At 41.9% G+C, this 57,671-nt stretch carries 52 protein-coding genes and 1 other RNA gene; 21 read left to right on the top strand and 32 right to left on the bottom strand.

The features are described 5' to 3' along the window. Nucleotides 1-518: fructosamine kinase family protein (locus tag AC1DU2_RS26435; RefSeq protein WP_477388139.1), on the top strand; the 518-nt coding region annotated here is incomplete at its 5' end. Nucleotides 519-520: 2 nt separating this feature from the next. Here AC1DU2_RS26435 and AC1DU2_RS26440 read toward each other — a convergent pair. The 8 genes from AC1DU2_RS26440 to AC1DU2_RS26475 form a co-directional block, all read right to left on the bottom strand. Continuing rightward, a complete protein-coding gene (locus AC1DU2_RS26440; protein WP_477388141.1) occupies nucleotides 521-2,122 on the bottom strand; it encodes a hypothetical protein in 1,602 nt (533 codons plus the stop codon). A gap of 319 nt (nucleotides 2,123-2,441) precedes the next feature. After that, a complete protein-coding gene (locus AC1DU2_RS26445; protein ID WP_477388143.1) occupies nucleotides 2,442-2,903 on the bottom strand; it encodes a hypothetical protein in 462 nt (153 codons plus the stop codon). A 96-nt stretch (nucleotides 2,904-2,999) separates the two neighbouring features. Next, complete coding sequence (locus tag AC1DU2_RS26450) at nucleotides 3,000-4,379, bottom strand: sigma-54-dependent transcriptional regulator (RefSeq protein WP_477358384.1); 1,380 nt, start codon at nucleotides 4,377-4,379, stop codon at nucleotides 3,000-3,002. A 123-nt stretch (nucleotides 4,380-4,502) separates the two neighbouring features. Continuing rightward, an RNA gene (gene rnpB, locus AC1DU2_RS26455) (RNase P RNA component class A) lies at nucleotides 4,503-4,890 on the bottom strand. Between the two features lie 147 nt (nucleotides 4,891-5,037). Further along, the gene (locus AC1DU2_RS26460; protein WP_477388144.1) at nucleotides 5,038-5,454 is read right to left on the bottom strand and encodes a c-type cytochrome; all 417 of its coding nucleotides are present in this window, start codon (nucleotides 5,452-5,454) and stop codon (nucleotides 5,038-5,040) included. Then, entirely contained in the window at nucleotides 5,451-6,095 is a 645-nt protein-coding gene (locus AC1DU2_RS26465) for an SCO family protein (protein ID WP_477388146.1), read from the bottom strand. Before AC1DU2_RS26465 ends, AC1DU2_RS26460 begins: the two co-directional genes overlap by 4 nt. Continuing rightward, nucleotides 6,096-6,497, bottom strand: coding sequence for a hypothetical protein (locus AC1DU2_RS26470; protein WP_477358391.1), 402 nt, complete (start codon nucleotides 6,495-6,497; stop codon nucleotides 6,096-6,098). Between the two features lie 45 nt (nucleotides 6,498-6,542). Continuing rightward, nucleotides 6,543-7,010, bottom strand: a complete 468-nt coding sequence (locus tag AC1DU2_RS26475) for a DinB family protein (protein ID WP_477388148.1) — start codon at nucleotides 7,008-7,010, stop codon at nucleotides 6,543-6,545. Nucleotides 7,011-7,432: 422 nt separating this feature from the next. Between AC1DU2_RS26475 and AC1DU2_RS26480 the strand changes: the two genes are divergently transcribed. Further along, a complete protein-coding gene (locus AC1DU2_RS26480) occupies nucleotides 7,433-8,836 on the top strand; it encodes a GH1 family beta-glucosidase (protein WP_477388149.1) in 1,404 nt (467 codons plus the stop codon). Here AC1DU2_RS26480 and AC1DU2_RS26485 read toward each other — a convergent pair. The 3 genes from AC1DU2_RS26485 to AC1DU2_RS26495 form a co-directional block, all read right to left on the bottom strand. After that, a complete protein-coding gene (locus AC1DU2_RS26485) occupies nucleotides 8,808-10,769 on the bottom strand; it encodes a tetratricopeptide repeat-containing sensor histidine kinase (RefSeq protein WP_477388151.1) in 1,962 nt (653 codons plus the stop codon). The two genes, AC1DU2_RS26480 and AC1DU2_RS26485, sit on opposite strands and share 29 nt — an antisense overlap. A 247-nt stretch (nucleotides 10,770-11,016) precedes the next feature. Beyond that, a complete protein-coding gene (locus AC1DU2_RS26490; RefSeq protein ID WP_477388153.1) occupies nucleotides 11,017-13,137 on the bottom strand; it encodes a tetratricopeptide repeat-containing sensor histidine kinase in 2,121 nt (706 codons plus the stop codon). 85 nt (nucleotides 13,138-13,222) lie between these two features. Then, nucleotides 13,223-14,404, bottom strand: a complete 1,182-nt coding sequence (locus AC1DU2_RS26495; protein ID WP_477388155.1) for an acyl-CoA dehydrogenase family protein — start codon at nucleotides 14,402-14,404, stop codon at nucleotides 13,223-13,225. 339 nt (nucleotides 14,405-14,743) lie between these two features. Between AC1DU2_RS26495 and folB the strand changes: the two genes are divergently transcribed. Next, nucleotides 14,744-15,103 (top strand): dihydroneopterin aldolase, encoded by a 360-nt coding sequence (gene folB, locus AC1DU2_RS26500; protein ID WP_477388158.1) that lies wholly within the window; start codon nucleotides 14,744-14,746, stop codon nucleotides 15,101-15,103. Between the two features lies 1 nt (nucleotide 15,104). After that, entirely contained in the window at nucleotides 15,105-16,502 is a 1,398-nt protein-coding gene (locus AC1DU2_RS26505) for an FAD-binding oxidoreductase (protein ID WP_477388160.1), read from the top strand. A gap of 125 nt (nucleotides 16,503-16,627) precedes the next feature. Here the strand turns inward: AC1DU2_RS26505 and AC1DU2_RS26510 are convergent, their stop codons facing one another. Then, nucleotides 16,628-17,074 (bottom strand): acyl-CoA thioesterase, encoded by a 447-nt coding sequence (locus tag AC1DU2_RS26510; RefSeq protein ID WP_477388162.1) that lies wholly within the window; start codon nucleotides 17,072-17,074, stop codon nucleotides 16,628-16,630. A 135-nt stretch (nucleotides 17,075-17,209) separates the two neighbouring features. On the opposite strand from AC1DU2_RS26510, the gene AC1DU2_RS26515 reads away from it, so the two are divergent. Further along, on the top strand, nucleotides 17,210-17,650 hold the full coding sequence (locus AC1DU2_RS26515; RefSeq protein ID WP_477388164.1) for an Hsp20/alpha crystallin family protein: 441 nt from the start codon (nucleotides 17,210-17,212) through the stop codon (nucleotides 17,648-17,650). 217 nt (nucleotides 17,651-17,867) lie between these two features. Continuing rightward, nucleotides 17,868-18,761: an SAM hydrolase/SAM-dependent halogenase family protein gene (locus AC1DU2_RS26520; protein WP_477388166.1), complete on the top strand. Its 894-nt coding sequence runs from the start codon at nucleotides 17,868-17,870 to the stop codon at nucleotides 18,759-18,761. A gap of 128 nt (nucleotides 18,762-18,889) precedes the next feature. Here AC1DU2_RS26520 and AC1DU2_RS26525 read toward each other — a convergent pair whose 3' ends face one another. After that, the gene (locus tag AC1DU2_RS26525; protein ID WP_477388168.1) at nucleotides 18,890-19,900 is read right to left on the bottom strand and encodes a fatty acid desaturase; all 1,011 of its coding nucleotides are present in this window, start codon (nucleotides 19,898-19,900) and stop codon (nucleotides 18,890-18,892) included. A gap of 320 nt (nucleotides 19,901-20,220) precedes the next feature. Here AC1DU2_RS26525 and AC1DU2_RS26530 point away from each other — a divergent pair, with 320 nt between their 5' ends. The 3 genes from AC1DU2_RS26530 (at nucleotide 20,221) to AC1DU2_RS26540 (ending at nucleotide 23,701) form a co-directional block, all read left to right on the top strand. After that, nucleotides 20,221-20,754 carry an OmpA family protein gene (locus AC1DU2_RS26530; protein ID WP_477388170.1) on the top strand — a complete coding sequence of 178 codons (534 nt, stop codon included), beginning with the start codon at nucleotides 20,221-20,223 and terminating at the stop codon, nucleotides 20,752-20,754. Nucleotides 20,755-20,976: 222 nt separating this feature from the next. Next, complete coding sequence (locus AC1DU2_RS26535) at nucleotides 20,977-22,653, top strand: ATP-binding cassette domain-containing protein (protein WP_477388172.1); 1,677 nt, start codon at nucleotides 20,977-20,979, stop codon at nucleotides 22,651-22,653. Further along, nucleotides 22,646-23,701, top strand: a complete 1,056-nt coding sequence (locus tag AC1DU2_RS26540; RefSeq protein ID WP_477388174.1) for a glycosyltransferase family 4 protein — start codon at nucleotides 22,646-22,648, stop codon at nucleotides 23,699-23,701. Before AC1DU2_RS26535 ends, AC1DU2_RS26540 begins: the two co-directional genes overlap by 8 nt. Here AC1DU2_RS26540 and AC1DU2_RS26545 read toward each other — a convergent pair. The 3 genes from AC1DU2_RS26545 to AC1DU2_RS26555 are packed head-to-tail and all read right to left on the bottom strand — an operon-like array spanning nucleotide 23,687 to nucleotide 26,708. Continuing rightward, on the bottom strand, nucleotides 23,687-24,799 hold the full coding sequence (locus AC1DU2_RS26545) for a glycosyltransferase family 4 protein (RefSeq protein WP_477388176.1): 1,113 nt from the start codon (nucleotides 24,797-24,799) through the stop codon (nucleotides 23,687-23,689). The genes AC1DU2_RS26540 and AC1DU2_RS26545 overlap by 15 nt on opposite strands. A gap of 2 nt (nucleotides 24,800-24,801) precedes the next feature. After that, a complete protein-coding gene (locus tag AC1DU2_RS26550; RefSeq protein WP_477388178.1) occupies nucleotides 24,802-25,971 on the bottom strand; it encodes an amidohydrolase family protein in 1,170 nt (389 codons plus the stop codon). Continuing rightward, the gene (locus tag AC1DU2_RS26555; RefSeq protein ID WP_477388180.1) at nucleotides 25,968-26,708 is read right to left on the bottom strand and encodes a class I SAM-dependent methyltransferase; all 741 of its coding nucleotides are present in this window, start codon (nucleotides 26,706-26,708) and stop codon (nucleotides 25,968-25,970) included. Before AC1DU2_RS26555 ends, AC1DU2_RS26550 begins: the two co-directional genes overlap by 4 nt. Before the next feature lie 179 nt (nucleotides 26,709-26,887). On the opposite strand from AC1DU2_RS26555, the gene AC1DU2_RS26560 reads away from it, so the two are divergent. From AC1DU2_RS26560 to AC1DU2_RS26585, 6 genes are all read left to right on the top strand, one after another. Further along, nucleotides 26,888-28,387: a B12-binding domain-containing radical SAM protein gene (locus tag AC1DU2_RS26560; RefSeq protein ID WP_477358430.1), complete on the top strand. Its 1,500-nt coding sequence runs from the start codon at nucleotides 26,888-26,890 to the stop codon at nucleotides 28,385-28,387. A 12-nt stretch (nucleotides 28,388-28,399) separates the two neighbouring features. Beyond that, nucleotides 28,400-29,149, top strand: coding sequence for a class I SAM-dependent methyltransferase (locus tag AC1DU2_RS26565; RefSeq protein ID WP_477388182.1), 750 nt, complete (start codon nucleotides 28,400-28,402; stop codon nucleotides 29,147-29,149). 3 nt (nucleotides 29,150-29,152) lie between these two features. Continuing rightward, nucleotides 29,153-30,202 (top strand): radical SAM protein, encoded by a 1,050-nt coding sequence (locus AC1DU2_RS26570; RefSeq protein WP_477388184.1) that lies wholly within the window; start codon nucleotides 29,153-29,155, stop codon nucleotides 30,200-30,202. Between the two features lie 4 nt (nucleotides 30,203-30,206). After that, entirely contained in the window at nucleotides 30,207-31,679 is a 1,473-nt protein-coding gene (locus AC1DU2_RS26575) for a B12-binding domain-containing radical SAM protein (RefSeq protein ID WP_477388186.1), read from the top strand. Then, the gene (locus tag AC1DU2_RS26580; RefSeq protein WP_477388188.1) at nucleotides 31,676-32,491 is read left to right on the top strand and encodes a class I SAM-dependent methyltransferase; all 816 of its coding nucleotides are present in this window, start codon (nucleotides 31,676-31,678) and stop codon (nucleotides 32,489-32,491) included. Before AC1DU2_RS26575 ends, AC1DU2_RS26580 begins: the two co-directional genes overlap by 4 nt. 341 nt (nucleotides 32,492-32,832) lie before the next feature. Further along, complete coding sequence (locus tag AC1DU2_RS26585) at nucleotides 32,833-33,711, top strand: DMT family transporter (RefSeq protein ID WP_477358440.1); 879 nt, start codon at nucleotides 32,833-32,835, stop codon at nucleotides 33,709-33,711. A 71-nt stretch (nucleotides 33,712-33,782) separates the two neighbouring features. Here AC1DU2_RS26585 and AC1DU2_RS26590 read toward each other — a convergent pair whose 3' ends face one another. The 8 genes from AC1DU2_RS26590 to AC1DU2_RS26625 all read right to left on the bottom strand — a co-directional run bounded on the left by AC1DU2_RS26590 (nucleotide 33,783) and on the right by AC1DU2_RS26625 (nucleotide 43,310). After that, nucleotides 33,783-34,703 carry a hypothetical protein gene (locus AC1DU2_RS26590; protein ID WP_477358442.1) on the bottom strand — a complete coding sequence of 307 codons (921 nt, stop codon included), beginning with the start codon at nucleotides 34,701-34,703 and terminating at the stop codon, nucleotides 33,783-33,785. A 163-nt stretch (nucleotides 34,704-34,866) separates the two neighbouring features. Further along, nucleotides 34,867-36,183: an O-antigen ligase family protein gene (locus tag AC1DU2_RS26595; RefSeq protein ID WP_477388190.1), complete on the bottom strand. Its 1,317-nt coding sequence runs from the start codon at nucleotides 36,181-36,183 to the stop codon at nucleotides 34,867-34,869. Beyond that, complete coding sequence (locus AC1DU2_RS26600; protein WP_477388192.1) at nucleotides 36,158-37,288, bottom strand: DUF1972 domain-containing protein; 1,131 nt, start codon at nucleotides 37,286-37,288, stop codon at nucleotides 36,158-36,160. The genes AC1DU2_RS26595 and AC1DU2_RS26600 overlap by 26 nt, the downstream gene beginning before the upstream one ends. 1 nt (nucleotide 37,289) lies before the next feature. Further along, nucleotides 37,290-38,360 (bottom strand): glycosyltransferase family 4 protein, encoded by a 1,071-nt coding sequence (locus AC1DU2_RS26605; RefSeq protein ID WP_477388194.1) that lies wholly within the window; start codon nucleotides 38,358-38,360, stop codon nucleotides 37,290-37,292. After that, on the bottom strand, nucleotides 38,357-39,325 hold the full coding sequence (locus tag AC1DU2_RS26610) for a glycosyltransferase family 2 protein (RefSeq protein ID WP_477388196.1): 969 nt from the start codon (nucleotides 39,323-39,325) through the stop codon (nucleotides 38,357-38,359). Before AC1DU2_RS26610 ends, AC1DU2_RS26605 begins: the two co-directional genes overlap by 4 nt. Beyond that, nucleotides 39,315-40,979, bottom strand: a complete 1,665-nt coding sequence (locus AC1DU2_RS26615) for a hypothetical protein (protein ID WP_477388198.1) — start codon at nucleotides 40,977-40,979, stop codon at nucleotides 39,315-39,317. The genes AC1DU2_RS26610 and AC1DU2_RS26615 overlap by 11 nt, the downstream gene beginning before the upstream one ends. Nucleotides 40,980-41,054: 75 nt before the next feature. Then, the gene (locus AC1DU2_RS26620) at nucleotides 41,055-42,467 is read right to left on the bottom strand and encodes an oligosaccharide flippase family protein (RefSeq protein WP_477388200.1); all 1,413 of its coding nucleotides are present in this window, start codon (nucleotides 42,465-42,467) and stop codon (nucleotides 41,055-41,057) included. Between the two features lie 15 nt (nucleotides 42,468-42,482). Continuing rightward, on the bottom strand, nucleotides 42,483-43,310 hold the full coding sequence (locus AC1DU2_RS26625) for a glycosyltransferase family 2 protein (protein ID WP_477388202.1): 828 nt from the start codon (nucleotides 43,308-43,310) through the stop codon (nucleotides 42,483-42,485). 175 nt (nucleotides 43,311-43,485) lie between these two features. On the opposite strand from AC1DU2_RS26625, the gene AC1DU2_RS26630 reads away from it, so the two are divergent. Together AC1DU2_RS26630 and AC1DU2_RS26635 are read left to right on the top strand one after the other, a co-directional pair. Next, complete coding sequence (locus AC1DU2_RS26630) at nucleotides 43,486-44,148, top strand: NAD-dependent epimerase/dehydratase family protein (protein WP_477388204.1); 663 nt, start codon at nucleotides 43,486-43,488, stop codon at nucleotides 44,146-44,148. Between the two features lie 80 nt (nucleotides 44,149-44,228). After that, nucleotides 44,229-44,825 (top strand): 2OG-Fe(II) oxygenase, encoded by a 597-nt coding sequence (locus tag AC1DU2_RS26635; RefSeq protein ID WP_477358462.1) that lies wholly within the window; start codon nucleotides 44,229-44,231, stop codon nucleotides 44,823-44,825. 98 nt (nucleotides 44,826-44,923) lie between these two features. On the opposite strand, the gene AC1DU2_RS26640 is transcribed toward AC1DU2_RS26635, so the two are convergent. From AC1DU2_RS26640 to AC1DU2_RS26665, 6 genes are all read right to left on the bottom strand, one after another. After that, the gene (locus tag AC1DU2_RS26640) at nucleotides 44,924-46,330 is read right to left on the bottom strand and encodes a hypothetical protein (protein ID WP_477388206.1); all 1,407 of its coding nucleotides are present in this window, start codon (nucleotides 46,328-46,330) and stop codon (nucleotides 44,924-44,926) included. Next, the gene (locus AC1DU2_RS26645; protein ID WP_477358466.1) at nucleotides 46,327-46,959 is read right to left on the bottom strand and encodes an RNA polymerase sigma factor; all 633 of its coding nucleotides are present in this window, start codon (nucleotides 46,957-46,959) and stop codon (nucleotides 46,327-46,329) included. Before AC1DU2_RS26645 ends, AC1DU2_RS26640 begins: the two co-directional genes overlap by 4 nt. Nucleotides 46,960-47,177: 218 nt before the next feature. Next, nucleotides 47,178-47,624, bottom strand: a complete 447-nt coding sequence (locus AC1DU2_RS26650) for a hypothetical protein (protein WP_477388208.1) — start codon at nucleotides 47,622-47,624, stop codon at nucleotides 47,178-47,180. 42 nt (nucleotides 47,625-47,666) lie between these two features. Next, complete coding sequence (locus AC1DU2_RS26655; RefSeq protein ID WP_477388210.1) at nucleotides 47,667-48,704, bottom strand: PorP/SprF family type IX secretion system membrane protein; 1,038 nt, start codon at nucleotides 48,702-48,704, stop codon at nucleotides 47,667-47,669. A 3-nt stretch (nucleotides 48,705-48,707) separates the two neighbouring features. Beyond that, nucleotides 48,708-52,835, bottom strand: a complete 4,128-nt coding sequence (locus tag AC1DU2_RS26660) for a PKD domain-containing protein (RefSeq protein ID WP_477388212.1) — start codon at nucleotides 52,833-52,835, stop codon at nucleotides 48,708-48,710. Between the two features lie 197 nt (nucleotides 52,836-53,032). Further along, nucleotides 53,033-54,280 (bottom strand): nucleoside recognition domain-containing protein, encoded by a 1,248-nt coding sequence (locus tag AC1DU2_RS26665; protein ID WP_477358475.1) that lies wholly within the window; start codon nucleotides 54,278-54,280, stop codon nucleotides 53,033-53,035. Nucleotides 54,281-54,364: 84 nt separating this feature from the next. Here AC1DU2_RS26665 and AC1DU2_RS26670 point away from each other — a divergent pair, with 84 nt between their 5' ends. The 3 genes from AC1DU2_RS26670 (at nucleotide 54,365) to AC1DU2_RS26680 (ending at nucleotide 55,746) form a co-directional block, all read left to right on the top strand. Next, nucleotides 54,365-54,796, top strand: a complete 432-nt coding sequence (locus AC1DU2_RS26670) for a DinB family protein (protein ID WP_477358478.1) — start codon at nucleotides 54,365-54,367, stop codon at nucleotides 54,794-54,796. Further along, a complete protein-coding gene (locus tag AC1DU2_RS26675) occupies nucleotides 54,796-55,218 on the top strand; it encodes a DUF3052 domain-containing protein (protein ID WP_477358480.1) in 423 nt (140 codons plus the stop codon). Before AC1DU2_RS26670 ends, AC1DU2_RS26675 begins: the two co-directional genes overlap by 1 nt. A 93-nt stretch (nucleotides 55,219-55,311) precedes the next feature. Beyond that, nucleotides 55,312-55,746 (top strand): OsmC family protein, encoded by a 435-nt coding sequence (locus AC1DU2_RS26680; RefSeq protein WP_477358482.1) that lies wholly within the window; start codon nucleotides 55,312-55,314, stop codon nucleotides 55,744-55,746. Between the two features lie 129 nt (nucleotides 55,747-55,875). On the opposite strand, the gene AC1DU2_RS26685 is transcribed toward AC1DU2_RS26680, so the two are convergent. Continuing rightward, on the bottom strand, nucleotides 55,876-56,259 hold the full coding sequence (locus AC1DU2_RS26685) for an SRPBCC domain-containing protein (protein WP_477358484.1): 384 nt from the start codon (nucleotides 56,257-56,259) through the stop codon (nucleotides 55,876-55,878). 23 nt (nucleotides 56,260-56,282) lie between these two features. Continuing rightward, nucleotides 56,283-56,873, bottom strand: a complete 591-nt coding sequence (locus AC1DU2_RS26690; protein WP_477358486.1) for an acetate uptake transporter — start codon at nucleotides 56,871-56,873, stop codon at nucleotides 56,283-56,285. 104 nt (nucleotides 56,874-56,977) lie between these two features. Between AC1DU2_RS26690 and gpmA the strand changes: the two genes are divergently transcribed. Further along, nucleotides 56,978-57,667, top strand: coding sequence for a 2,3-diphosphoglycerate-dependent phosphoglycerate mutase (gene gpmA, locus AC1DU2_RS26695; RefSeq protein WP_477388214.1), 690 nt, complete (start codon nucleotides 56,978-56,980; stop codon nucleotides 57,665-57,667). Nucleotides 57,668-57,671: the final 4 nt, after the last annotated feature.

Consider the following 57,671-nt stretch of genomic DNA (forward strand, 5'->3'; position numbering starts at 1 on the left):
GGCATACATCTCATAGTTTTGGGTTCAACACCGATAATTACATGGGTTCGCTTCAGCAAAGCAACCGGCAGCACGAGCATTGGAGTGATTTTTTTATAGAGGAGCGGTTAAAACCTATGATAAGGATAGCTCAAACTAAACAGTTGCTTACAAATAACGATTTGCGTTTATTTGAATTACTCCATCAAAAACTTACCGGTTTGTTTACCGAAGAACCGCCAGCATTGGTACATGGTGACCTTTGGGGCGGTAATTATTTGATAGATGCTCATGGAAAGCCTTACCTGATTGATCCGGCTGTTAGTTTTAGTAACCGGGAGTTTGATATAGCTATGACCACCTTATTCGGTGGTTTCGATAGAAGGTTTTACGAAGCATATAATCATCACTTCCCGCTACAGAAAGGATGGCAACAACGGATTAAATTGTGGAGCTTATATCCGTTATTACTGCACGTAAATCTTTTTGGCGGCGGTTATATCAATCAGGTTCGTGATAACCTTGCTGCTCTTTTATGAAATTATTGACTTACACCTTCAATAAATGTGGGTGTTTCAGTTACGTTGACAGAAAGTTTGCCGGCTGTTGTATTCACTTGCGACGACACCATTTCTTCGGCTCCGGGCTTCGGTGTATAAATATTGGCTTTGGGTGTACCCAGGTTAAGCGTATAAGTTGCTTTTTGCTGTTGTTGGTCGGGTACTGTCAAAATATACATTTTTCGTGATCCTGAGATATATTTATCAACTATCGGATCGGCATTTATTGTTGACCGGTAGGTAAAATCGCCCATTAGCTTATTAACCTGTAATATATAATCGGCGGCAGGTCGGCGTTTACCATCGGTGGCCAGGCCTGATGTAGCATATTGGACACTTGAATTGGGCGCATCATCTAATAACTGATAATAGAAAACACGTTTGATGCCGTGCCTTATATACAACAGGGAGGATCTTAATATCCAATCGGCCTGGGTTATCAAAGCCGGCTTATCGCCGATGGCGATTGCTTTTTGATAGCTCCCCTGGTTAATATCGTAACCAGATTCGGTAACCCAAACCTCGGGTGGCTTTTTCAGCGAATTTGCCAGTTTGACAAAAGCATCAGCAATTGTACCTGCTTTTGATAATTCGGGAGCTACTCCGGTTGTAGCTTTACTGTGCGTTAAAATGTCGCCATTGTTATTATAATAGTGGTAGTTGATAACATCAAAACATAAGTTAACGCTGCCATCGGTTCGATATCCCCGGTTGGCTTTGCACCAATCTATTATCCTTTGTACAAAGGTAACATCACAAGTTGCAAGCCCGCCTATCACAACCTGCATGCCGGGGTCGGCGGTTTTTACACCAACATTATTGCCTAATCGGCCTTTGTCGCCATCATAAAATGCCGATAAATTGGCTGCATATTCTTCTGGTGTTTGTTTTGTGGCCGGGCCTTTCCACCATTTGTCCCATTCGTTGCCGCACTCAATGTATTTTACCAGGCTCATCCCTATTTTTACTACATTAGGCTGGTCGTTAGCCCAGCGTGGTTTCGAGTTTACCGTCACAAGTGCAGGATTAACCGCCGTGTTATATCCGTAGCGTGCAGCAAATTGAAACGCTGCTTTGGCCTGATCTATATAGCTTGCCGGGGCAGTTTTGACCTGGCCGTAGGGTACGGGTACATTATCTAAATCCTGCATCCCGGTAGGATAGGTGTTAACTAACCAGCGGGCACAATTTTTCATATCGGCCAAAACCAAAATATTTTCCTGCTTGCAGCGGGTATATATCAGGTCATAGTTCCAGCCGCCGTTGTTGGTTGGGTTAAAAGTATAGTCGCCTTTTGTATTTTCGAGTTTATTCCAATTCATGTAGTGCCTTACAGCGCTAAAAGATTTGATAACCGACATATTTGCCTCGTAAATTGTCTTTGCGTTAGGATTGGCCGGATCCTGCAAAAAATTCCACTCATAAGAGTTTATGCCGAACATGTTTTTCAACGGAGTGGGGCTTTTTATAACAGTGTCTGTTAGATCAAAACTTGTTTTAGACGAGACGGTACCGAACCTGCAATTATTGAAAAGCAAAGCGCTAATGGCTATAACCAAACGGAATTTAAATTGATAAATCATTTTTATCTTTTTTACTGGTTGCACGATCATGAATAATGCCGCCTGAAGCGGTAAAAAAAGTATTAACAGCGCGAAAATATTTAATCATACATTGAAATCTGCCTGGGTATATACGCTACAGGTAAGCCATTATCGGATATGTGATTTTAAAGGTTGCTGTAAAGTTTAACGATTAAGTAATAGTATATGTTTCGAGCATGTTACCGGCTGGCAGATTTATTTTAATGAATTGCTTATCAGACGTAGATTTATAACACAGTAGGATATAAAAAAAGCCCAAAAATCTTTTGAGCTTTTTATCAGGCAATCCCATGTCTTCCTATTTTAACTTCACATAGGTTTCAATAATGATGCGATCTATCTTCAGGCTGTCTATTTTTTCAACGCCGCTTTGTACAAGCGTGTCTCCCTTAAATTGAACAGTAAATTTAAAATCCCTGTTTTCCCATTCGCGGGCATCGCAATATGCCAGGTGTTCAGCATAATCATTCCCAGCAAGCGTATAAGTACCGCTGCCCGAACTATAAACGGGTTTTGCTGTTTTGCCATGCATCTTATCATGAGTAAAAAAGGCAAAATTTGTTCCGTTAAAAATTTTAACCATTTCTTCATCCGCCGAAGGCGTGGTTGTTACGGTATCGCCCTTGGTAATGCTTTTGCTATTTATCAAATGCCAGGTACCAATTAAAGGCCGATCTGCTTTTGAATCAGCTTTGGTCTCCTTTTGCTTACATGATGATAGCACGGCTGCGCAGATTAATACGGTATAATAAAGCTTCATAATAATGGTTGGTTTGCACAATATTACTATTTTATGCCGAACAAAAAAAGCGGCCCACATTTATGCAAGCCGCTTAAAAAATTATTATTAAATTCTCTATTCGCCTCGCTTTAAACCAAATTTCTCAATCTTGCTGTACAAGTGACTGCGCTGAATATCAATATCATCAGCAGTTTTTGACACATTCCAATTGTTTTTTTCAAGCTTGAATTTAATGTATTCCCGTTCGGCAAAGTCTTTGTATTCCTGGAAGTTATTAAATTGATCAAAATCCGTTTGAGGGGCAGTATTGTTATCTGCCACAGCAGCAGCCGGTGCCGATGGATTGGCAAATGCCCGTACGTCGTTGTCGGTAATGGTTTTATCACTTAAAATTATCAAACGCTCAACCATGTTCCGCAACTCGCGGATGTTTCCAGTCCAAGGCAATGCTTTAAGAGCATCAAGGGCCGCGTCAGATATCTTTTTAACCGGCATGCCGTATTCATTACATATCTCGTCAAGAAAACTTTGTGTAAGCAATGCAATATCATCCTTCCTGTCAACCAACGGCGGTACGTGGATTAATATAACGCTGAGGCGATGGTAAAGGTCCATACGAAAGTTACCGGCCTCAATTTCTTTAAGCAAGTCTTTATTAGTCGCCGCTACAACACGTACATCAACATCAATTTCTTTTTCTCCACCCACGCGGGTTATTTTACTTTCCTGTAGGGCGCGCAATACTTTAGCCTGGGCAGATTGGCTCATGTCGCCTATTTCATCAAGGAAAAGCGTGCCACCGTTAGCCGATTCAAATTTACCTATCCGTTGTTTAATTGCCGATGTAAATGAGCCTTTTTCGTGCCCAAACAATTCGCTTTCAATTAATTCAGAGGGGATGGCGGCGCAGTTAACTTCAATAATGGGCGCATTTGAGCGGTGCGATTTTTCATGCAGCCAGCGGGCCACCAATTCTTTCCCGCTGCCGTTTGCACCGGTAACCAGTACACGGGCATCGGTAGGTGCAACACGGTCAATAGTTTCTTTTATTTTAAGAATGGCCTGTGAATTACCTAAAATAGGACGAACCTTAGATACTTTCCGTTTTAAAACTTTAGCTTCAACAACCAAACTTCCGCGATCGAGCGCGTTACGTACAGTAATAAGCAGGCGGTTTAAATCAGGTGGTTTTGATATAAAGTCAAACGCTCCTTTTTTACTGGCTTCAACGGCTGTTTCAACGGTGCCGTGGCCGCTTATCATGATAAAAGGCAAATCGGGTTTCAATGCCAAACCTTCGGTAAGCACTTCCATGCCATCCATCCGGTTCATTTTTATATCGCAAAGTACCAGGTCAAAATCTTTTTTTTCAATCAGTTGCAGGCCATCAACGCCGTTATCTACGTCCTCAACTTCATAATCTTCATATTCCAGAATTTCACGTAAGGTGCTGCGTATTGCCCGTTCGTCATCAATAATTAAAATTTTTGCCATGTTTTATATATGTAATAGGTAGTAATTGTTCTTTTGCTAATATATAGATTTGTATAGAAAAACAAACACTTTTTGCTTCTAACAAAAATAACCCCTTCCTGTTTGCAGGAAAGGGTTATATAATTCAGCAGCAAATCTGTAAGCCGGGTTCTGTATTGCCCGTAAAGGCAACTTCTATCATTAATCTGGCCCTGCCATTGCTGACAGGTTTAAACAACCTACCCATCTTAACGTCACCAACAAGTTGGTGAGCGGGAGCGAGCAGCCCCACTTTCAAGACCTATTTGGTTTTTCAACTCCTGAGGTTTACCGTCATCTCCGGTCGCCCGGAAAAGCCGTGAGCTCTTACCTCACGTTTTCACCCTTACCCCGGCTTTCACCGTGGCGGTATTTTCTCTGTGGCACTTTGCTGTCGCCGGCTGCCGGCGCCTTCCCGTTAGGAAGCAGGATGCTCTGTGTTGCCCGGACTTTCCTCCGCTAATAAATTAGCAGCGATAGAACGTTTTGCGGGGGTAAAGGTAAGGATTTTTCTGGTCTTGGCGGTAATTTGGATCGGGTTGCGGGGAACGGGGTTCGGGTATTTTCTGAAAAAGATTGGTGTAGTAGGTTAATTTATTCTATTGAAACCCGCAACTGGCAACCGGAACCCCGAACCTAATCACCTGCATTTTGCCATGTCGTCCTGAACCTGCTGCAAGTTTATGGTGCCTAATTTGTTGCCAAATGAGTTGGTAACATAGGTAAGAACCTTGGCAATTTCGATAGGAGCGAGGCTATCAGCCGGCATCTCGCTCTCAAAAGTTTTGTTATTGATGCTGATTTTTTCTTTCAGCCCATTTTTAAGAAAACATGCTRAAACGTTTTTATTTTTTTTTAGATAAGCAGAATCTGTAAGCGGTGGTATCAGCGCCTGCAGTCCCTCGCCTTTGTTGCCGTGGCAATTGGCGCAATGTGCCAGGTAAATGGCGCTTCCACCCGAATAATAGCGGTTAAATTCAATCTGCCCGTCGTTCTGGCATGAAAAAATCACCACTGCCAACAATAATAAAATACTACCTGTTACTTTGAATTTCATTTGGTAACGGCTTGTTCTGGTTCGGCCTTCAATATTTTTATATCGGCTATTAATTTATCAACCTCTTTGGGGTCGGTGCCTTCGTAGGTGCCACGAATGCGCTTTTGTTTATCTATCAGTATAAAAAAGCCATCGTGAATATACTGGCCGGCGGGATTTTTTTCCTGTACGGTTTGCAGGTAGCTTTTGGCAATAGTATACGTGCTGCCTTTATCGCCATGCAAAAGCCACCAGTTGTTACCGCTTAGCCCCATTTTATCGGCATAGCGTTTAAGTACGGGAACAGTATCATATTTAGGGTCGATGGTGTGCGATATGATCCGGAAATTATCGTCGGCCTTAAACTCTTTATACACATTAAGCATGTTGCGGTGCATTACCGGGCAAATAGAAGGGCATGTTGTAAAAAAGAAATCGGCTACATAAATTTTCCCCTCCAGGCTTTTCTGTGTAATGGTATCACCATACTGGTTCACAAATTTAAAATCGGGAATAGTGGCGTATGCTGTATCTACAACCGATTTGCCATCTACTGTGTTAGTAACAGGTTCGCGGTTGCCTAAAATAGGAAGTTTGCTTTGTTTATTGCTGCAGGCATTTAATACCGATAATAGGATAACGCCCAAAATTAACTTGCGCATTTATTTTTTATTTGGGGTGAGATATTTGTCAGATTCGGTTATCGCGTTGCTGATTTGAACATCAATAGCCGCGATTTTCTTTTTTTGATCACTTAGGTAATCAATAATTTCCTGGTGCGATTTGCCTTTGTTTTCCACATCAAACTTATGCATCCAATCGCTCATGGCACCGTCGGCATCATCAACCAGCTTAAGGCATACCTTTGCCGAATCGTTAATGTCGGGTACATTTTTAACCAGGCTATCCAGCAACATTTTGTTTTTCATCAAGTGCTCGTCATTAGCCATTACCTTGTCATGCACGGCAATCACGCTATCTAACAGCAATTTTTCCTGTTTTTTATTATCGGCACATCCCAGTAAAATGGTAAGGCTTAATACAATCCCGATATATTTTTTCATGGTTGCGTTTTGTATTGGCAAATATTGTAAATAAACCCATTAATGTTAGCTATTTAGTTGCCTTAAATAATAAACATAGTCAGTAATTGGTAAGGTTTCGGCACCGCTAAGTTTCAATTGCTGGCCGGCCTGCGCCCGGGTGTGCGTACCATGATTAATTACGTGAATAAGAATATCTGTTACCGAGGTTTGATTGCTGCCCAATACATTTTGGTAAATGATAACGCTGCTCAAATCTTCTTCGGTAATTCGGTCCAGGACGCCAAGCCACTCTTCATGATATTCGTTTACCAGGTGGGTACAATGCTCAATAGTATAATCCTTTGGCCATAACTCGGTGTTGGAGTAAGGCTCCACATCATTTACCCTATCCAGCCAACGGCGTTCGGCGGCAAGCAAATGCGACATCAGCTTTATAGGCCCCCTTGGATTGCCAGCTTCTGCAATGGCTTTTAATAAAGCATGGTTAGCGAAGTGGCTGTATTTGAACATTTTTATAAAATAGTTTTTCATGCAAACGAATTTATAAACACGAATGTCTCGAATTGAATCGAATTTCACGAATTGAATGGACACGAATGTTGCTAATTATAAAAACAGGGTTTATAATTTAAATGATGTTTCATATGCGATAACCGCCCTAATCAGTGAAATTCGCCTTAATTCGATTTAATTAGTTAAATTCGTGTGCATGCAATTCGTGTTTAACAATTTGATAATATAGTTGTTACAATAACAATATATCTGCACACTACCTTTAGTTAATAAAAAAACAAGGTCATGAAATTTATCAATGTGTTTTCAAGGCTCATCAGCGGTATAAAGGAATGGATGATGTTAAAAAGTATGAAATCATCCTTCATTCATTAATATTGAAACTTTATATCTCACTTTCGTAAATATTATTGCAATTTTGGACCCTCGTAGTCCATTTAATGAAATTCACTCCACAGCATACAGCTCTGAACAGAGAACTTTTTGGCCCCGATTTTAATTGGGGCGTATCTACTGCTGCTTTCCAGATTGAGGGCGCCCATGATGCCGATGGCAAGGGCCAATCTGTTTGGGATAATTTTACAGAAAAAAAAGGCAAGATATTAAATGACGATCACGCACGTGATGCCTGCGATTTTTATAACAGGTACGAAGAAGACATTGACCTGATAAAAAAGTTAAATATTCCAAATTTTCGTTTCTCCATATCCTGGACACGTTTGTTGCCCGATGGTACCGGCAGGGTTAACCAGGCAGGTGTTGATTATTATAACCGCGTTATTAATTATTGCCTTGAGCAGGGGATAGAGCCCTGGGTAACTATATACCACTGGGATTTGCCATTGGCGCTTGAGCAAAAAGGAGGGTGGGCCAATCGGGATGTAATTGCCTGGTTTTGCGAATTTACTACCCTATGCGCGCAAAGTTTTGGCGACCGTGTAAAATACTGGATGGTAATGAACGAGCCCGTTGTTTTCACCGGGGCTGGTTATTTTTTTGGTATTCATGCGCCAGGCCGTAGTGGCATCAGGAGTTTTACGTCGGTAGTACACCACGTTGTTTTAAGCATTGTTGCCGGGGCAAGAATATTGCGCAGCTTATTACCCCATGCGCAAATTGGTAATACATTTTCATGTTCGCTGGTAGAGCCATTGACGGATAAACCGCGCGATGTGGCCGCAGCAGTTAGGGTTGATGCCTTAATAAACCGCCTTTTTATCGAACCCTTATTAGGGCTCGGTTACCCGATTAAGGATTTGCCTGCTTTAAAGGGAATTCAAAAATATATGTTGCCGGGCGACGAGAATCATATGCAATTTGATTTTGATTTTATTGGCGTACAAAACTACACCCGTGAAATTGTTAAATATTCCTTTTTTACCCCTTATGTAGGCGCCCGCATTGTTAAGGCCGAAAATCGTAAGGTCGGCTTGACAGCAATGCGATGGGAAATTCATCCGCCAGCTATTTATCATATGATAAAAAAGTTTGCGGCCTACCCGCAAATAAAAAATATCATTATTACTGAAAATGGCTCGGCTTTTCCTGATGAGGTTACTGACGGCGAAGTGAACGACCCCAAGCGGCTACAATACTTACAGGATTATTTAGGCCAGGTTTTAAAGGCAAAAAATGAAGGCTGTAACGTTAATGGTTATTTTGTTTGGACGCTTACCGATAATTTTGAGTGGGCCGAAGGATACCATCCACGCTTTGGGCTTATACATGTAGATCATACCACACAAAAACGGATTATAAAAACATCCGGTAAATGGTTTGCAGAATTTTTAAAAAAGCCAATCAAACAAAAAGAGCTTACTTTGGAAGCGAGAAGTGGAATGTAGTACCATTTTCGGTATCACTTTCAAACCAAATACGCCCATTGTGCTTTTCGATGATTTGCTGACAAATGGATAGCCCCAACCCGAACGATTTTTCGCCCTCGGTTCCCGGACGTTTAGCATCTGTAAACATATTGAAAACCTGGCTTTTAAGCTTATCCGGGATTCCGATGCCATTGTCTTTTACCGAAATCTGTACTTCATTTTTAAATTCTTCTGCTTTAACCAATACAGTGGCACGGGCCGGACTGAATTTAATGGCATTGCTGATCAAATTACTTATAACACGCCATATTTTTTCGCGGTTTATAATTAGCTCAACCGGGTTAGCTAATAACAGGAGGCTGATGACCTGATTTTTTTCGGCGGCTTTAAAGCGAAGCAGTTCCACGCTGTTGGTGAGCAAGGAGTTAATCTCAACGGGTTCTGTGTTTAACTCCGCGTTTACGGTATTGGTAGCTTCCAATATCTCGTTTATCAGTTCTAATGAGTTAAATGAAGTTTCCTTTATCAAATTGAGCATTTCGCGCTGTTCATCGGTGTAATCATCTCCTTCCATAGCGGTGGTTAATGAAGCAATACCGCCAATAGGGTTGCGAAGGTCATGTGCTACCGTACGCAAAATTCTGTCTTTTTCTTGACCGTTTAATTTAAGCTCGTTCAGGGCCGATTCAAGATGAGTGTTTTGGTCGTTTATTTGATGGTTTAACCCGCCCAGGGTTTCAATGTTCTTTTTTGATTTTTGCCAGTTCAGAAATATAAGTGATATGATCATCACCAGCATTACAACAAAAACCACTGTTACATTAAGGTAAATGTTTTGCTGGTGGTTGTTTTTCTTAAGCCGGTCAAATTCATTATCCTTTTCCAGGCGTTTTATCTGTTCGGCAATGTCGGCCTCCTTTAGTAATTTGCTTTTTTGGTTAATGGAGTCTTTTAAAGCATCGTATTTTATAAAATATTTGAGGGCTTCATCCTGTTTGTTCTTTTTTGCAAAATACTCAGCCATCAGGTTATTCCAATCCGCCCTGGCATCTTGCTGACTTAAGTATTCAAACTGTTTTTTTATGACGTTTAAAATATCAATCAACGAGTCTGTTTGATTTAAAGTATTATAAACAGCAGCCAGCTTTAACTCGGTATATTGGGCATCCTGGTTATCATTGCCTTTTCGCAAATTAATTCCAATGCTCTTTTTTAACAATATTTTGGCTTGGCTATAATTTTTTAGGCTGATATAAACATTGGCCTCGTTGCCGTATACAACACCACGGGCTACGTCAAGCATTTCCTGCCGGTTGCGGTATAATACCTGGTGACTATCAATGTATTTTAGCGTTTTGTCATAAAAAAAAAGAGCGCTATCGGTCATATTTATCGAGCTGTAACTTAAGCCCGCATTGTCTGTTAGTTCCTGTACACGGTAAAAGCTGCCAAAATTATCTGAGCAGGCGTCACCTTCCCTGGCGCTGTTTTTAAAGTATGCAGCGGCTACCCGGTAATGCTCCTGGCGAAACATAATCATTCCCATCCGGTAACTATAATCGCTTAATACACATTCATCCAAGCCATTACTGCCAATTACTTTGCCACGATAGAAGTTTGCATAGGCCTCGTTATATCTATTCTGATCAAATAAAATATCACCTTTATAAAAATACGATTGCCCATATTCTGTAGTGTATTTTTGTCTTTTATCGGGTGTATCAAACAGGTTAAGCATGCTATCCACATATAACATAGCTTTGTTTTTATCAGGCTTGTTATAATAAAAATAATCATAGTGAAACCTATAATAGCTGTAAGTTTGAAGTAGATCGAGATTTTTTGAATGCTGATATGCTGAGTCGATATAATGCAATGCAAGTTTTTTTTGACCATTATCGCTCATGCGGTTTGCCGAGTCGAGCACCTTATTAAATGCTTTTGATGACAACAAGGTATTTGTTGATCTGTTGCAGGAGAAAAAAGCAATGGCGACGTAGATGAGAAAAAGATTCAACAGCAATATACTGTAAAACCGGTTTTGGATTATGCTTTTTGACTCAAACATTAAATTCAGTTACTCCAGGGACTGGGTTAGGTATATAAAATACTCGTTAAACTTAAATAAAATATTTCAGTGCAGCATTTTTACATTTAATTTATTGCTCATAAAATCAACTAATGCACATCGTGGTACTTTACAAAACGGTGTTTAATCCGGTTTCTTTATCCTCAAAGGGCAGGAAAACATAAAAAGTTGTGCCTTCGCCCACAGTGCTTTCCAACCAGATGCGGCCATGGTGTTTTTCGACAATTTGCTGGCAGATGGACAGGCCGAGCCCAAATGATTTTTCGCCGGCCGTGCCAACCCGTTTGGCATCAGTAAACATATTAAAAACCTGTTGTTTCAATTTGTCGGGAATGCCTATTCCGCTATCTTTTACTATAATTTTGACACCATCTTCGTAATTTTCAACGCCCACTGTAATAATACTGCCATCATGGCTGAATTTTATGGCATTGGTAACCAGGTTACTGATAACGCGCCATATTTTTTCGCGGCTTATGAACACCTGGGCCGGATTTGGAGGCAGGTTGAGGTTTATCGACTGGTGTTTATCGGCAGCCTTAAAACGCAATAACTCCACACTGCTGGCTGTTAGTGCATTAATATCAACCCATTCTTTCTTAAGCGGAGCGGTAGCCGAGTTGGCGGCTTCTAATATCTCATTAATAAGTTCAAGCGAGTTGTACGAAGTTTCTTTGATCAAATTGAGCATCTCCTGTTGATCGGGCGTATAATTATCCTCAATCATGGCTGCCGATAGTGCCGCAATGCCACCCAGCGGATTCCTGAGGTCATGGGCCACAGTTCTTAAGATGCGGTCTTTTTCCCGGCTACCAATATGAAGTTCATTTAGGGTATTCACCAGGTTTTTCTTTTGGTAATTTATCTGGTCGTTTAACACCTTGATAGCCAGTACGTCTCTTTTTGATTGTTTCATATTTCTGAAAATCAGGAATATGATTATTACGGCCATAATAGACAATAAAACTGCAAAATAAATAAACATCAGTTGCCGCTTGTTGTAATCTTTCAGGCTGTCAATCTCGCTTTGCTTGTCGTAATTAGCTTGCTGGGTTGTTACATCTGTGCGCTTCAGCGAATTGTCTAATTTTACCAATGAATCTTTTTGAGCCGAATACTTTTTTAAATAGAGCAGGGCGCCTGTGTTGTCATTTTTTTGCTGGCAGTATTTGCTCATCAGGTAATTCCAACTGGTTTCGGCATCGTTATTGGGCAGGCTATCCAGTTGAGCACGCAGGTTTTTGAGCAACAGGTACAAGTCATTTTGCCTGTTCAGTTTCAGGTACATCCGCGCCAGCTTAATTTCGGTTAATTGAGCGTCTTTATTATCATTCCCTTTTTTGAAATTTATGGCTATGCTGCTTTTGAGCATTTGCTCGGCCTGTGCATAATCGCCGGTCATTAAAGCCATATCTCCCTGGTTGCCATAAACTACGCCGCGGGCAGTCTCCAGCATCCCGGCCAGGTTGCTAAATCGTGCATTATTGCTATCAATATATTCAAGTGCTTTTTTGAAGTAAACAGATGCGCTATCTGTTTTTCCGGCGTTTTTATAACTTTCACCAATATTATCCAGCAGTTCCTGCCGCTGATAAAATGTCTTGAAACCGTTTTTAAGGGCCCGGCTTTGGTTAAAACTCAGTTTAAAATAGGCAGCCGCATCAAGATAGTGCGCTTGCTTAAAACTTACCATTCCCATCCGGTAAGTATATTCGGCCAGTATTTGGTTATTCAGCAACCTTTTGCCTATATAGTATCCCTGGTAAAAACATTTATAAGCATTACTGAATTGTGAAAGATCAAAATAGGCATCGCCGAGGGCGAAATTTGCCTCGGCATAGTTAACCTGGTATTGGTGTGGGGTAACACTTTGTTTAGCAATAGCCAGCATACTATCTGCATAAGCAAGGGCCTTTTTTCGGTTATGGGTAACTTTTCTTTCGTATACAAAATGAAAGCCATAAAACCGGAACTTATCATTTGTAAAAGGTTTTTTTATTTGTCTGAAAGCAGAATCGAGATACCGGGTGCTGGCAGGCTGGTGTTTTGTTAACTGTTGGTAGTTGTTAACGGTATCAAAAATACCCTTAAACTGACTGGAATAGTTGCCGTCATCTTTATTGTAACTACAAGCACCAAAAAACAAAGTAACAAAAAGCACAGCACGTACCCTTATGATGCTACGTGGATAATATTTGTTGTTAAAACTAATAGGTTTAATTGAAGACATTAACTATAAAGCAGAAACAAATATAGTGTTTGAAAAACACCAATTATATATTTAATGCTTAATAATTGCCTTGGTGTTTGCAAACCTATTTAAAGGCATCCTCGCCGGTAATATCCATTCCCGTTATCAGCAGGTGAATATCATGAGTCCCTTCATAGGTAATTACCGATTCAAGGTTCATCATATGCCTCATAATAGGGTATTCGCCGGTTATGCCCATACCACCGAGCATTTGCCGGGCCTCGCGGGCTATATTAATAGCGGTTTCTACACTGTTACGCTTGGCCATTGAAATTTGAGCGGCAGTGGCCCTGTTTTCGTTTTTAAGTACTCCTAAACGCCAAACCAGCAACTGGGCCTTAGTTATCTCGGTTATCATTTCGGCCAGTTTTTTTTGCTGCAGCTGGAAAGCTGCTATAGGTTTACCAAATTGAACACGCTGTTTAGCGTACCTTAAAGCGGTATCATAGCAATCCATAGCTGCACCAAGTGCGCCCCAGGCAATGCCGTAACGAGCCTGGTTAAGGCAGCCAAGCGGGCCTTTTAAGCCTATAACATTTGGTAGTAAGTTTTCCTTAGGTACTTTAACATTATCAAAAACCAATTCGCCGGTGGCCGAGGCTCTTAACGACCATTTGTTGTGCGTTGTAGGAGTAGTAAAGCCCTCCATACCGCGCTCAACTATCAATCCGCGTACTTTTTTATCCTCGTCGCGCGCCCATACCACGGCAATATCAGCAAATGGAGCATTGGAGATCCACATTTTGGCGCCGTTTAGGATATAGTGATCGCCGGCGTCTTTAATATTAGTGGTCATCCCGCCAGGATTTGATCCGTGATCTGGTTCGGTGAGTCCAAAACAGCCCATGATTTCGCCGGATGCTAAGCGGGGCAGGTATTTTTTACGTTGTTCTTCAGACCCATAAGCATAAATAGGGTACATTACCAATGAGCCTTGCACAGATGATGCCGACCGGATGCCCGAATCGCCGCGCTCAATTTCCTGCATAATGATGCCGTAGGCCATATAGTCTAAACCTGCGCCACCGTATTCAACCGGTATTGTTGGGCCAAATGCGCCAATTTCGGCAAGGCCTTTTACCAGCTGCATCGGGAACTCGGCCTTTTGGGCATAGTCTTCAATTATCGGGCTTAATTCCTTTTTTACCCAATCACGTACCGACGAGCGGATAAGTTTATGTTCTTCGGTAAGCAATTCGTCTAATTGATAATAATCGGGCGATTCGTACAGATCTGTTTTGGCCATAATGTTATACTTGGTGGGCAAATATATGGCATTTAAAGTGGACAAAACAAAGCCAAAATCGCTGTTTTTGGATACCGGAAGCCACTTTATGCCAAAAACTATGTTTAGATTGTTTAAACATGGTTTTTGACGGATTTTATTTTTTTAAAAAAATAAAATCCCAAAACATCTATGTGTTTTGGATGGCCTATTTAACAAAGAACATGTTAAATAGAATGGCAATAATGTGTAAGTAAACGCCAATTGACTCCATTTTTAGCCAATGAATTTTAACTTTTAAACATTTTTTTCGACAAATAAATCAATTTATAAACCAACAAAATCTGCTACTTTTGAACTATGACTACTATTGCCCTGCAGGGTGCAGAATTTTTTGCATACCATGGATTTTATCCCGAAGAACAAAAAATAGGCTGCCGTTTCCTGGTAGATATCACAGTTGATTTTATCCCCCAGACTGAACCAGCCGACGACGAGCTTAAACACACCGTTGATTACGAAAAGGTATATTATATGGCTTGCGAGGAGATGAAACATTCCCGCAAACTGATAGAAACCGTGGCGCAAGCTATTTTAGACAGAATCAAAAGGAAATACCCTTACGTGGAAAGCATCCGGGTAGAAATAAAAAAATTAAATCCACCGTTGTTGGGTAAGGTTGCCCACTCGGCTGTTACAGTTAACTATAACAAGCAGTAAAATGGAATACAATAAAATAACACCGTTGGTATTAGATGCCATCATGGCTATTGTTGGCGCGGGCAATGTTATCAATCAGCATGACGAGCTTGAAAAATATAGTCATGACGAAACTGAAGACCTGGTTTATTACCCGGAAGTTGTTGCCCGGCCACAAACCCCTGAAGAAGTTTCAGCTTTGATGAAACTTTGCAGCGAAAGCATGATCCCCGTTACGCCCCGGGGAGCGGGCACGGGTTTAAGCGGCGGTGCCCTGGCCATTAAAGGCGGTTTGCTGATAGCGATGGAACGCTTTAACAAAGTACTGGAGATTGATGAGGCTAATTTACAGGCAACGGTTGAGCCAGGCGTTATTACCGAAGAGTTTATGAACCGGGCCGCTGTCAAAGGCCTGCTTTATCCGGTTGACCCGGCAAGTAAAGGAAGTTGCTTTATAGGGGGCAACGTATCCCATGGCTCGGGTGGGCCAAGGGTGGTTAAATATGGTACCATCCGCGAATATGTATTGAACCTGCAGGTGGTTTTACCATCGGGAGAAATTATATGGACAGGCGCAAATACACTTAAGTACGCATCGGGGTATAATTTAACCCAGTTGTTCATTGGGTCGGAAGGTACGCTGGGTATTATTACCAAGATTGTAGTGAAGCTAATTCCATTGCCCACGCTGGACGCTTTGATGTTGGCCTCATTTGCTACCAATGAAGCCGCCTGCGCGGCTGTTTCTGCCATATTTCGTGCCGGTATTGTACCATCGGCATTGGAGTTTATGGAACGGAGAGGAGTGGAGTGGGTGAAAGAACACGATGATATTGCCTTTGATTTACAAGATGATATCCAGGCCTTTTTACTGATTGAAGTAGATGGTAATAACCAGGACGTGATTTTTGCCGACTGCGAAAAAATTAACGCGGTGTTAGAATCGTACGATTGCAAAGATGTGCTCTTTGCCGATTCATCAGCACAAAAAGAAGAGCTTTGGCGGCTGCGCCGCACTATGGCTGTATCGGTAAAGTCAAACTCCATTTATAAAGAAGAAGATACCGTAGTGCCCCGCGCCGAATTGCCCCGACTGATTAAAGGAATAAAAGAAATAGGTACTAAATATGGCTTTGAATCAGTTTGTTATGGCCACGCGGGCGATGGAAACCTTCACGTAAATATTATTAAAGCCAACATGAGCGATGAGGACTGGAACAGCAAACTCAAATTCGGCATCAAGGAGATTTTTGAACTTACAGTAGGGTTGGGCGGCACGTTATCCGGTGAGCATGGCATTGGCTTGGTGCAAAAGGATTTTATGCCGATAAAATATTCTGACGTGCATTTTGCCCTTTGGCGAGGCATCAAGAGTGTATTTGACCCGAAAGGGATTCTAAATCCGGGGAAGATATTTTAATTTGAGAATTTGAAGATTTGAAAATGGATTAACGCCTGATTGTATCATCTTTAAATTCTCAAATTAATTCTTTTTCGATTCTGTCATTTTCAAATCTTCAAATTCTCAAATTTTCAAATCGATTCTTAATTCGTATTCAATATCAATCTCGGCTCATCATAAGCAATCATGCTCCTGCGTTCATCCGGCGGGATGGATACCGATTTGTTGGCTGCGTAGTCATAGCTGATACAAACGGTTTTACCCGTTGTCACAATTTCTTCGCCCTGCGGGGTTACTTTTACCAAAACGTGCATTACATCAAAGCTACTGTTGCCTATGCGAATGGTGCGCACGTAGCAGGCTATCTTATCCTGAACGGTGATCTGCTTTAGGTAATTAATTTCTGAGCGACCTATGATAATGCCGGCATTATTCCAATCCCAGCCAATGGCGTCTTTCCAATAGTTGGTGCGCGCTATCTCAAAGTAGGTTAAATATATGGCGTTGTTAACGTGTCCTAATGAATCAATATCCGAAAATCGGATAGGTATGTCAGTTTTGAATTTGTAATCGGTGAGTTTTTCAGGCATTTGTGTCATTTTGTCGGTAAAAAATCTTTAATAGTGACAAAACGTCATTTTAATTATTGATTTTCCCTGTTGGTATAACAGTTGATTAATACTTCACGAAGTTAACAAAAACAAAAACTTATAAATATACATATCATGACTTTAGTAAAATTTAACAACGGATTAAAAAACAACGCAAGAGGCCCATTCTTTAACGATGTATTCGATTCAATTTTAAATGATTCGTTCCTTGGCGACAAATTGGTAGCCCGTATACCTGCTGTAAACATTAGCGAAACTGAAAATGAATTCCACGTTGAATTGGCTGCACCCGGCTTGAAGAAAGAAGATTTGAAGATCGGTTTAGATAAAAACGTATTAACTGTTTCGTCTGAAAAGAAAACTGAAAACGTTGAAGAAGGCAAAAAATTCAGCAAACGCGAATATAGCTACAACTCATTCAGCAGGTCATTCACCTTGCCCGAAAGTGCCGATCATTCAAAAATCGAAGCAGACTATACCGATGGTATCCTGACTTTGACCATTACCAAAAAAGAAGAAGCTAAGTTTCAATCAAGAGAAATAGCTGTAAAATAAATTAAAGACTGTTTTCATAAAGTAGTTAGTTTGGTTTGAAGGCCGTTCCCGCGAGGGGCGGTCTTTTTTTACTTTTTGAGCCACTTGCATTTGCGCTGGTTTTAATATTTTATTGTATTTTACGCTGTGTGATAGTCGCAGATTTACCAAAAGCGTGTGCCTGCAAACCCGCGATCAGAAAAAGACATCTCACCTTGTACACAATAATTTTTTTAATATGATCAAAAAACTACTTACCATTCTTTTAATTTCTGTCGCTTATTTATCCCATGCCCAAAACAAAATTGTGGTTTTCCAATCTGATTTTGGTGTAAAAGATGGCGCTGTCTCGGCCATGAAGGGTGTTGCAACCGGCGTTTCTGCCGATTTAAAACTTTATGACCTCACACATGAAATTCCAGCCTATAATATATGGGAAGCATCATATCGCCTCTATCAAACCGTAAATTACTGGCCTGCAGGTACGGTATTTGTTTCGGTAGTTGATCCCGGGGTGGGCACCGCTCGCAAGTCTGTTGTGCTGAAAACCAAAACAGGCCAGTATATTGTTACGCCGGATAATGGCACCTTGACGCTGATAGCTGAATCCCTGGGAATAGCCGAGATCAGGCAAATTGATGAGGCCCGCAACCGCCGTAAAGGATCCGAAAAATCATACACCTTTCATGGTCGCGATGTATATGCCTACACAGCCGCACGTTTGGCTGCGGGCGTTATCACTTATGAACAAGTTGGCCCTGAACTGCCTAAACAAGTGGTGAAAATTCCTTACCAAAAAGCAATATTGGAAGGCGGAACCCTAAAAGGCACTATTGATATTCTTGATATTCAATATGGCAACCTGTGGACAAACATTGGCGACGACCTGGTAAAACAACTGAATGTTAAGGTAGGAGACACCCTGCACCTTGTAATTTACCAAGATGGCGAAAAGAAATTTGAGGGCGATGCTCCCTATAGCGATACGTTTGGCGAAGTGGCTAAAGGCAAGCCTTTGGCGTACATGAATAGTTTAATGCAATTGTCTTTTGCCTTAAACCAGGGCAGTTTTGCAGATGCTTATAAAATAGGCAGCGGAAGCAACTGGAGTGTGGTGGTGAGCAGGAAGTAGTAGTGAGTTGTCAGTTTTGAGTAGAGGGTGTTGAGTGACGTGTAGGACTCTCGGGTAGTTTTTTAATAAACACAAATGTTGCAGCGAAAGATGCGCCATTTGTGTTTATTTCCATTGACCAATGACCACTATGCCATCTCCCGGCTTCGCTTCATTTCTTCGGCCATTTTTATTCCCTGTTTCCTGACTTGTTCTGTGCGCACGTAGCGTTTATCGGCGCCTAAATTGGGCTTGGTAATAAAATCATAAAACATTCGGGTCCAGGAGTGGGTCGAATCCAGGTGCTGGTAAAACTCTTTGGTAATTTTATAATACTTAGGCAAAAAACGGCCCGGTATATTCATAATATCGTGGTGTTCATTATGGTAGCCTACGTTAAAGCAAACCCAGTTGAGCCAGCCATAGTATGAGTTGGTTTCCTGTCCTTCTTCAAATATAAAATGCTCGTGAATAAAATGCCCGGCTGCCGGGTGCAGGCTAAATCCCCACAAGGTGGATAGGAAGAGGTATATTATAGCAATTTTCCCTAAAAACACAAAAATCAACACATCAGTAATAATCAACGTAATAATGTTGGCCCATTCCCATTTGGTTGGTTTGGTATCAAATCCCCTTACCAAAAACAGGAAAAATATGTAAAAAAACAGCCAGATAAATTTTCGGAAACCTGATTTGCCCACCACTTTCACCTCCCAATGGCTCGGGAAATCGTTATCAACATCTTCGATACCCAGGTGGGAGTGATGCTTCATATGGTGTGTACGGAAGGCGATTGCCCCCGGCACTAAAACCGGTATATTGGCAAATATGGCCAGTGCCTTATTTTGCGCAGGCGTTTTCAGCATCAGGTTATGCGCCATTTCGTGCACCGCCATGGCCGACCAATGGTTCATGGTACCGCCTACCAGGTATGACAGCAGGATAATTTGCCACCAATAAGTTCCAAACGAAGGGAACCAGACACTTACACCCCACGCAAAGCTAATTTGCCCTGCCACAATGAAAAAAGTAAGCACTGCCGCCCAGGGATCGTAGCCCATTAATTGTTTTACCTCGGGGTGTTTCTTTAATACTTCTATCCGGCGCAAAAAATGTATATCCGGCGTTTCAATTGGCTCAAAAGGAGTATCGGTTTTCATGTTGATGTGTTTTAGGATTCTGCTAAATAACATAATTCACCTTATATTATTCCCGGTAGTTGTACGGAATTTAACTGCGTAGAAATACTTAATTATTAATAAATACACCACGGTAAATCCACAATATACACTGAGGTAATATATAGGGTAGCTTAACTTAACAATACTTATCCCGGCAATTTCCCGTTCTAACTGGCAGTTAAGGATAATGCGCATGCTAAACAAATTGTCATTTAATTCCTTTTTTTAATAATGCTGTATGGGCGCTAAAGCCATATGGCAAATAATTTTTTATGTTTACCGAAAAATCAAAACCAACTATGAAGTTTTTAAAAGCCCCTTTATTTTTATCGCTTATTGCTTTAGTGGCCATTACTTTTCCGGCTTGTAAAGCCAAGAAATTAGCCGAAAAACCAGCTCCTGTTGAAACTGAAAAAATGTACGCGCCGGCACCGAAACCAACGCCGCCGCCTGCTGCTGCTCCTGCGCCCACACCGCCGCCAGCACCTGCAAAACCAAATTATAATTTTACTAATATCCAATTTGAATTTAATTCGGCGGTGTTAAAAACAGCGTCGTACCAGGCGCTTGACCAGGCCGTTATCGAGTTGAAAAAAGACCCATCTGTAAAGTTTGTTTTAAACGGAAACTCATCTGCAGAGGGTACCGACGAACGTAATATGGAATTATCAATCCAACGCGCCAACTCGGTTAAAACTTACCTGGTAAATAGCGGCATCAGTGCAGATAATCTTGCGGTTAAAGGGTATGGCGAAAGCAAGCCTATTGCCAATAATACAACCGAAGAAGGACGGGTTCTGAACCGCAGGGTTGAGATTAAACTTGTGCAATAGTTATAAGTTTTGAGTTCTGAGTGTTGAGTTTTCGTCATAGTTTAAAGTTCCACGTCCCGGGTTTTATATTCTCTTCTAACTTCAGGCTTAGGGTGTAGAACTTCGAAGTTCAAACTCAAGACTCATAAATTAAAACACAAGACTTAACATACACAACGGGCAACCATTACGCGCCCTGTGCCGTAATGATGAAGTACTAAAAGACTTTGTCATTACGGCATTTTGAAACACATTTTTAAGGGAATACTCACGCTGCTTAGCGTAACCGAAAAAAACAGGTTGTACAGGCTCATCCTGCTCGATCTGTTTATCAGCGTGCTTGATATTGCCTTTTTAGGTGCATTGCTTATCATCATAGGGCTTTATACCTCGGGCACTCCAGTTCAACATCATTTATTGCGGCTTAGCTGGCTTAAACAGCAATCTATACTGCCAATCGGTTTATTTATGTTGCTGTATTGCGGCAAAAATTGGCTGGGTTACCTGATTACGCGGTTTCAGCATCATTTTTTTTACGGGGTAGCATCGCGATTGTCAAAAAGGAATATCCTGCATTACCTGAAAGATGAGTATATCAAATTTGTTAATGTCGATTCATCGGTACACATCCGCCAGGTAAGCCAGCAACCTATCGAGTTTAGTCATTACATCCTCAATAATGTTCAGCAAATTATATCCCAAAGCCTGCTTATTTTATTTACCATCGGTGCCATATTGATCTATCAACCATTGCTGTTTTTTTTATTACTGCTGGTGCTGTTACCGCCTATAATTACCCTGGCCTATTTTATCAAACGGAAATCTAAACAGGTGCGCGAACAAACAAAAATTGCGAGCGAGAAAAGTATCCAGTATTTACAGGAATCGTTAGCCGGGTTTATAGAAAGTAACATTTACAACAAACACACATTCCTGGCCGATAGGTACGTGAGTTACCAGCAACGGCTTAATAACAATATCGCAACGCAGCAAACGCTACAGGGGCTACCAGCAAGATTGGTAGAGATTTTTGCCATTTTTGGTTTTTTTATCCTGGTGCTGATAAACAAATGGGCTGTACGTGGCGCAGTGGTTGATGTGCTTACCATTGGCGTTTTTATTACAGCTGCCTACAAAATTATCCCCGGTATTATTAAAATCCTGAACAGTATGGGGCAAATAAAAACCTACGAATTTACCCTGAATGATTTGCTCGCTGTAAAAGAACCCGACACGTTGCCAAAGGCGGGTATGCTTAATATTGCTGAACCCATCAATTCTATCCGTTTTCACAATGTTTATTTTAGTTACGCAGATCAGCCTGTAGTATCGGGCATTAGTTTCGATGTTTGCGCAGGCGATTTTGTTGGTTTATCGGCAGCGTCTGGCAGTGGCAAAACAACCATCATTAATTTATTGCTTGGTTTTTTAACGCCTCAATCGGGCTATATCTACATAGATGGTAAACAAGCGAATACCCAAAAAAGACAGCAATACTGGAATAAAATAGCTTATGTAAAACAGCAAAACTACTTTATTCACGATACCATCCTTAAAAACATTACCCTTGCTGATGGTAAGGAATACGATACGGCAAAACTGGATGAAGCCATATCCTTTTGCGGACTTGCCCCCTTGTTATCCGGCTACCCAGAAGGCATAAATAAAATAGTGCGCGAAAACGGCAAGAACCTGAGCGGTGGGCAAAGGCAACGCATAGCCCTGGCAAGAGCATTGTACCACGACTTTGATGTGCTGATCATGGACGAGCCGTTTGGCGAAATGGATCAGCAGGCCGAAGAGGCTATCCTTATCCAACTAAAGCAATTAACAGCCCAGGGTAAGATCATATTTTTTATAACACACAACATTGCAAGCCTGAACCATTGCAACAAAATAATCCCCTTAATAAATGAATAAACCTGAAGCATTGGTCATATTAACTCCGGGCTTCCCCGCAAACGGTAACGATACCACATGTTTACCGCCGATGCAGGTTTTTGTAAAAGCTTTAAAACAACACAATCCGCTGTTACATATCATCGTGATTAGCTTTCAATACCCTTTTAAGGCTTCACGGTATTACTGGCATGGGGTTGAGGTTATTGCGATTGCAGGTAAGGGTAAGGGGCAGCTTTTCAGGCTGATAACCTGGTGGCGGGTATGGCAAACCTTAAAAGAGCTGAATGCCGGGTACAAACTTTTGGGCTTATTAAGCTTTTGGATGGGGGAGTGCGCGTTTATTGGCAACCGCTTTGCAAAAAAACACGGCCTGTTACATTATCCCTGGCTGCTTGGGCAGGATGCAAAAGGAGGTAATGAGTACGTGAACAGGATAAAGCCCCATGGCGGTTCGGTGATAGCGATATCGGATTTTTTGGCAACGGAATTCAGGATAAACTATGGTATCAAACCGGCGCATGTTATCCCTACAGGTATAGATGTTACGCTTTTTGGTGCCCGCGTTGCTGATCGGGATATCGACATTATGGGTGCAGGTTCGCTCATCCCGCTTAAGCAATATGGCCTTTTTGTAAATATTATCAAAAGCCTGGTTGCTGAATTTCCGGGATTAAAAACGGTAATATGTGGCAAGGGCCCGGAAATGGAAAAGTTGAGAAAACAGATAAACAGGCTTGGGCTGGAAAATAACATCGAATTAAAAGGTGAATTACCACACCCGGAGGTGTTGGCGATGATGCAGCGTTCAAAAATATTTTTGCATACATCGGCTTATGAGGGTTATAGTACTGTTTTAATCGAGGCCTTATATGCAGGCTGCCAGGTGGTGAGCCTGGTTAACGGAATGAATATAAGGCCCACACAGCATCACGTTCCCGGCAACGCCGAAGACCTGCCGGTTATTATCAAAGCAATGTTGAATGATAAGCAGCTGGAACATGAGCCCGTGCTGATATACACTACCGAAGAGATAGCGGCCCGCGTTACCACCTTATTTGTGAATTAATTGATGGCAAATATCAACCAGGTCATCGGCTATGGTTTTAAAACTTAGTTTTTTGTTAAAATGCTTTAAAACAGCTGCCGAAAGCTTTTGCCAGTCTGCGCCCTCAAGCGCTTTAAGGGTTTGACCCAAAGCATTGGCATCACCTGCGGGATATAAAAAACCATGCTGACCGTTGACTGTGATTTTTTGATAAGATGGGATGGTGGTAACAATGGGAATGCAACCGCAGGCCATGGCTTCTAACAAAGCATAACCGCTGCCTTCTTTATGGCTGCCCGATATATAAAAATCTGCCGCGCTAAACCAATAAGGCAAATCGTTATTTGCAACTTCGCCTACTAAAATAACGGCATCCCGTAGTTGGGCGGAAGACGTTATCAGCTCTTCTATGTCATTTAAAAGTGCTTCACTTTGGTAAATCATGTACAATTTTGCACCCGGGTTTGCCGGCAGGTAATCCCGGAAACCTTTTAAAACTGTTAAAGGGTCTTTATTTGTATTTAGGTGGCCCACCCAGATAAAGTTTGCATCGCCGGTAACCTTGGTATACTTTTTAGCAAGCTCTTTATCAATGGGTTTAAAGGCTGTAGAAGCTTCTAATAACTCAAATATTCGGGCACCAGACCTAATAATGCCTTTTTGTTTCCAGGCATCCGCATTGCCGGCCGAAGTAAAAAGGAATGCATCCGTCATCGTGCACGCCACCTTTTGCAGCCGGCCTTTTAAGCTACCTGAAGGTAGTTCGCCATGATGCTGTATGACCAGCTTAAACCTGTTGCCGCAAAGCAATCTTAAAAACATTACCTGTAACGGGAATACCAGGCCTTGTACCATCACGATATCTGGCTTCAATTTTTTTATAAAGCGATGCGTTTTTATGGTTATCGACCAGAATCTGTTGTTGCCTTTAAAAAAATAATAAGGTACTCCATTCATCACCACATGTTGCTCAAAAGCGGCGTGCTTTACAAAAGTAAAATCAAGCTTATTTTTAAGGTAGGGAGCAAAGGCCAGCGCCGGGGCATGTTTTTCTGTTACGTCCTGCGGCCGGGTATAGTTTAAATGTGAATAGTAAACAAGGTCAACAAGTTTTATCAATTTTAGATAATTTGATGTTGTATAAAGGTAACAGGGAAAACAACACCCGGCAAGTACGATTGAATGGAGACCATTAACTTCCCGATATTTCCTTCAACATATTTATAGGCACCATCCAGCTTTATCAAACTAAAGGATTTCCCCTTTAATCCGCCTGCTAATACAATAAACAGGTCCTGGTCAAACAGCCGGATGTTTCCCCTGTGAATCACCATTTGGATATCGGCCAGGCGGGTAGCAAAAAAAGCTTCGTGATCACCTTTAGTACTACTGGCTTTCGTGATCACCAGGTCGGCATATTTGCCGGCAATAACTTCGCCTGTATTCATATTCCAGGCTTTTGCGGCAGTTTTGTTGAGTGATTGGTACAGTTCCTGGTCGCTAAGCATGCCGGTATTACGTGCCATGCAGATGTGGTCCCATATATTCCAACTGCCGGTAAGGGTAGAGTCGGTTCCAAAAAGAATATCAGCGAACGGCTTTAGCTTATGGATATCGGCTGTTTTGTTTAATAAGTAAAAGTTCGACTCGGGGCACCATACTAAAGCCTTAAAATAGGGCGCCTGTTGTGTGCTCATGGCTACCGCGTGTATACCAACCAGGGGGCGGCAAAATTTATTCCAGCTAATCAGTTCATCTATTTCGCGGGAGGCCAGTTCATCTGATCCTTCACCTGTATGGATAACGACGGGTAACTTTCGTTTTAATGGATTGTTGAGCTTTAATTTCCAGAGCTTTTCAAACGATGCGGAATGCAGGTCTTGTGTTTCCTCAAAAATATTCAACAGGGCATTGTCAATGCTCAACCGCTCCCCGTGGTTTACCACGGTTGTAACGCCGCACAACAAGTTTTTGTATATCCCCCAAAGTATCCGCAGGTGACGGGGCACCTTAAGCACAGCAGCAATTTCTTTTTTAAACTCCCAGTGAATATTTGCCCCCCACTCGGTATAATTATTATAAATCCGGCTGCCCAGCTGCGGGAAAAGGTTAAAATCAAGGTGATCGTGCGAATTGACAATGCCGGGGAAAATGATGGAGTTTTCAAAATAAAGCGATAACTGCTCATCGGCGTTTAAGGCTGTTAAACTTACGGTATCAATCTTTTCGCCTTCAATTTTAATATCAAACGTTTGCCCGCTGTCGGCCGTTACCACATTCCCCAGTATCATTTTTCTTTTTTTAAATGAATACCATAAATAACAGGGAAGCCCAGGTATTTTTCGTAAACATGTAGCGCGTTGGCATCTGCGTAAAACGGCTTCATGGTTTCGTCAATTTTTATTTCCTGCTGGGTCATGAGCTTGAAACCATTGCTTATAAGCGCTTCCTTAATGGTAAATATCGGGTGTACATAGTTACGCACTGCCATTAATGTATTACTGTGTTTAAAGGTACGCTTACCGCCAGATGCCAGCGTATGCGGATGAAAATCGGTGATAATGATCTCGCCTCCGGATTTAAGCAAACGGCTCCATGCATGCAGTGCCTCGTCTATATCTTCAATATGGGCAACGGTTAGTGTTGAAACTATGATATCAAAAGAGCCGTCGGCAACATCCAAAAACAAGTTATCTGTAATTTTGCGTGTATGCGCGTCGGGATATTTATTCTTCAGTTTCTTTAACATTCCGGCAGATACATCAAAGCCTGTTAGCGCAGCCGGTTTTTTATTAAATATAATGGGCCATTGCCTGCCGGTACCGCAGCCTATATCGGCTATTAGTTTATCGTTCAGATCCAGACCTTCCAACAAACCTTTAAAAAGTATTCCGTCAAGGTGCAGCATGAGGTTACCAGGCTGCATATCGTAGTCAGAAGCCCACAGGTCGTAAGCCTCTACTACACCTTTTTCGGTTACGGGGGTGGTTATTTTGCTTTTTATATAGTTTTTAACGGTTGCCAGCATTGTGCGCGTTTTTATAACAATAACGGCCTGGAAGTCTTTAAGGTTGCCCCGCGCTTTTTATTTTGTCGCAGGCAACCTCCACTGTTTTACTGCCGTAATGTATTATGAATAGTTTAATGTTGATCTGGGTTGGCGACGGCGGAATAACATCCGCCGCCGCCATTAATTGCCAATAACACATGAATAAGATTTTACTGTATAACCCTAAAAGCGCTTTTTATAAGCACCGCATTCCTAATTCTATTTTAAATATTGCCGCATCGGTTGAGGGCAAGTATGATTGGGTAATTGTTGATGGTAATTGCGAAACAGATCCGCTAAGTAAAATAGAAAGTTATTTAAAAACAGGCGAGTTTGGTTACCTGGGATTTACCGTAATGCCTGGCCCGCAATTAAGGCAAGCTATTCCGTTATCAAAAATCATTAAAGAACGGTATCCCTATACCACCATGATTTGGGGAGGATATTTTCCGTCGAGCCAGCCCAAAGCTGTACTGAATTCGGGCTTTGTTGATTTTATCATTAACGGCCCCGGCGACAAAGCATTTCCCCGCCTTATTGACGCTTTGGAGAACCATGAACCTTACGAGTTTATTAAAAATCTGATTTATAAGGCCGACGGCAAAATTACCAAGACCATTAAAGAAGACTTGCTTGACCAGGATTCGCTGCCGCCATTACCCTACGATAAACTGGGTACTTTTTACCCGATAGAAAAATATTTGGGTAAAACTTACCTGGGGCAACGTACGATGGCCTATCACTCCAGCATTGGTTGTCCGTTCACTTGCTCGTTTTGTGCTGTGGTGCCTATATATGAAGCACGGTGGAAAGCTAAATCGGCCAAACAGGTTTACAAAGATGTTAAATATATTAAGGACAAATGGGGAGCGGATGCTATTGAATTTCATGATAATAACTTTTTTGTATCAGAGAAGCGCACTGTTGAATTTGCCAAATTAATAGAGCCCGAAAATATGTCGTGGTGGGGGATGGCGCGTATTGATACCATGGATAAATTCAGCGATGCCTCGTTAGAGCAAATACGTCGTGGTGGTTGCAAAATTATATTTTTTGGTGCCGAAAGCGGAAGTAACGAGGTATTGGAGCAACTGGATAAAGGAGGCACACAAACCGGCGACCAGATTATCCGGTTTGCGGAGCGATTGAAGAAATTTGACATTATTCCTGAATATTCCTTTGTATTAGGAACACCGGCAGCAACGCCAGAAAAGGTACAGGCGGGAATAGATTTTGAAATTGATTTTATCAAGAAGGTTAAAGCCGTTAATCCACGTACCGAGATTGTTTTATATACCTACACGCCCGTGCCCACCGAAGGATCAGAATTGTATAAGCAGGTTTTAGACCAGGGCTTTCAATACCCTCAAACCCTGGAAGACTGGATGAGCCCCGCCTGGGAAAGTTTCGACCTGCGCAAAAACCCGCTTACCCCGTGGTTAAAACCCGAGATGGTTGATAAGATACGCAATTTTGAAACTGTGCTAAACGGCGTGTACCCAACCGTGACTGATATCAGGTTAAATGACTTAAAGCGGAAGTCGATTAAATTCATTTCCAACTTACGGTACAAAGCCAACCTGTATAAATACCCTTACGAAATAAAATTACTACAGCGGTTTTGGAAATACCGCCAACCTGAAATATCCGGATTTTAAATGGTTAATGATTTGTCGAACTTTAACTTAAACGATATTGCCCCTAATGTAGCCACAATTGCTCCTGAAGCGTTTGAGGCCATGTATGTTGCCGTGCGCGATAAAGAGGGCAGGCTGTATACAAACAAACAAGTGGCACGCCTGCCTGAAATTGATTCCGGCCACCGATATCATAAGGAGTGGAAAATGAGAAAGCATTCTGCTGAACAGCTAATCGCTTTCTTGAAAAACCAACGCCGCCCATTGGATATCCTGGAGGTTGGCTGCGGCAACGGCTGGCTTTCGGCCAAACTTGCGGGTATCCCTAAAGCTAAAGTAATTGGCATTGATCCTAACGGTGTAGAAATTGAGCAGGCAAACAGGGTGTTCAAAAAAAAGAACCTTAAATTTATCCATGCCCCATTTACCAGCACTTCGTTTGGCGGGGGAACGCAATTTGATGTCATCATTTTTGCGGCGTCTATCCAATACTTCCCCTGCATTAAGGACGTTATGGCCGATGCATTCAGTTTGCTTACTTCCGCGGGGCGCGTCCATGTACTCGACACCCATTTTTATCATTCCGGTGAGGTTGAAATTGCAGCCGAAAGGAGCAAGGATTATTTTACGTCAATAGGCTTTCCGGAAATGGCGCAGTACTATTTTCATCATCCACTAAAACAGGTGATGAATTATAAGCACAAGGTGATGTTTAATCCCACGTCGTTTTTAAATAAGATCATCAAAAGAAACATTTTTTACTGGATAAGAATTAAACCCTGACCAATGACCGGGCAAAACGTATTGCACACTTTTAAGCGCTACCGTACCCTGCAAACGCACAGGGTAACAGCGTTGCCTATTGTAATATTAATGCCCCACAGCGCCTGTAACTGCCGTTGCGTAATGTGTGATATCTGGAAGGATAATAAAAACCTGAAACAACTGACCGAAGCTGATATCACAGGATTACTGGCATCACTGAAATCATTGGGCACAACCCAGGTGCTGATGTCTGGAGGCGAGGCTTTGCTGAACGCCAACTTTTTTACATTGTGCCGAATCTTGAAAGATGCAGGTATCAGCGTGGTGTTATTGACTACCGGTTTATCTATAAAAAATAATGCCGGCGATATCCTGAAATACGTTAGCGAGGTAATTGTCTCTATTGACGGCGACGAGCCGCTGCATGATGCCATCCGCAACATTCCCAACGCTTTTAAAAAGCTGAAAGAAGGAGTGGAGTACATCAAAAAACTCAACCCTGCTTACCGGATAACCGGGCGGACCGTGATACACAGGTTAAACTACCGCAACTGGGCCAATATTATTGCCGAAGCCAAAAAGATGGGGCTTAACCAGGTAAGTTTTTTACCTGCCGATGTAAGCAGTCATGCATTTAACCGCCAGCAGGCCTGGGCCGAGCCTAAGCAAAACGAGATACTGGTATCGGAAAAGGAATTGCCCGAACTTTGCGAAGTGATAAGTTACCTGTTTGAAGAATTTGACAAAGAGTTTCACAACGGTTTTATTGCCGAAAGCAAAGAGAAGATCCAGGATATCTACCATTATTACGCGGCTTTTTATGGTCTAAATGAATTCCCGTTTAAAAAATGCAATGCACCATGGGTATCAACCGTAGTTGAAGCCGATGGAACGGTTAGGCCTTGTTTCTTTTTGGAACCAATGGGTAACATCAGGGATTCATCGCTCCAGGTAATTTTAAATAGCCCTGATGCAATCGCTTTCCGCAAATCGTTGAATACATCAACGCATCCAACCTGTTTAAAATGTGTTTGTTCGCTTAACCTGTCGCCATTAACCCGTCTATCTTAATTTTATGGAGCAGTTAAATAATATATTGTTCACCCATTCCTACTTTTTGCGGTTCGATCCTAAGCAATGGGCAATAGGGCAGCCTTATGCACCGCTGGGCACATTATATGCCGCATCCAACATGCGGATTCATGGTTATAACGTATCGTTTTTTGATAACATGTTTTCGCACGCGGCGCTTGATGTTATGCCCGCCATAACCCAAAATAAACCAGGCTTTTTTGTGATTTATGACGATGGGTTCAACTATCTCACCAAAATGTGCCTTACCAATATGCGCGAGGCTGCGTTTAAAATGTGTAAGCTGGCCAAAAAGTATGGTTGCACCGTAATTGTATCCAGTTCCGACTCCACAGACCGGTATAAGGAGTATTTGAACGAGGGGGCTGATTTTGTAATCATCGGCGAAGCCGAACAAACTTTACTGGAACTTACCAACGCTATAAAAAGCGGCGTTGAAGATATTGAACAAATACAGGGACTTGCCTATATTAAAAATGGCCTGCCTTTTAAAACTATTGCAAGGCCGGTGCTCAAAGATCTGGATACTTTGCCGCTGCCTGCCTGGGACCTGGTTGATATTACCCCTTACCGCGAAAGCTGGCTTAAACATGCGGGATATTTCTCGATGAACGTTGGCACTACCCGTGGCTGCCCTTTTAAATGCAACTGGTGTGCTAAACCCATTTACGGAAATCGCTACAACTCCCGCAGTCCCGAAAATGTGATTGCCGAGCTTAAGCTTTTGAAAGCCATGTTCAACATGGACCATATTTGGTTTTGCGACGATATTTTTGGCTTAAAACCTGGGTGGGTAAAACAGTTTGCCCAATTGGTAAAAACGGAGGGGCTACAGTTCAGGTACAAACTCCAATCACGGGCGGATTTGTTGCTGGATGATGAAGACGTGGCTGCACTGGCCGCATCTGGTTGCGAAAATGTGTGGATAGGCGCCGAGAGCGGTTCGCAAAAGATACTGGACGCTATGGATAAAGGTACAACTGTTGAACAGATAGCAACAGCCACACAACTGATGAAAAAGCATGGCATAAAACCGTCTTTCTTTATCCAGTTTGGCTACCCAGGCGAAATAAAAGACGATATCGCGCTTACTATCAACATGATCAATAGCCTGTTGCCTCATGAAATCGGAATATCGGTATCGTACCCATTGCCCGGGACCCTGTTTTATGAAAAAGTAAAATCCGACCTGCGCCAAAAAACAAACTGGACAGACTCTGACGAGATGGCGCTGATGTTTAGCAACACATTTAGTGCCGCGTATTATAAACAATTGCACCGTTACGTACATCAAAATTACCATGCCCACCTAGCTAAAAACAGCCTGGTAAAACTATTGAAAAATCCATTTCAGCCCAGTTTAAAACGTATCAGGAAGGCCGCATCGTTTATTTATCATGCCCCGGCAACTTTGATAGAAGGGTTTAAACTTCAAAAATTGGAGAACACCATATGAGCCAAATCAGCCTTGTAAATAATGAAGCCAACGCATCAGATGCCTTTAGCCGGCAATCTGCGGTATTTGACGAAATTTACTCGGGCAACACCATCATCAATTACAAAAGGGCCAGGGTAAGGGAGCATGTACTTCGATATTTAAACCCGGCGGGCAGCATACTCGAATTGAACAGCGGGACAGGGGAGGATGCCCTATTTTTTGCCCAACAAGGGTATCGAGTTCATGCTACTGATATATCAACGGGAATGCAGCAAGAACTTCAGCAAAAAGCAATACCCTATAAAGATTATATAAGCACCGAAATTTGCTCCTTTACCCACCTGGATGAATTAAAGCAACGAGGCCCTTACGATCATATTTTTTCCAACTTTGGCGGTTTGAACTGCACCAGCGAGCTGGAAAAGGTTTTGTTATCATTTGATAGCCTTTTAAAACCCGGCGGAAAGGTAACTTTAGTTATCATATCTCCATTTTGCCTGTGGGAAACATTGCTTGTTTTTAAAGGACGGTTCAAAACTGCATTCAGGCGATTTTTTAGCAGCAAAGGAAGATCTGCCCATATTGAAGGTGCATACTTTAAGTGTTTTTATTATAATAAATCCTTCATTATAAATGTTTTACAAAATTCATTTAAAGTATTAAGCGTCGAAGGCCTGTGTACCATAGTACCGCCATCATATATAGAGGGCTTTGCCGAAAAACACCCCAAAGCTTATAATTTTCTGAAGAACAAAGAAGACCGGCTAAAAGGTACCTGGCCCTGGAAGTATATCGGCGATTACTTTATCATTTCGCTGGAGAAAAAATAGTACACACGAATTTGAACTGATTTATCCGAATTTCACGAATTTACATCAGTTTAATGTTAACCTTGTTAAAATGCAAGATTCTGTTTATTAAATAGTTATATACTATAGTGTCTGAAATGTGTTAAGTTATGTTAACCTACTTTAAATGCGTTTACCCTGTCTGCTCAATTAAGCCCTAAACCAGAGAATTAAGCATTTACTTTAGAATATTCATTGCCTATAACATCCATTCGGGTAGCTGGAGAACCATCCATGTAATTTGTGAAATTCGAAAAAATACGCGTGCATTCGTGTTTCTAAATTGGTGTTTATCCTACCTTTGCGCCCATATAATCGTGCCCATGTTAAAAAAAATCCTTCCCGGTTTATTGTTTAGTATCCTTTGGGCAACCGGGTCTGTCGCTGTAAAATTCGGAATCCGCTCGGCAGATGCATTGATATTGGCCAGCATCCGGTTTATAGCCACCGGCTTCATATTCGGTCCCTTTTTTGGCCTGGTAAGGAAAGAACGTTTCTGGCCACTAAAAAGCGAATGGAAAAGTATTATCATTTACGGCTTTTTATGCACTACCTTAACATTGGGCTCGTTCTTTGCCGCCCAGCGATACGCTTCGGCTGGCATCAGTATGTTGTTTATAGCGGTTGCTCCTTTGCTAATCGCGCTATTTTCGTCAATAATTGTTAAGCGGAAACTTACCAGGTTCGAAATTATCGGGATGCTGATTGCATTTACCGGTCTGGTGCTGGCTTCGGCAGCGGCTTTGCCTAATGCCAGTATAAAACCACTGGGTATTATATTGCTGCTTATTTACATTTTTGCCTATGCATCAAGCAGTGTTTACTTCTCTACCTTAAGTATCAGCCTACCTAATGTATCATTCAATATCTGGCAGGTATTTGTAGGTGGAATAATTTTGTTGCCGTTTTGCCCTCTATTTGAGCAGCAGCATGTACACCACATTGATATTAACTTGTTTTTATCCCTCTTTTGGCTAATTGTGGTGCTCTCATTTATCGCCAACCAGTTATGGCTATACCTGGTTGGCCAGGATGCTGTAACCGCAGGTACATGGCTTTACCTTACGCCTGTATTTGGGTACGGTTTTGGTTACCTTTTACTTGGTGAACAAATCTCGGTTTACGCAATAGCCGGAACTGTTTTGGTGGTAACCGGGCTTGTGGTATCTAAAAAGAAAATAAAAAACATCGAGCCGTTATAAATACCTTTATAAAATTGAAGACCAATGTTCCGGGCTTTCAGCTTTGTGCATTCTGCTTTAAGCTTTTACCATCAATTGGCCACGCTATGATGGTCTTCGGCAAGTAATTGGGCTACTTTATTTTGAAAGCGCTTAATCAGGCTTGATTGGAAATTTCCTGGATCTGGTTTGGCGCAATGCTTATCGGCGGCTATGGCCAATAAAATTCCATGGTCGTTAAGTTTTTGCTGCCTGGTTTTCTCATTCCACCTGCGCGATGTAATTTTCATAAAACCATCGTCCAACAAATCGCCCAGTTTATTGTTAAGTAAAAACTCAACCAGGTTTTTTAACCAATTCTTTTTAAACGACTTTGCGGTTGATACCCGCATAATATGATTAGGCAAATATTTACGTGTCCAGGCGTTGGCTGTAAAAAAATCAGCAAAAGTAGTGTCGCCCTGGATAGGTATCAGTGTAACAACTTCCGTGGCAGTATAGATATTCTTTTCGGCTATTTCAAGTGCTTGTTCATCCACATAGTAGTTCATGCAAAAGCAATGTTGCTTGTTTACCACGAATGTTAACTTCTTAAAAAAATGCATCAGCGTACGCGCTATCCAAAGGCGGTTTGGCGCGGTAATTATAAACAGGTCGATATCTGATTGGTCGTCGGCATAATTTTTAGATAACGAGCCCGAAATAGCGATACCCCGCACGTAAGGGAAATTAATAAGCAAGCTGCCAACCTTGCGTGCTGTACTTATCATTTCAATAGCCTTTTGGTTGCCTTTATTACGGCGCTGTGCCAGGTACTGGTCGTTTTTTAAGCAGTAAAATTTATCAAAACGGTATACCATCCGGGTTTCAATCAGGCAGGTCATGGCATCGTCAAACGTTTTGCGATCAAATTTCACCGGCAAAAACAAGCATACCTCTTCGCGGGTGAGCGGATAGTTAAATGCATCAAAATAGGCCAGTGTAGTTAATATGTTCTTTTTAATTTCTGACACGGTATTGAAGCTTGGTTGATTAAAAACGGACCTGATCTGCATTATTTATAGTATTAAGTCTTAAGTTCTGAGTCTTGAGTCTGAATTTTATCTCGCCGTTTTTGGGCTTGTAACTTAGGACTTTCTACTAAGAACTATCTACCATTTTATAGGCGGCACAACATTAGTATGACGTAAGCGCTAAACTGTTGGTTGCCACTTCATCTAAATATTCGTGGCTTTTATTTCTGACGATATCTGCGGGCTTCTCTTCACCGCCAGAAAATAGCAGGAACGCAAAAAACAAGCTGTAAAACATAACACCTTTATCGGCGTCCAACACATTTTCTGATAGCGAAACAATAATAATCAGCAACATAAAACTGATAAATACTACATCTTTTTTTTTGATGGCTGTTTTAAAACCATACCCAAGTGTTACCAAATAAACAAGCAGTCCCCAAATGCCCGATTTTACCAGAAAACTGAGGTATTGGTTGTGGGCGTTTAAATTGGCCAAAAAAGAGTTGTACATTTTGGCCTTAAAAAAATCATCGTGTAATAATGCCTGCTCAGCACCAGAGCCATAGCCAATTAAAGGCTTCTGTTTAATAAGTTTGGCTACCACGTGCCAACGGGCCAGGCGCGAGTCAGTACTTTCGCCCGGTTTGAATGCCGAAAAATCCTCCGTTAAGCTGGTTAAATAGCGTTCTTTGAACGAAGGTTCATTTAAAACTATTATAAAAGCTAACCCAGATATAGCAATACCGGCCAATATAAACTTCAGCCTGTTTTTACCATTGAGCAAGCTATACGGCAGCACCAGGTTAATAACTATAAACAAAATTGCCAGTATTGATTTTGAACTTAGCTGAATAAGCCCGCATAACAAAATGAGACTGCAAACACAGTAAATTAATTTAACAGGTAATCGCAGCGGTTTAAACAATAACGTTAACAGGTACACCAATGCTATCACCAACTGTAAGGAAAAAAAAGTAGCGTGTATATCAAGCGGCTCCGAGAAATTGTGATTGGTAAATGCCGGCGAAAAAATAGTTTTAAACGGCAAATGGTAATATTTAATAGTAAATAGCGCATCAATATATAGGTAGATGATAGTTACAGTACACACAAATGCAAAAGCCAATAAAAGATTAGCCCTGTATTTTTTTATATCGAGGTTATTAAGCAACAGCATTACCGGAAAAACCAACACAGGTAAACGCAACACCCATTCGTTAAAGGCTTCGGCAGGGTACCGGGAGTAAACCGTGGCAATAAGCGTAACAAAAAAAACAGACTGCAGTAATGCGGTTTTTAATGTGAACACATCCCTTAGCTTATCCTTTCGCAAATGGATAAGTGTATGCGCAATAAAACTAATGAGTATAATATGGCTGTAAAACCTGTCAAACGGCAGGCTTGCCATCAGCAGCATGATGTGGTAATAACTTACCTTATTAGCGTTACTATCATTTATCAGCAATAACTGCTTCATAGTTTTTGTGTTTATAGCTCTCGATGATAAACTCCTCGTATTGGTCAATTACACGTTCCCAATTAAACTGGTATTGAATTTTATGAAGATTATTCATCACCATGTTTTTCTCGGGTGCCTTACGCTGTACATTCTCCACAAGGTGGGTAACTTCGGCTGCATTGGAAAAATAAAATGCATCTGTATTTAATACCGATTTATTAAAAGGGTTATTATGCGCAGCTATCAGGGCCTCGCTGGCCATGGCCTCCAACAGCGACGGATTGGTGCCGCCAACGCTATGCCCGTGAAAATAGAGGTAAGAGTTATTTTGTAATGACCGTACTTTAGGTGTATCAAAAATAGCACCTTTAAATTGTATACGCTCATCATTGGCAAATTTATTGGTGATGAACTTGCCAAAACGATTGCCGGTATCGCCCAAAACTTTAAATTTTTTGCCCGAATTACTCCTGTTAAAACCTTCCAGGATAGCTTCAATATTATTTTCGGGTTCCATGCGCGCCATCAGCAAAAAATAGTCCTCTTTAAGCGCTTCGTTCATGTCATATTGCTCGCGCTCAAAATCAGTAAAAATATCTGCCCCATAGGGAATATATCTGCTGTTAATGTTATACTTATCCTTCAGGTACGCCTTTATCACCCTTGAATCGGCAACATAGTAGTCGCTGTGTTTAACTGCCAGCTTTTCGGCATATTTCAAAAATTGCTGTACCGGTTTAGCATATTTAGTCCGCTTCCACTCCATGCCGTCCATATTGGTGATGATGGTACTGTTTTTAGGGTAAAGCTGCCCCCAAACCGAACTGCTGGTGTAGCCCATAAGCATTACCACGTCAAAATTTCGTTTGCGGGCGTCTAACAGGCAGTTCATATCGTAAATAAACTGGCCGGCGGTACCAACCAGGTATTCAGGGTCGTAGCAGTGCCTTATCTCCACGCCGTTCCAGCTATCCTGCTGATAAGGGTGATTATGCGAATTATAAACAGTTACAGAATGACCCCGCTTTACCAAACCGGCCGATACATATTCTGAAATATGTTCAAACCCGCCGTAATAATTCGGTACACCCCTTATCCCTAATATGGCTATGCGTAGTTTCATGTTATAATACAGATTGATATGCTTTTAAAGTTTGAGTTGCAGCCTGTTTCCAGGTGTATTTTTGTAAAATTTTATCGCGTAAACATTCGTTAACAGGAGCTTGGCTGGCTTTTTCAACGGCAGCCAAAATGCTTTGCGGTATTTCCGGGTCGCAGTAAAATGCATCGTCGGCAAAATATTCCCTCACGTCGCCTTTGTCGCTTATTACCACGCTGCAACCCATCAGGGCAGCTTCTATCGAGCTGAGACCCGTGGTTTCAAACCAACTTGGTAATACATGTACCTTGGCCTGCGTATAATATTTTACCAGCTCATATTGCGGTAACTGATCGATGAATGTGATGTTATCGGCAGCCGTTTTACGACATTCCTGGTAATAAGCGGCCTGGTTGGGGGAATGGGTGCCAATAAGCAGCAACCGGTAAGGCGTATTATTTATTGCTTTTATCAGGTTCAACTGGTTTTTAATACCTTCTATCCTGGCAACACAAAGCACCAGTTTATCATCTTTTTTTACCGAGGCATCATATTTAAACAAATGCTGATCGGTGCCGTTTGGCACTACCATGTGCTTTACTTCGCCCGGGTAATTGTTTAATACTCTTTGATACTCTGATCTGGAGTTGGGCAATATCATAGCTGTCCGGCTCAAAATATCCAATATACTTTTGCGCTGCCCTTTCCAGGCGTAGGCCATACTGGCCAGCTTATCGCGGCCAAGCAGGTAACGGGCTATGGTTTTAACATATTCCACACCATCTGCCGGCAGGTATTTGAAAAGCCTGCCCAAACCTTTGCGATGCTGCTGATCGTATTCGCTGTAATTACATAATATGGTTGATATTACAAATGGTTTTTCGGCCTTATGGCTATGGTATAAGATATCGGCAGGCCGGGTGAGGTTAAAAAAATGCAGCAGATCGTAATTGCTGTAATTAATATGTTCGTTGGTCAATTTTATATCTGCGGTAATGCCCATAAAAGTTAGGTGGCGCGCGGTTTGTACCACCTGCACGGTATCGCCACCAGGCACGGTATACAAGGTTGACCGGGTGATGAATGCAACTTTCATATCGCAGCGCCTCCTGATATTAATTTATGCAACCAATTAATTACACGTTCGGGAAAGTAGCTAACGGTATATAGCAGGTAATTATCTAACCTTAAAGGCGAGATGCTGATAGCCCTGGCTACGTGAACGCGGGCCTTTTGAGGCTGGAAATTATTGAGCAGCAATTTTTTACCACAAAGCGCATAATAAGAACCCTGTTTTATTTTTGCTGAATATTGTTTTTCGCCCATCTCCGCCAGTAAACTGCCTTCCCGTTTACTTATCACGCGGTTTTTAAGTGTGGCGTATTTGATATCCCTGAATTTACGCGGCCTCCATTTTTCGTCAATTGTGATTGATTCGGGGTTTAGCCTTACTTTAATTAAGGGTTGCGCAAGGTTGCATGCCTTTTGATCTTTTAAAATATTAACCCATAAAAAATGATCTTCAAAGGTATAGGCGTGCTCATTATAGCCACCCTTGCTAATCACCATATCTTTTTTGTAAAAAACACAGGAGTGAATGAATGGGCAAACCGAATATTTTAACTGCTGAATCTCGTTGTTATCAAAAGCCGGGGGCTTGTGGGTAAACAAAAAATGCCCTTCCATATCAATATAATCAGCGGCCGACCCAATTACGCTGTACTCCGGGTTGGCTATCATAAAATCATGTTGTAGTTGCAGCCGTTCGGGGTAGCAAATATCATCGGCATCAAAGCGCGCTATGAAGGGGGCACGCGCATATTTCAACCCGTTATTGAGGGCATCAGCAATACCTTTGTTATCCTGGTAAATTACCACAATCCGCGGGTCGTCAAACGAGCGGACAACGTCAACAGTGTTATCTGTCGATCCGTCATTTACTATCAGCAATTCAAAATCGGTAAAAGTTTGTTGCAGCACCGATGTTATGGCATCGCCAATATATTTACCCGCGTTGTAGGCTGGCATCAGTACCGTTATTTGTGGGATGCTAAAATTCATTTACCAAAGGTTTAGGTGATTGGGTTTCCTTGATATTTAACAGTAGCAGCAGTTCAAAAAATACGATAACCGAAAGCTGCTCAAACCAGTATTCGATAAAAAATGCAGCCAGCATTAACAGCAAAAGGGGCAGGCCGTAGGTTAAAGCTTTAAAATGCCTGGCAAAAAAGCCAAGGTAGTAAACGGCAAATATGAGTAAACCAATAAGGCCGTATTCGGCTAACAACTGGTCGTAAACCGAAAACGGACTATTGGTTAACGAATGGAAGCCCGCCCTTTTGCTGAAATAATTGAGATATAAGTCGAGATGATTTACCATAAAATCATGTCCGATGTAGGTGAATTTATGCGGATAGCCTCCCGCAAACCCAAGTCCGGTGGCTCTAAAAGCCAGCTTCGATGAAAAATTGCCAATACCCGCGCCGGTTACTATTCTATTAATATGGTGATGCAAAAAGTTGGTTGTTTGTAAAAAGCCAATCAGTTTGCCTGGTCTATCCTGCCTGGGTGCAACAATTTCCTGCCCCGAAACCGGTAATGCCGTTTTGTGTGCATCAATAAACTGCACCAGTTGTTTTTGCTCGGGAGGTGTTTGCGTGCTGCTTTGATAAGGCGCCGAATTAATATCGGGGCCCTTAATTGCTATCCGGCCGCCTTCGGTTTCGTAAGGCTCACTTTGGGGCTTTATTCTCTCAGTCTTTTGGGGATGGGCCGCTTTATAAATGCTATCCCTGAAAACGATGGCCTGTTTTTGCCGGCGTTCGTCAAAGCTTAATATACTATCCGGTCTTCCGTTGACGGGTACATTTGCCCACACCGAGGGTTTGGCCGGGCTGGGATCTTTATGCAGCAGTATTGAAATTGCGTTGGTGGTATAGCGGTTATTTTGAGGCGAAATTTTCGCCATAAAAATGCCTAAAAAAACCAGGCAAATTACAATCAGGCTTTTTTGATAACGATCTGTTTTGAAAATAAATAGCAGTAAAAAAACAAGCACTATAACAATATTGATAAAATTACTGCCCGTAAACAGTAGCGTCGCCATGCACATAAAAAGCATAAGGGCGTTTTTGCGCGTTAAAAAATAGATTACGCCAAAAGCATTCAGCATTGCGTTAGTTGTCGAGGTGTCAAAAGTCACTCCCCTTATGTAATCGCCGGTGTTTAAAAAATACTTTTGCAGCTGACCCTGGTAGGTATAAGGGTTTATGGCATGGGTCTCTAAAAATATAGCAGCCAGGTTGCCAGCCGAGAATAATGCATTGATAATAAAAAAAACAACGATGGTTTGATGTATTACCGCAGGTTGGTTTTGCTCAACAGCCAGTTTAACCTGGTGAATGGCAAGGATGCATAATACCCAAAAACCTATACCGGTCAACAACATAATGGTATAGTTAAGTTGCGTATAATTTTTGCCTATAAACCAGTTAATAACCGCTATAGCAATTACCAGTGGATAAAATAGCGGCAGCCGGGAGTTTTTGAAACTAAAACCGAATTTGAAATTAAACTGCAGGAGTGTGAACAGCAGGATAACAGGGATCTTGATGCCGATTTTTACGTTTAAAAACAAAAGCAAAAATGCCAGCAGCTTCCAATCTACTTTTTGCTTTAATTTATTGATGTAAAAGATTGCTTTGTTAACCAACATTATCCTGGGGCATTTAAAGTCATTACGACTTAAAAACCGTATTGGTTGCCTGTGTAAAACAAGAGATGTCTTATTTTACCAGTTTAGTAACCTAATCAGGCCTGCTCTGTCATCCCGCTTTAACTGTGTGGTAATTAATAACGATAAGCCGTAAAATGCTACCGCGATAGTTGCCGCCAGCCATGTGTTTTGAAACAGGAATTTGGCTGCAAGGCCGCTAAAAAAGGCACATGCCATAGCAATGGCGAGTGTATTAAAAGACCCTTTAAGTCCCGATTTGTCATTGGCCAGATAGAAAATAGCTTGCACCAGGCAGGCCAATAAAAAAGCAAGTGCCGCTCCTTCGTTTTTGTAAAAAGGGATTAATATCAGGTCGCCAACTACGTTTACGACAAAAGTGATCAGGAATGAATGAAAGATCATTTTTAACCTGTTTTGCGCAAAAAAAATAGTCCACAAAAAGTTGTTCAGGTACATGAGGGGTAAACAGAGCGAGAGGATGAATATGGTGGTTGTATTAACCGCACCATACCTGCCATGGGTTATGTTGTCAACTACCGGGTTCCAACACATATTTAACACTAAAGCAGTAAACGCGGCAATGATAAGTTCTATCCTGATGAGTAATTTAAAATCGGCCTGCCGATGGTCGCCTGTTTTAAACAATTTGGTAAAACGGGGTAGAATTAAAGGGGCTATGGCTAACAGGGGGAGGGTAGAGATCTCAAATATTTTGTAAGCAAAACTATACTCGGCCAAACTAACAGCCGATACCATAAACCCGATGAACAACCAATCAAACCGGGCCAGGGCCGATGTAATTAGCACCACCCCAACCTGTGGTATTGATTGGCGCAGCAAGGCAAAGTAAGGTAACTTTCTCCAGGCCGGAAGTACAGGCACCCGTACATAGCGCCTGAAAAGATAAAAGGATACAACCAATTCAAGTACATCGCCACCAATAAATACCCATATTATAGTGCCGACGCTTACCTGGTGTAAAAGAGCTAACACAAGCAGACTGGTGCCCCTTAATACGTTGGATACAACCAGCATGCATGCCAATACTTTAAACCGCTCCATGCCGCTTGAAACCTGTTTTAGCGGTGTGGAAAAGAAGATCATGAGCTTGCCCACGCCCAATAATAATATAAGCCGGTATACTTCATTATCGTGGATAAAAAACGCCCGGCCAAATAACAGGATACCATAAAACAGGCCGCCGGTAAACAATACGTGGAAAGCGTAAAGCGACAAAACGGTTTGGGCATCATCGCCATGCGCTACTTTTTTAATAACCACCTGGTCGATACCAAAAGAAAGTATGTTGAATGCAGATAGCAGCACTGCTAAAGCAAGGTTAATCTGCCCAAAGCTATTTTTATCCAGATTTACAGATAATACATAAAAAATGATCACTCCAAACAACTGGTTGATGACAAGCTGCAATGTATTTGCCGAAAAATCAATTACCAGCTTTTTTTTCATGAACAATGTTGCGGTTTATTCAACACGCGCATGGGTATTAAGCTTATATGCCATGGCAGGTATGTCATGCTGGTATAAAGGTTTGTCTCTTACGCTTTGTGTAGCTTTACTAAGGTAATAATATTTTAGCCATGTATTTTTAAACGCCATCCGCGAGATGATGAAGCCTTCTTTGCCATCCAAAAAGCCCAATAAAAACAGGTAGGTTTTCACAAAATGAAATACGGGCGCCAAATACAGCTTTACCAGGCCTGCCTTTTTTCCGGCTTTCAGGTACTTTATGGCACTTAATTGAGCGTAGTGTATTGTCTTCTTCTCGTATTCGGCCCGGTTTTTTACTGAATAGTGGTGCAGGTTGCCAGCCAGTTTCTTTATGATAACATTTTTCGGCAGTTGCAGTGTTTCGTGTACCGGCGTTTCGTTCCATTTAACATATTGCCTGTTGAACAGGCGGATATGGTGATCGCGGCCCCAGTTACCAAAGCGGATAAGCTTTTTGCCAAAATATGTTTTAAAAGCTATATCGTAGACAGTTTTATCATCGTCGCGGGCAATTCCCTTTATTGAGTTGATCAGGGCCTGGTCGGGTATCTCATCGCCATCAACGCTCAGTATCCAGTTATATCGCGCCAACTGAATGCCTTTATTTTTGTTGGCGCCATAGCCAATCCATACTTTTTGAAATACTTTGCAGCCATATGCGATAGCTATAGTCACGGTTTGGTCGGTACTGTTATTGTCAATCACAATAATGTCGTCGCTGATCTGTTTCAGCAGCGGGATGCTTTTAACAAGGGTACCGGCCTCGTTTTTGGTAATGATCACAATAGAAATTGGATTCATGTTATAGTAATGTTAGTCGGCGTCTGTCGCTTCAAGTGATACAAGAAGAAGCAGGCATCTATTAACTATATCGTTATTTTAGGTGGAAGGGTTGCCCGCATGCCGAAAACTTATTTTAAAAAGCGCGTGCCGGCCTCATTTTAAAGCGTTAATTTTATACAAATACATTTACCACATGAAAACAGGAATAAGAGCCATTGTTACCGGTGCAACCGGAATGGTAGGCGAGGGGCTTATGCATCAATGCCTGCAAAGTCCGGATGTTGAGCAGGTTTTAGTGATTAACCGCAAGGCCTCGGGAATATCGCATCCAAAATTAAAGGAGATTATTCATGCCGATTTTTTTGATCTCTCGCCAATCAATGATCAGCTTGCCGGTTATAACGCATGCTTTTTTTGCCTGGGTGTTACTTCGGTTGGCAAAAAAGCGGATGAATATTATAAGCTTACGTATACGCTAACCATTCACATGGCCGAAATATTGTCAAAGCAAGATCCTGACATGACTTTCTGTTATGTATCGGGCGCCGGCACAGATACTAATGAAAAGGGCAATGGCTGGGCAGCAGTAAAAGGTAAAACAGAGAATGATTTGATGAAACTGCCTTTTGAACAAGTGTACGCCTTTAGACCAGGTTTTATAAAACCGATAAAGGGCTTGAAAAATGCCCACAGTTTTTACAAATATATCAACTGGCTATTCCCGGTTGGCCGCGCGCTTTACCCGGCCGGGTTTTGCACTTTGGAGGAATTGGCTGCTGCCATGATAAAGGTAGTGAACCACCCATACCCCAAAAAAGTGATAGAAGGGAAAGATATTATAGCGTTGGCTAAGTAATAATGCCGCTTGGCCGACTAAAAGGGGTATATTTAACCACATGCCTGCATTAGCCGGACCAACATGCTAACCCACCTTTATTGGAAGACTCATTCAATTGCCTTATCGATAGTTATCTTGCTGACAAAGTTGGCATTGCCGATCACTTTTTAAGCGATACGCTTGCTGCCGATCTTAAGCTTAATCTGCTGGCACTTGTTAAATCAAGCTTGTTATTATCTGCCGGAACTGGTAACGATAAAACCGTGAACCACGACACCAAGGTTAGGGGTGACCATATTTACTGGCTCGACCGTAAACATGACACCCCATGCGAAAATGATTTTTTCGACCTGATGGATAGTTTTGTAGCTTATCTTAATAAAACATGTTATACCGGTATTACAGGCTATGAATTTCATTATACGTTGTATGAAAAAGGGGCTTTCTACAAAAAACACCTTGATCAGTTTAGGAATAACGATAGCCGCAAATATTCAATGATCATGTATTTAAACACAGGGTGGTTAGCCGCCGATGGTGGCGAATTGCGCATACACCATGGAAATCGCGAGCAAAATATCGGCCCTGAAAACGGTCGTACGGTATTCTTTAAAAGTAACGAACTTGTCCATGAAGTTTTGTGCACCCAAACACCCAGGATGAGCATTACCGGATGGTTAAAGGTTGACCATTAAAATAAGTCTGAAGTCGAAAGTATTAAGTCCTAAGTCAAAAACCCCAAAATCGTTTTATAACTTAAAGTGTTCGACTTCAAACTTAAGACTTCAGACTATCATGGCTTAAAGCCCGAACCAATGTTCCAGTTTATACCAAGCGCAACGCCGGTTGATTTCAGATCGACCTTGCCATTGCCAATACCGGTAAGTGGCAGTTTCATGTAAGGCTGTAAAACCGCGCTAAACTTTGAGTTTATTCTTCGCTGATAATTAACATTTACATTCAGTACGCCAAACAGGTGAGTATTTTGATTTCGTACTTCCAGGTTATATGGCTTCCAACCGCTCTCGGCCGAGTAATCAAACCTGTAGTTTTCTTTAAGCATAAAATAGGACGATAACCCTGTACCCACACCAATAGTATTGCTTCCTTTTGAATATAACTGGTAGCTGAGATTCAAAGGAATATCAAGTACCTTACAGTTTGCCTGGACATTCGTAGGCGCTATTGACGGATTGTAAGACGCAGACGAATAACTGGTAGGTGTTGATGAATACGGCTTAATAGCGTATGCTACACCAGTACTGATGGTGAGCTTCCTTGTTACACGTAACGAAAGCTGTAATCCATAATTGGTGCCTGTTTGGCTATGTCCAAATGAATTTACCGCATTAGCATCAGATGCGGCCAATACGCTGATAGAAAACTGTGGCCTGTTTTTTATTGCTGATGCCTTAACAATAGCCATCTGTTTTTTTGCTTCCTGCTCTTTAGCCTTACCGGTAAGTGTATCCGTATTTTGATTTGTTGTTATATTGTTTTTTACCTGATTACTTGCCGATGCTATTTTATTGCCATCAAAAAGTGTATCAATACCAGCTGTTTTGTTTTTGGTTATTTGATTCGCCGGTTGTGTTTTGTTTGCGGCCAACTGAGTTACATCGGTGCCCGGCGTAACTTTGTTACTTGTTTCGGTTTTCGGCGCAGCGTTTCCAGGTAAAGCATGGTTGATAGCCATATTTGCAGCTTTATTGTAAAGACTGCCACCTGCAGCTGTGTTTACTTTTGAAGATTGTTTTTTGACAACACCCTCATTTACAGCAGTATTTTTTGTTTTGCCAAACAGGGTATCCCCCTGTGCATGTTTACTGTTAGTAGCGGGGATGGTTGTAGCAAGGCCTGTTGTTGTATCTCTTATCGTGCCGTTGCTCTGCGACTGATCAGGTGAGCCGATAAGCCTTTTATCATTACTTGTTTTAGTTTTAACCTTGCCTTGTAATTTGGTTGGATCTATTTTATCGGTTTTACTATAAAAGTATAAGCCCAAAGCAAGCAGCAATAAAGCTGCAATGCCGGATGCATAATACATGATGCGGATAAACCCTGCCTTTTTGTTGGATTTTTTATCCAACAGCTGTTCCATTGATTCCCAATCCTCCTCACGAAAAGCAAAGTGGTCTTCAGGACCGGATAAGCCGTCCCTGAACAATTGATCCAGTTTATTTTCGTGCTTCTCTTTCATTTCATTATTAATTCTATTAATACCGACATGCTGATACTTATAGTGCCAATAGCCACAATGGTATGTTGGCCGCTGCCGGAATTACTCTCCGGCAACCTGCCGGAATTGATTACCATATTTTTTAATTTTTCACGCGCTTTAAACAGGTTTGATTTTGACGTACCCGTACTTATATTTAGTTTCGACGCTATCTCCTCGTGCGAAAATCCCTCAATAGCAAACAGGTTAAACACCGTACGGTAAGCGTTAGGCAGTTGTTGCACCATGCCAATAAGATCATCGTAATTTAACTTCTGGTCGGGGAGTTCATTGTGCCCTATGTCCTCGGCGGCATCAAGATCATCAGTGAGCGATAGCTTCAGGTTACTTCTGTAATAATCAATCGAGGTGTTCATCATAATCCTGCCAACCCATGCAATAAAAGGGCGGCTGGCGTCATATTTCTGCAGGTTGGTAAATACCTTTAAAAAACCCTGGTTCATGATTTCAGCAGCTTCATACCTATTGCCTGCGTACCTAAGGCATATACTCATAGCAAAGCCGTAAAACGCTTTATATAGCATCTTCTGATCTTTTCGGCTTTGCTGTAAACAGCCCGCAATCAATTGTTGTAGTTCTGCTTCTCCCATATATACGGGCTACCTGTTTAATTAATTCCTGTTTGCAACTAACACGTATTTATGTTATAAAGGGTTGCCTGTGGATTTACTTTTTTTTTAAAGAAAGCTTATTTACGATAAAAATTGCCCGCTGTCATCCGTTTTCTCCTGATAAGAAGTGGAAGAACAATACAAAAGGTATTATTAAAACGTTTTATAGATCGCGAACCGTCCTGAATATTGAAGCACTATTCTGCTACCTCATTCATATCAATCATTGTCCAGTTATCCTGCACCGCTTTGGGGCCTCCGTCATATTTTAACGTGATCTGAAAATTGGTTTTTACTTTTGCTCCTTTTTCATCAATTGATGTTACGTAAGATTTTATTACAAATACCGAGTCGGACTTTTTTGCAAACTGGTAACGGTCTTCGGCAAAAGCAAGATTGCTCGATTTGATAGTAGGGGCAATGTACTGTTTAGCCACCTGGTAAGCATCATCGCTGTTTGGGAACATGGTAAAGGTAAGCATATCAGATGAGCCGCCGGATGTAGCAAATTTCACCACCACTATCATAAAAATAATTCCAAAAAGCGCCAACATCCATGCACCTATCATGGCTGTTTTCTTTTTATGTTGCTTGTCTTTAAGATAAGACTGGTCAGGTCTTGCTTTTTGATAGATTTTCTCCATCTTAATTCAGGATATATAACTGATAAAGATATAAATAAATTCTTAATAAAAATCATAACAACGTCTTGCCCCTTCAAATTTGTGGTAGGTATCCGTGCGCGAGGGTAGGGTGGTTTCATAACCAATGCTTCCTTCGGTTGTGCCGCTGGTGTTGCTGTAATTGAGTCCCGAAATTGGCGCATCGTGGCTTACACCCAGCCTGAATTTCTCTCCGCTTTCTTTGTTTAAAAACAAATCAAATATTAACGAAAATGTAATAGCCGAGGGTCCGCCTGATCCGGCAGTACGCACCCATAAACCGGCATTGAGGTTATGCCTTTTATATTGCAGCCCTATATTTATTGATTGCGCCGTTGATTGCTTATAAAAAACTACCGATGGAATAAAAAATGATTTCTCGTCCTCATCAAGATTCTCATCCTTATTAAGGTCCCATCTATAGCTTACGTGTGCTGTGCCGCGCATAGGTAGTTTTGCGGGTGTACCGGTAAATGATTCATTGGGGCGGTTGATATGCTGCAACGCGCCGCCAATATTAAAATCGCTTAAAGCGAGGTTTACCCCGGCGCCGGCATCAAAATAAAACCGGTTGTCGAATCGTGGTGACTCGGCATTTGTTGGCGATCCGGGGATGTACCCTAAACGCGGGTCAATCTGGTCGCTAAATATCAATTTACCATAATCCACGGTGCGGTTGGTTACCCCCGCCTGTATGCCAAACGACAATACAAAATCATCAGAACCAACACTATAAGAATAAATACCGGCTATATTGTTTTTGGTAAGCCCGGCGGTACCTTCGTTGCCCCGGGTAAATATTAAACCAACCCCGCCACCAAACTGCGGGATATTGTAATCAACAGATGCGGTAAGATAATTAAAGCCACCGGGCACCGATGTAAATTGATTGCGATAAATTAAATTCATCCGCAGATCGCCCTGGAACTGCCCGTTTAATGCAGGGTTAAGATATACAGGCGAATTAAAAAACTGCGAATACATGTGGTCCTGGGCAACGGCCAGTTTGCCACACAACAGTATTAATAACCACAAGATATATCCTTTGAGCAAAACGCGCATTATTTATCTTATTAAATGAACAACACCCGTTCGTTTGGGTAATGAATTATTGTACGACATCCCTTTCCACTCGCTGCCGTTTATAAACGTTGCCGAAGCCTGCCATACGTAAACGCCCTGCTCTACCGGTACGCCTTTAAAAGTACCGTCCCAACCGTCGCCGTCAATAGGGGTGCCTTTAGGGGCCGATAGTTTGGTGGTTTCCCAAATTAACTGGCCAAAACCATTAAATATTTGCAGGTGCCATTGTTTAATACCCGATCCTTTAGCTGCAAACCTTCTTAGCTCGGTTGTACCGCTGGTGGGCATAAATGCATTTGGTAAATACAGTTCGCCGGGAATGCCGGTTATGCGCACATAGTGTGTTGCCGCACTATCGCAAAAATCTTTAGTGCTGGTTATCAGTGTCACTTTGTATTTTCCGGTATCGGCATAAGTATGAGATGGGTTAGGGCGGGCGCTTAAGGTTCCGTCTCCAAAATCCCAGGCCCAGTTGGCTGGTGATCCCGTGGTTTGGTCAACAAACTGAAATTGGTAATTTGGTATACTGGTTATCGTATCAGGGCTTGCCGTAAAAGCAGTCCCCGGGGGCGATGTAACTTTGATATAGTCTTTTTTTACTAAACTGTCTGCACAGCCGGTAAGCGGGTTAACAGCTACAAGTTTAACCGTGTATGGCGAATTTTTAAAACTATAGGTATGCGGCGGCGGCGTAAATCCGGTTGCTGTGGCACCGTCTCCATAATACCAAGTATAGGATAAAGCTACCGGCTGCGTATTAGGGTCGGCATAGGTTGTGTTTGTGAATGATGCTGTAACATTTCGGCAACCTGTGGTATCTGATGCTGCAAAGCCGGCCTTTGGTATATCATATACCATAACCCGGTTTGTTGATTTTGATGACTCGACACCTGACGAGCATTTACTTGAAGCCGTAATAGTTATGTAATACAAGCCTGGTTTTGTAAACACGTAAGGCAAATTATCGGTACCGGCGGCTACATTGGTTACTACAGCATATTTATCATCATAAATGGTATAATAAAATGTATCGCCGCCTGATGAATTATTTACAAACGTTAAATTTAAAGGTGCACAACCGCTGTTTTTATTATTCAGAAAAAACATATCTGGTGTAATGGTTGGGGCCGATACCGTTATGGTACGTTTCAGTGTAGTATCGGTATTACCACAGTAATCGTGGGCAATCATAAATATGGTGTATTGCTTTGTGCGGGTGGTATTTAACGGCGTGTCGAATTTAAAATCACTTTTATCTGTATACACCTTTGATTCCAGCAGCAACGGTCCATCATACAGGTAGTAAGTGTATTGTAAGTTTTTCCCAGGCGATGAGTTTTTGCCGGTTACTATAAAAGGAGAGCAACCTTCAACTCTATCTGGAATTAACCTTGCAACAGGTTTCTGTGGGCTTATCTTCACCGAATCGAGATAGGGAGCAGCTATATTACAATTGCTTACAATGCTTAAACTGATGTGATAAACAGTATCCCGTCCGTCTGTTTTTGCCAAAAATGTGTGTTGGGGATTAATCCCCGTATCTGTTGAACCATCTCCAAAATCCCATAAAAAAACGCTGTTTAAAGGCTTCGAAGTATTGGTGAACTGAACCAGCAGATTACCGCATGCGGTACTATTATCCTTGGTGAATGAAGGGGTAGCAATAGCAGGAGGTATGGTTACAGTAAGCACAAATACACCGCTCACACACCCCTGGCTGGTTGATATAATATTATAGGTTACAGTTGCATTGTCGTTTAAATCGCTGTTAGTTAAAACATCGTTGATAAAACTACCGCTGCCGCTTACCGTGTAGCCACCCGCAGTTGCGCTGGTTTTTGATGCATCAACTACCCAGGTAAATGTTGTTGTAGGTTTCGTAGCCGTGATATTATAACTAAGCGGCTTTCCTGCACATGAAGTTACTGTATTTTTACTTGTAATTGAGTCTGCCTTATTGATGATGATTGTTGTGGGGTCGGTTATGGTATCGCAGGGTGCAGCCAGTGTAGTTATGCCCTGAAAAACAAGTGTAACCTTGCCCGCTTTTATTTCGGCCAGCGATGGTGTATAAACAGTTTGCGCCAGGTTCGGGTCGCTAAAAGTACCGGTACCGCCGGCCCAGCGCATTTTTATTGAGGTATTATTGGATGTACCATTCAAATTAACAGGCGTTCYGGCACAAACAGCAGGGTAGGTGCCCGCCGTAACAGTTGGTGCCGCTATAAATTCTAATTGCTGACTACTGCTGGCCGGCGCTCCGCAAACGTTGGTATTGGTTACGCTAACAGTATACCTGGCAAAATCGTTAAACTTTATGACCGGATACTGTGAAACATCACTGGTATTATTAACAAATGTAAAGGCGCCGCCGGCTACCGTCCATTTGTAGGTTGCGCCAGTGTTTTGCGCCGATCCGGAAAATGTTACCCTGGTAGCGCTGTTGTTGGTATTATCAAATTTAAGGGTGGTATTTGTTCCGCAAAATACGGTGTCTTTTGATAGTGTGGCCGTGGGCGTATCATCAACTACAACGGTTTGTACAGTGGCATCGGTTATCAGGCCACAACTTACTGTTGAGATGGCCAGTTTGATAGTGTAAACACCTGTTTTATTAAACAAAAACTGGGGTGTTTGGCTGTTGGCATTTGTTCCGTTTGCATAAGCTACCGGCGTTGGGCCGGTAACAGTCCAAACGTATTTATTGGTGTTATTGCAATTTGAATCGATTTTTGATGTGTTTACCGGGGTAACTGCAAGAGGAATGCAACCCGAATTAACAGGCAGCGAAAAGGCGGGCACAGGAGGTTCCTGGATACAAATATCCTGCGTAACATCAGCGACCGCGCATGAGCCGGTGTTGTTTTGCAGTTGCAGGGTTACCGTATGTATACCGGTAGTTGTAAAAGTATAAAGGAAGGCATCAGATAGTTTGTAATTAACTTGTTTGGTTACACCATCAACAAGCCAGGTATAGCGGGCTTTGCTGTTTGAGCAGGTTGTTGATGTGCTGTTGGGATCATCGCCCGGAAACGAATTGTTTACAAATTTAACCGCTGTATTTACACAAGCAGCCACCGGCACAACCGGCAGGTTAATTGGGGGAGCTATTACCTTTGCGTAACTGGCAACAGGCGTACCTACATTACCACAAAAAGGGCTAACTAATTGCAGTTTTACTTCGAACGAATTGTTTTGGCCCTTAACAATGTTTCCGCACGATGCTTTAACATATTCGTGCGAAACTTTACCGCCGGCTGCAAGTACCTGGCAGTAGGTATAAGATACAGATGCTGTACCATCGCCCCAGGAAACATTATAAAGCAGCCCCGGATAGTTGTTTTTTATAACATTAGGGTCGATGTTGTAAGTTAAATTGGTAGCCCCGCTGCCAAGGCATGCTGTGGTGCTGCCCTCAACCCCAAAACTATTGTTAACCAGGTTATTGACAAGGGTATATGCATAAGTGCCCACAATGCCTCCTGCTGTAGCTTTTACGCTAACCGTATAATTGGCTGTTTTGGCTGTAAAATTGCCGTTGTTGGTAAAATCAACGTTCAATGCCTCGGTGACCTTCGAAAGCTCATTGTAAAAACTTGCAGTAACGGTGGCGCCTGTTGTTGATGTATTAATAAAATTGTAAGAAGAATTGCTGGCCCCCGAACATGAACCAAACACTTCGGGATAATTGGCATCTATCGATTGCGAATTTAAAGCTGCAACAGTGCCTGTGCCGGCTATAATCGAAAATGCAGCCGACGCACCGCTGGTAACCGCCGGATTGGTAGCCGCCACTTTAACCAGATAACCACTGCCAGTACCAGTGCCAGCAGGGATGATACCGTTTACAAAGGTTGCATAGTTGCCCGTAAATTTGCCGATTAATTTTTGCGACGCGAAACTTCCGCTGGCATTTGAAAGGTAAAGATTGTAAGTGTTAGCGGGATTTATACACGAACCGGTTAGTTGTATGGGAACACTTATTGTCGATCCAGGCGCGTAAGGGCCAGCGTCAATATTGCCGATAGTTATTGTTTGCGCTAAGGCGGAAAAAGCAACTAAATTAAATAAAGCAAAAAAAAATAAATTTTTAGTAAATATTTTGTTCATTCACCTGCTTTTATGATCTAAAATTGCTTACAATTCAATAGTTTGATCGAAAATAGTAATTATTTTCAAATATTAATTGAATTCATTGCAAAAAGCAAAATTTCGAAAACGCGTCATTTTATCAAAAATCGACAAAAAATTGCCTTTACAGCTTTAAAAGGTAGCTGCCGATTAATAATTCAAAAACAGTGCTGAGCTTATTTTAAATTGCCAAAAAACAGGTAAGTAATAAATATGGCAGTTATGATTCCGGCTAAATCGGCAATTAAGCCGGCCGGGATAGCATAGCGGGATTTTTTGATGCCAACAGTACCAAAGTACAAGGCCACAATATAAAAAGTAGTATCGGCCGACCCGTTGAATATACTGCCCAGATGGCCCGCAAAGCTATCGGTGCCGAAATGTTTCATCACATCTATCATCATCCCTTTTGACCCCGATCCACTTAGCGGTTTCATGTAAGCAACCGGCATGGCATCTACAAAACGGGTATCTAAACCTGCTTTAACACAAACCCAGCGTAATCCATCGTTCATATAATCTAAAGCCCCGCAGGCCCTGAATACGCTGATGCCTACCAGCATAGCAACCAGGTAGGGGATAATTTTTACAGAGGTCTCAAAGCCACTCTTGGCACCTTCTACAAAAACATCAAATACATTGATTTTTTTTACCACCCCGCCCACAATAAATACTACCGGAATAAAGAAGAGCAAAAAGTTGCTTACAACCTTCGATACGATGCTAATTTGATCATGTGATAAATGCGTTGTAAAATACCAAACTACCAGGGTAATAAAAGCGGTTAAGCCACCAAGCCATGTTATAATTACCCTATCCCAAAGGTTGATTTTTTGTTTTATTGCAACTATTAATAAACCAACCACAGTGGCAGCATAGGTGGCAATAATACAAGGCAAAAACACATCGGCGGGATCTTTGGCATTCATAATTGCGCGTTGAGCTATAATAGTTACCGGCAACATCTGCAGGCCCGAAGTATGCAGTACCAGGAACATGATTTGAGCGTTTGATGCCGATTCTTTATCCTGGTTTAACTCCTGAAGGCTCCCCATAGCTTTTAAACCCAGTGGGGTGGCTGCATTGTCCAGCCCAAGCAAATTGGCCGAAAAGTTCATGAGCATTTGGCCCACGGCCGGATGCTTTTTAGGCACATCAGGAAACAGGCGGCTAAAAAATGGCCCTACCAGGCGCGACAGGAAATTTATGGCGCCTGCTTTTTCGCCCACGTTTAATATCCCCAGCCAAAAAGCCATAGCGCCAACCAATGGTAAGGCAATGTCCATTACTGATGATTTTGACGAATTGAAAATACCGTCAACAAGCAATTTAAAAGCCTCTACATCGCCAAAAAAAACAAGCTTAATAAGTGCTACAACAAAAGCGATCAAAAAAAATGCTATCCAGATATAATTAAGGGCCATATGTATCTTTAAGGCTTTGAAGTTAATGGTTTTGTATTTCAATATGAAATAACAATCTTTAAATACTCAATTTAAAAACACACAATGACCACTACTTCTGCCATTTTAAACACAGCTATAACCGATTTTTTGCAAACCAGGTCGCCCGATGACGAATGGGATTTGAGGCCGGCGCCTGGAAAATGGTCTAAAAAAGAGATCATTGGCCACCTGATTGATAGCGCCCAAATAAACCTTCAGCGTTTTGTACGTTGTACCTATGAGGAAAACTTTAAACTGGTTTACCAGCAGGATGCCTACGTAGCCGTGCAGCATTACCAGGACGTTGATATTAAAGAATTGCTCGACCTTTGGATTTTGCTTAACAGGCAAATAATAAGGGTTTGGGAAAGCTACCCCGCCGATAGGCTTAACGCCCGTTGCGATAACAGCAAAGGTGAACCCAACCTTCAAACTGTTGAATGGCTGGCTAATGATTATGTTGAACATCTGATACATCATTTAAAAACTATCTGATGAACACGGCAGGATACTCCGGCACCCCATTAGCAAAAAAACTGGGCATAAAGGCTTTGGCAAAAGTAATGCTGATTAATTCGCCCGATTATTATCTCCAGTTATTTACCGATATGCCCACGGATGTTTATTTTGTGATTGATGTCGGCATTAAGAAAGACCTGGTTCATTTTTTCACTAAAAGCAAGGATGAATTTTTAACCAATTTGCCACAATTGATGAAGCAAATAAAGCCCGATGGGATTATCTGGGTTTCATGGCCCAAGAAAGCGTCGAAAGTAGTTACCGATATTACGGAAGATGTGATCCGGAATTTCGCACTTAAAATAGGAATGGTTGATATAAAGGTTTGTGCTGTAGACGAAATTTGGTCGGGTTTAAAATTGGTTATTCCGGTAAAGGATAGAAAATCATTGGCTTAAAACTTTTTTCGTAATAACAGCGTAAACAATCATCGGCTATTATTTGCAAACGCCAACAATTACCTAACTTAGCATCATTATAACTTTAATACTATGGCCACAATAGAACTTAAACGTGTGCATGGCGATTTCGGCTTCGAGGCCGTTGATTCCATTGGTCACACAGTAAAAATGGATAGCAGCCCCGAAAGTGGTGGCGAAGATTTTGGGATACGCCCGATGCAAATGCTATTAATGGGCCTTGCAGGTTGCTCGGCAATTGATGTTATCAGCATCTTAAAAAAACAACGCCAGGAAGTAAAGGACTATAAAATGGTAGTTAACGGCGAACGTGAAGCCGGCAAAGAACCATCGTTATGGCAGGATATCGAAGTTGAATTTCATTTGTATGGAGATATTGATGAAGATAAAGCAGCCCGTGCGGTTGAATTATCATTAAACAAATATTGTTCTGTGGCCGCTACACTTGGTAAAGCCGGCGCGGAAATCAAATCAAAGGTATTTGTTCATCCGGCAGTAGAAATATAAAGGTCAACCAGCCTCCATGAAGCTCTTGAAATTTTAAGATTTATCTCAGGACTTTATTTGACATTAAAAAAGCGATGAATTCTACTCATCGCTTTTTTTGTTTTAACCTTATTACCGCACCGATTCCAGTTATTCGCCTTCAAAAAAGTCTGTTAAACCACCAAAATAGCTATAAGTCCAACCATCGGTAATATCATCAAAATCTTCATCCGGGATGTTGGTATGCCTAAGTTCGGCAGATGTACCTTGTTTGTCGGGGTGTAGTTTTATAGTAACTATCGAATCATCCGATTTTCCTTCAAAATACCATTGCTGTACAATTTTTTTACCGGGCTCAAATTCTATGTTTTTACCAACAATACTTCCATCCCACATCGAGAATTCCGAACCTGGTTCGGTACTCATTTGGGCTGTTTCACCTGTCCATAACTCGATAGTTATGGGGTTGGTTAATGCCATATAAATTTCGTCGGGCGTTGCCGGTATGCTGTAGTATTTTTTAAAATCTTTCACCTGCGCAATTTAGCAAGATTATTTTAAACGTTTACAGGGCCTATTGGCAATACCACACGACCGTAAACTTCATTTAATACGTTGGCAATTCCTGTGTAAATGGCCGATGCGCCACAAATAATACCCTCATAACCAGCTAAATGTTTAATAGTAGGATTACCTGTTGCATCACCTGCCACTAATAAGAAAAACAATATGGTTAACGAGCCAAAAACAAACTGTAAAGCGCGGTTTAACTTTAAAGTACCAAAAAACAGCAGGAAGGTAAATACCCCCCAAACGGCTAAATAAGCGCACATGGCGCCTTCAGATGGTGCTGTACCCCAACCAAGTTTTGGCATTACAATAAGACCAACTAACGATAGCCAGAAAAAACCGTAGGATGTAAATGCGGTTAGCCCAAATGTGTTATTCTTTTTTGCCTCAATAACGCCCGCAATAACCTGGGCCAGGCCGCCGTAAAAAATGCCCATAGCCAGTATCATGCTGTTCATTTCAAAAAAACCGGCGTTATGAATGTTTAATAAAACGGTTGTCATGCCGAAGGCGCAAAGCCCAAGCGGAGCCGGATTAGCGATGCCATCCTTTACAGGGGCAGGTGTAGTAGGGATCATATTGGTTTAGTATTAATTGGTTTATAATGCAAGCTAAATGATTTATGAATATTTTACAATTTTATTTACAACTCTGCCCTTACTTTTGCGTTAAGCAAGTACCTATGCAAAAAATAGTATTGATACGCCACGGCGAAAGTATTTTTAACCTTGAAAACCGTTTCACAGGTTGGGAGGATGTCGATTTATCCGAAAATGGCTATCAGCAGGCCCACAAAGCAGGGCAGATCCTTAAAAAGAATGGTTATAACTTTGATGTTGGTTTCACCTCGTACTTAAAACGTTCCATTAAAACCATGCATTTTATATTGGAGGAGTTGGATCATTTGTGGATTCCGGTTGAGAAGTCATGGCGGCTGAATGAACGTTTTTACGGCGCTTTACAGGGCATGAACAAAGATGAAGCCATAGCCGAATATGGTGCCGAACAGGTTCAAAAATGGCGGCGCGACCCCAACGAGCACCCGCCTGCTGTAACACGTGACGATCCACGGTTTCCCGGTCATGATTTGCGCTATAAAGATTTAACAGACCGCGAGCTGCCACTAACCGAAAACCTCAGCGAGACCATGGATAGGGTATTGCCCTTTTGGAACGAAACTATTGTAAGTGCCATGCGCCGTAACCAAAAGGTAATTGTAGTTGCCCATGGCAACAGCCTGCGGTCGTTAATTAAGTATATAGATTGCCTTACCGATGAGCAGGTAACCCAGCTTGAAATACCCACAGCTACACCCTGGGTTTATGAATTGGATCATGGGTTAAACCAGATAAGGCATTATTATTTGGATTGAGGTT

The sequence above is a fragment of the Mucilaginibacter sp. P4_C11 genome, assembly GCF_056402115.1.

What these genes read in the sequence shown, in the direction of transcription:
- AC1DU2_RS26440 (WP_477388141.1), bottom strand. Translation starts at nt 2,122, where the DNA reads ATGATTTATCAATTTAAATTCCGTTTGGTTATAGCCATTAGCGCTTTG.
- AC1DU2_RS26445 (WP_477388143.1), bottom strand. Translation starts at nt 2,903, where the DNA reads ATGAAGCTTTATTATACCGTATTAATCTGCGCAGCCGTGCTATCATCA.
- AC1DU2_RS26450 (WP_477358384.1), bottom strand. Translation starts at nt 4,379, where the DNA reads ATGGCAAAAATTTTAATTATTGATGACGAACGGGCAATACGCAGCACC.
- AC1DU2_RS26465 (WP_477388146.1), bottom strand. Translation starts at nt 6,095, where the DNA reads ATGCGCAAGTTAATTTTGGGCGTTATCCTATTATCGGTATTAAATGCC.
- AC1DU2_RS26470 (WP_477358391.1), bottom strand. Translation starts at nt 6,497, where the DNA reads ATGAAAAAATATATCGGGATTGTATTAAGCCTTACCATTTTACTGGGA.
- AC1DU2_RS26475 (WP_477388148.1), bottom strand. Translation starts at nt 7,010, where the DNA reads ATGAAAAACTATTTTATAAAAATGTTCAAATACAGCCACTTCGCTAAC.
- AC1DU2_RS26480 (WP_477388149.1), top strand. Translation starts at nt 7,433, where the DNA reads ATGAAATTCACTCCACAGCATACAGCTCTGAACAGAGAACTTTTTGGC.
- AC1DU2_RS26490 (WP_477388153.1), bottom strand. Translation starts at nt 13,137, where the DNA reads ATGTCTTCAATTAAACCTATTAGTTTTAACAACAAATATTATCCACGT.
- AC1DU2_RS26495 (WP_477388155.1), bottom strand. Translation starts at nt 14,404, where the DNA reads ATGGCCAAAACAGATCTGTACGAATCGCCCGATTATTATCAATTAGAC.
- folB (WP_477388158.1), top strand. Translation starts at nt 14,744, where the DNA reads ATGACTACTATTGCCCTGCAGGGTGCAGAATTTTTTGCATACCATGGA.
- AC1DU2_RS26505 (WP_477388160.1), top strand. Translation starts at nt 15,105, where the DNA reads ATGGAATACAATAAAATAACACCGTTGGTATTAGATGCCATCATGGCT.
- AC1DU2_RS26510 (WP_477388162.1), bottom strand. Translation starts at nt 17,074, where the DNA reads ATGCCTGAAAAACTCACCGATTACAAATTCAAAACTGACATACCTATC.
- AC1DU2_RS26515 (WP_477388164.1), top strand. Translation starts at nt 17,210, where the DNA reads ATGACTTTAGTAAAATTTAACAACGGATTAAAAAACAACGCAAGAGGC.
- AC1DU2_RS26520 (WP_477388166.1), top strand. Translation starts at nt 17,868, where the DNA reads ATGATCAAAAAACTACTTACCATTCTTTTAATTTCTGTCGCTTATTTA.
- AC1DU2_RS26525 (WP_477388168.1), bottom strand. Translation starts at nt 19,900, where the DNA reads ATGAAAACCGATACTCCTTTTGAGCCAATTGAAACGCCGGATATACAT.
- AC1DU2_RS26530 (WP_477388170.1), top strand. Translation starts at nt 20,221, where the DNA reads ATGAAGTTTTTAAAAGCCCCTTTATTTTTATCGCTTATTGCTTTAGTG.
- AC1DU2_RS26540 (WP_477388174.1), top strand. Translation starts at nt 22,646, where the DNA reads ATGAATAAACCTGAAGCATTGGTCATATTAACTCCGGGCTTCCCCGCA.
- AC1DU2_RS26550 (WP_477388178.1), bottom strand. Translation starts at nt 25,971, where the DNA reads ATGATACTGGGGAATGTGGTAACGGCCGACAGCGGGCAAACGTTTGAT.
- AC1DU2_RS26555 (WP_477388180.1), bottom strand. Translation starts at nt 26,708, where the DNA reads ATGCTGGCAACCGTTAAAAACTATATAAAAAGCAAAATAACCACCCCC.
- AC1DU2_RS26560 (WP_477358430.1), top strand. Translation starts at nt 26,888, where the DNA reads ATGAATAAGATTTTACTGTATAACCCTAAAAGCGCTTTTTATAAGCAC.
- AC1DU2_RS26570 (WP_477388184.1), top strand. Translation starts at nt 29,153, where the DNA reads ATGACCGGGCAAAACGTATTGCACACTTTTAAGCGCTACCGTACCCTG.
- AC1DU2_RS26575 (WP_477388186.1), top strand. Translation starts at nt 30,207, where the DNA reads ATGGAGCAGTTAAATAATATATTGTTCACCCATTCCTACTTTTTGCGG.
- AC1DU2_RS26580 (WP_477388188.1), top strand. Translation starts at nt 31,676, where the DNA reads ATGAGCCAAATCAGCCTTGTAAATAATGAAGCCAACGCATCAGATGCC.
- AC1DU2_RS26585 (WP_477358440.1), top strand. Translation starts at nt 32,833, where the DNA reads ATGTTAAAAAAAATCCTTCCCGGTTTATTGTTTAGTATCCTTTGGGCA.
- AC1DU2_RS26595 (WP_477388190.1), bottom strand. Translation starts at nt 36,183, where the DNA reads ATGAAGCAGTTATTGCTGATAAATGATAGTAACGCTAATAAGGTAAGT.
- AC1DU2_RS26600 (WP_477388192.1), bottom strand. Translation starts at nt 37,288, where the DNA reads ATGAAACTACGCATAGCCATATTAGGGATAAGGGGTGTACCGAATTAT.
- AC1DU2_RS26605 (WP_477388194.1), bottom strand. Translation starts at nt 38,360, where the DNA reads ATGAAAGTTGCATTCATCACCCGGTCAACCTTGTATACCGTGCCTGGT.
- AC1DU2_RS26610 (WP_477388196.1), bottom strand. Translation starts at nt 39,325, where the DNA reads ATGAATTTTAGCATCCCACAAATAACGGTACTGATGCCAGCCTACAAC.
- AC1DU2_RS26615 (WP_477388198.1), bottom strand. Translation starts at nt 40,979, where the DNA reads ATGTTGGTTAACAAAGCAATCTTTTACATCAATAAATTAAAGCAAAAA.
- AC1DU2_RS26620 (WP_477388200.1), bottom strand. Translation starts at nt 42,467, where the DNA reads ATGAAAAAAAAGCTGGTAATTGATTTTTCGGCAAATACATTGCAGCTT.
- AC1DU2_RS26625 (WP_477388202.1), bottom strand. Translation starts at nt 43,310, where the DNA reads ATGAATCCAATTTCTATTGTGATCATTACCAAAAACGAGGCCGGTACC.
- AC1DU2_RS26630 (WP_477388204.1), top strand. Translation starts at nt 43,486, where the DNA reads ATGAAAACAGGAATAAGAGCCATTGTTACCGGTGCAACCGGAATGGTA.
- AC1DU2_RS26640 (WP_477388206.1), bottom strand. Translation starts at nt 46,330, where the DNA reads ATGAAAGAGAAGCACGAAAATAAACTGGATCAATTGTTCAGGGACGGC.
- AC1DU2_RS26645 (WP_477358466.1), bottom strand. Translation starts at nt 46,959, where the DNA reads ATGGGAGAAGCAGAACTACAACAATTGATTGCGGGCTGTTTACAGCAA.
- AC1DU2_RS26650 (WP_477388208.1), bottom strand. Translation starts at nt 47,624, where the DNA reads ATGGAGAAAATCTATCAAAAAGCAAGACCTGACCAGTCTTATCTTAAA.
- AC1DU2_RS26655 (WP_477388210.1), bottom strand. Translation starts at nt 48,704, where the DNA reads ATGCGCGTTTTGCTCAAAGGATATATCTTGTGGTTATTAATACTGTTG.
- AC1DU2_RS26665 (WP_477358475.1), bottom strand. Translation starts at nt 54,280, where the DNA reads ATGGCCCTTAATTATATCTGGATAGCATTTTTTTTGATCGCTTTTGTT.
- AC1DU2_RS26670 (WP_477358478.1), top strand. Translation starts at nt 54,365, where the DNA reads ATGACCACTACTTCTGCCATTTTAAACACAGCTATAACCGATTTTTTG.
- AC1DU2_RS26675 (WP_477358480.1), top strand. Translation starts at nt 54,796, where the DNA reads ATGAACACGGCAGGATACTCCGGCACCCCATTAGCAAAAAAACTGGGC.
- AC1DU2_RS26680 (WP_477358482.1), top strand. Translation starts at nt 55,312, where the DNA reads ATGGCCACAATAGAACTTAAACGTGTGCATGGCGATTTCGGCTTCGAG.
- AC1DU2_RS26690 (WP_477358486.1), bottom strand. Translation starts at nt 56,873, where the DNA reads ATGATCCCTACTACACCTGCCCCTGTAAAGGATGGCATCGCTAATCCG.
- gpmA (WP_477388214.1), top strand. Translation starts at nt 56,978, where the DNA reads ATGCAAAAAATAGTATTGATACGCCACGGCGAAAGTATTTTTAACCTT.